We start from the raw sequence: 57671 nt of genomic DNA on the forward strand, positions 1-57671 counted from the left end.
GGATATCTAGCTCCTGACTGTAGCTATCTCCAGGACAATCGGTTTCCTCGAAAGGCTCCTTGTCATTAGAGAGCCAAAAAGTCGTTGACATCCCAATCTTAGAGGCCTTGAACCGACACTCATAGTATCCAAAATGGGCTTCAGACGACTTGGACACAACCGCACCCCCGTACATGCTGTAATCTCTCACGGGCTTTTTGAACGCACCGTTTTGGATCAGAAGATAGCCATCCGAAACACTCAGCGCGCGTGGTTCGAAGCGTGCTGGGGGCCTTCCTTGCCAGCCAGGGTAGTAGTCGTACCATTTGTCACTGTCCAACTTATCTCCATCAAATTCATCCGAAAACTCTGGCTGCAACACCCACCTGTAGCCCAATGGAGGCAAAGGAGGCAGTGCTTGACTTATTTCTACAATTGCCATCAGGCAACACCATACAATTAATTTCTTCATAATGTATATCTATTTCACTTTAAAGAGTAGTATCTGATCTATCGGGTGGTATTGAGACCTGCCGCACACTTCAATCGTGTAAATCCCTGCTTCCTCAAACTCAGCATATAGCTGCATACCGTTCACACCGTGATGCTCACCATAGCAGTCCCAAGACCAAGACTGAAGATCCTGAACCCACATCTTGGCAAAATCTCCAGTAAGGTCTGTTTGCAAACCCCTTTGAGTACCCAAGAAAGCATCGGCATTCACTCGCAACCAGCTGTCATTCCTTTCGTCGAAGCGCTCAGCTTCCTTGCCATTTCTGGATTTCCATTTGACTTGGTACAAACCAGGGTTGGTCACCTGAACGGTATATCGCAGGGTATTTTGGTTGGCAGCAATACCATAGCTGTTGTCTCCTACAAACTCCAAATGCCCCTCACCAGCAGCCTGCTCATCAAATGACTGAACGACCCTCCAATCTCCTCGCAGTTCGGTCTCTTCGGCCTCTATCAACAGTACCCCTCCCCGCTCTACGAACAACTTTGGCTCTTGATCAGATAGACTTAGGTTAAGCTTCAACCATCTGGCACGACTCCACTCCTTGCCATCCGCAGAATGGGTCACTCCCCTGACGGAAATCTCATCCCCCTTTTCCAACTTCAGGGATTTTAAAATAGCATTGTATGAATCACCTACTTCCCAAGACTTTTTGTTGAGCGGTAGTCGAATCTCACCACCTATTGCTTGACCATTGACAAAAAGAAAAAAACTGCTACTTCCGTCATTTTCTCCTACACCGTGGAAAACAATGTCATAGTAGCCATCCACACCATCAAACACATGGGTGGCTGTGGCACTGACTGATGTACTATTTTTTTCATCTGGACGGATAGCCAGTAAACCCTGACCTGTGTATTGATCCACGTAAAAACCCTCGCTTTGAAAATCCACCGACTGCCATACAATTGGATTCACACTCTGAGCAAAGCTCACAGGAAAATTCAAAAACAATGCAAAGCAAGCAGCCAATATCCTGATTATTTTAATGTTCATTGGAATCAATAAGTCTTTCAGTACTTGTCAAAACTAGAAGGATATAACGGTACCCTCGGGGGGCATTTGGATAGGGAATAAAGGGGGAAACAAATGAAGTACGGAAATCACAAAACACCCCTGTTTTCTCATCCCTACTCTCCCCTGCTCACTGACTGGAGTAATACCTACAAAAGGGGTATTCACTCACTAAATTGGATGGTAGAAACAGAATTGTGAAGGATGCTGCTTACAGTCATTGGCGTTTGTATGTATCATTGCCATAGCAACCCATGACGTGATGAAAAAGGAGGTGATCATGGAATCTCCCCTCGCGTCATCTCTCATTTTGTGTCCATATAAAATTAAGACTTGGTTTTCACAATGAAACAGGTAAGTATCGAGATCAAAGACAAAACAGAACAGGGACAAATCTTGAAAATCGCCCCCTTTCGGAAACACATCCGGAAAACCGAAGCACATAAGCACAAAAATTATTTTGAGATCATTTATCTCTCCAAAGGATCTGGTAGCCACAGCATAGACCATCATAGCTATCCTATCTTAGGCCCTACTTTGTTTTTCATGCGCAGGGATCAAATCCACCACTGGAACATCCAATCAGAGCCAGAGGGCTATGTGATCATTATCAAAAATGATTTTGTAGAAGCATCTGAAGACCTGGAGCTACGCCAACAACTGCTTGCCTTATCCAAAACCAGTTACCTGCCTGTAGAAGACGAATCCATCGAGCTACATTTTCGATTGCTGCATCTGGAGTTTGAAAAAGCTGGAGAATCCCAAAAGACGATATTCATCCATCTACTCAAAGCCCTTCTAGAAAAAGCCATAGAACTGACAGACAAGCACTTTCCCTATACAGAGAAAAAGTCTGACCTTTTCCAATACTTTATCAACCTGTTAGAAACGGAGCGACCACTCACCAACCAAGTTGCTCACTATGCAACTTTGCTCCATACCAGCCCCCAAAACCTGAACCAAGTCTGTAGAAAGGCAGCAGAGCAATCGACCTCAGCACTCATATCCGAATATATCATCGGTGAAGCCAAACGGTTGCTAGACTATACCTCTATGTCGGTGGCACAGGTAGCGTATGAGCTGGATTTCAAAGACCCATCCCATTTTTCTAAATATTTTAAACGCCAGTGTCTAATCACACCTCAAGAGTATCGAAAGAGAAAAAGGTATGGTACCAGAGTATTTTCAAATAGACCATAACTCTTGTCATACGACCTTCTACTTTTGAAACACAATTATTAATCGACAACACAAAATTACACACGAATGAAAAAACTCATTTTTCTGGCATTGCAATTGGCTATGATTCAAACCTCTATCGCTCAATCTATCCTAAATGGTAAACTGGTAGATAGCAGTGAAAAATCGCCAATCGAATTTGCCAGTGTGGCACTCTACAGCCAAGCGGACAGCAGTCTGGTCACAGGTGTGGTGTCTGCTGCGGACGGAACTTTTACGCTTTCCAAGATCAAAACGGGACAATACTATCTCAACATCCAGTTCATGGGATTTCAAGGCAAATACCTTTCCGACATAGCAGTTGACAAAAAAGAAAACATACACCTCGGTACCATCGAGCTCATCCCCAACGATAAAATGCTGCAAGAACTTGTCGTATCTGGCCAAAAGGTAACCACCATGCACAAGGTCGATCGGCAGGTCTATGAAGCGGATCAATTCAAAAATAGCCAAGGAGGTACCGCCACCGACGTATTGCGCAACATGCCCTCTGTCAGTCTTAATGCCGAAGGAGACATCTCAGTGCGTGGCAGCACAGGCTTTGTCGTCCTACTCAACGGACAACCCATCCAGTCCGATCCCAAAATGCTACTGAGCCAACTCCCTGCCAATGCCATACAAAACGTGGAAGTAATCACAGCCCCCTCTGCCAAGTACGACTCAGAAGGCAAAGCCGGAATTATCAACATCGTGACGACCCAAAATGCCACCGATGGTCTATTTGCTCAAGTTAACGCCAAAGCAGGCCTGCCCAGCATAGAACCCTACGACAACAAAGAAGCCACCCAGCGATATGGTGCAGACTTCACCCTCAACTACCGAAAAGACAAATGGGATTTAGCTGTAGGAGGAAGCTACCTCAGAAATGACATGTCTGGCCGAAGAGAAGGAGATGTCTGGACTGAGATTGGTGACAAAAGAACGGAATTCCCTTCTGATGGAGAAAGAAGCTTCGACGAAACCAACTACTCAGGACGTGTAGCATTAGGATTTCATCCCAACGAAAGAAATGATTTTAACCTTAGCTTTTACGGAGGGAAAAGATCAAACGACCGCAGAGCCGACATCTACTACGACAACAAGACCTACCGCTTGTCCGACGGTACACAAACAGGTGCCTTCGACTACTACAACGAAAACCTGAGAATCCGAACAGGTGACTTTGCACTCGGAAGTTTTGATTATAACCACAGTTTCGCCAATTCGTCGAAAATCAGTGTATCCGCCCTATATGAGTACACGCTACTGGGCGGCCCTACCACCAACCGTAATCTCGACACCCACTGGCCTGAAAACCAGACCATCTACAATGATGAATACAATACCAATGACAACCCGCTCTATGGCACCAGATTTAACCTCGATTACACTTTGGCTCCTTCGCTTTTAGGACAGTGGACATTAGGTTATCAATTCAGATACCTGGATCATCAAGGGGACTTTTTGTACGAAGCATATGATTTTGATTCGAACACTTGGAATATCGTACCCGAATACTCAAGTAACCTCAACTTAAAAAGGAACATACACACTGCCTACGTTGATCTGGATGGTGAACGCGATCAATGGAGCTATGGAATAGGTTTAAGAACAGAATTGATGAACAGGGAACTAGACTATGTAGGTCGAGGTATTGGCGACCAAAGGCAGGTTTTAGATTATGACTACTTCCGCTTGTTTCCATCTGCTAACCTACAGTATGCTCTAAGTGAAGATTTTAAAATCAAAGCTGCATACAGCAAAAGAGTAGAACGAACTACTACTTTCAAAATGAACCCTTTTAAGGAAAAGGAGCATTCTGAAACACTGGAACAGGGAGATGCCAACCTATTGCCTGAATTCATCGATTTAGTCGAATTGGGGGCGATCAAAGATTTTGATGATCATTCATTTTATGCTACTGCTTACTTTCGCAATACTGAAAACGTAATCAACAGGGTGAACACGGTGGATAGCGATACGGTTCTCAATCGTATCTACACCAATGTGGGTAGCGGAAAGGCATTGGGACTGGAAATTGGGACTGATCTAAACCTGACTCAATGGTGGAAACTTTACGCGGGAGCCAACGTGTACCACTATCAAATCGACGGAACATTTAATAACACGAAAATCAACCCTAAAGCCTGGCAATATTCAGCCAACATCAATACCACATTCGCGCTATCGCCTACTATGGACCTACAATGGTCACTTAACTACCTGTCCGAACGAATCACAGCCCAAGGCAAAGACTCTCGATACTACTCGCCTAATTTGACGCTAAGCAAAAGATTTCTTGAGGATAGACTAACCACCACCCTACAATGGCTGAATATGGATATGGGTCTATTGGAGACTAATGAACAACGAATAACCACTACTGGTGATTACATAGACCCAACGGATGGAGTAAGAAAGGCCTTTTACACGACTACTAATTACGTCTATGAAGTAGACATGATTATGGTCAATGTGAGCTACAAATTCAACAAGCTAAAAAATAAAGCCAAGTTTGCAGAGAGTGAGTTTGGCAACAAAGAGTTCTGATTGCAGAGAGAAGATAGTCAGGTCAGGTTCTCAAAAACCTGACCTGACTAATACACTTTTAAGATTCTGTTCCCCACTTCAATTTGCTGAAGCGATAGGTTACTGTGAGATAGTATCGTACGGAGTTTCGCTCGTAGGTATTAGCGGACTCAAAAGTATCCGATTGATCTACCACACTGTTTCGTTCCCAGCTATGAAGTAAATCGGCGAACTTAACGCTCACACTTAGTTTGTCATCCCACAGCTTTTGCCTCATCACGAGATCAGCAAAGTAGTAGGGTTCATTGTATCCCTGAGCAGTCAACTGCTGAGAAAAGTAGTTCATGGTCAACTGAGTAGAAAAGCCCATGGCCAACTGGTATTCCAAACTGGATTTGGTCGAAAAGTTTGTCCCTCTCCTCCTCAACTGCTCCTGCGCACTGGTATAAGTCGTGTAGGCAGCATTAGACAAGTTCATGCTGGTATTGATGCGAAGCTTCTCGATAGGCTTGAAATTAGCAATCAATTCCCATCCTAAAGAAGCGGCTGCATCTACGTTGGTATAAGTAAAATTGACTATCTCATTTTCGTCCTCAAAGCGGTAATGAATATCTGCATCTTTGACTCTTTTGTAATAGATACTGTTACTCAAGTAAACCTGATCACCATTCCAAGTCTTGTCGTGACTCAGTTCTAATGCATTGATCGATTCTGGTTTCAGGTATGGGTTACCATAGCTGATGGCTGTAGGACTATAGTAAGTCACAAATGGATTGAGTCTGTACTGGCTCGGTGCTTTGTTTCGGGTCGAGTAGTTAAAAGACAGACTCTGGCTTTCGTCCATCTGGTAGGCCAGCTGCACACTGGGCATAATGCGCCAATATTGGTTCAGGTAGTTTTCTTCGATTCCTACTGCATGAGGGTCCAAGGAGGTATGTTCTGCACGCAACCCTAGGCTATAACTCAGAGATTCAAATCCCTCCATTTTACCATTGAACTGGCTATATGCAGTGGATACCCTCTCCGAATAGATGTACTGATTAGACCTACCCGTATCTTGCTCCCACTCAGCATTTTCATCATAGGAATAATAATCATAAATACGCTCTGAATTTCTCAGCCACAGTGCTGCGCCTACTTCTATCCGATAATTCTCTCCGAGACCATGCTCATAGTCAAGAGAATAACGCTGGCTAATATCTCCTGTCATCTGATCACTGACCCGATCCAGACGGCTTACTTCCCTAAAACTCCCATCAGCATTATAGGTACTGTCAAGAAAAACAAATTCTTCGTCTTTGTCGCTGTAGCCATACTTTACTCGTGCTCTCAGCTCACTTTTCCCTTCTCTAAAAGATTGTTTGAACAAGAAATTGCCCCAAAACCAATGACGCTGATCTTCATCTACCCTTGATCGATCCAAAGTCATGTCGACCACTTCATCATCTGAGTAAATCACGTCAAAGTTCTTTTCTCTATCAAAATTATTGATTCCAGTAGAAGCACTAAGCTGAATTAAATTATCCTCATTCATTCGGTATTGCGTCTTGAAATGGTAGTATTGATCATACTTATCATTGCTACCACGGTAGAGCTGATCTTGCTGTGTAGTATCTCCCTGGTAGCTGGTTCTATAACTGTCTCCGTTATCAAGACTGGTATCCCATTTTTGATTGGTACCTCCCCCTATTTCAAACTGATTCATCCTCCACTTGGCGTTAGCATTAGCACGCTTGAAGTTGTCATTGCCTACTCCCAAAGTTGCATCGGCAAAAGTCCCTTGTCGCTTCCCCTTTTTGAGTACCACATTGATGATACTCTCTCCACTTTTTACATCATACTTGGCAGAAGGAGTGCTAATCACTTCAATGGACTCAATTTCACTGGCAGGTATCTGTTCCAAAATATTGGCTACATCCGATTCCACACCATCTATGAAAATGGCTACTTTTCTTCCTCTGAATGATACTTCATCGTCTAAGCCCACCGAAGTAGAAGGAATGTTCTGGAGCATATCCAGGGCATTGCTTGACTCAGAGGCTGGTGATGCACCTACATTAAACGCCTTCACTCCTGGTCTGACTTCTACATCGTATTTTCTAGACTCAATCACTACCTCTTCCATGCGTTTCACATCAGATTGCAGTGTGATCTTTCCCAGATCCAAATTGGCACTGAGATTCTGATGATCGAGAAGCAAGGTCTTGTATCCAATGTACGAGAGGCGAATATGGTACTCCCCTACAGGTACGTTCATCTTGAAATTACCATCAAAGTCTGACACACCCCCATTGACGATAGAAGAATCCACAACTGACAGCACCGCTATATTAGAAAAAGGCACCCCAAAGCCTTGTTCGTCGATGGTTTGGCCAGATAATTGAACTTGGGCGTAGGAAAAAGAAAAACAACTGATAAGGAGAGAAGAAAAAAATAGAATAAATCTGAGAGTCTTAAAGTGTTTCATAGAATCATAATTAATGTCAAACTTGCATCCGCAAATTCCATACCTAGAGTCTAAATCTGAACATTTGGACAACCATTCAAGCAATAGGTTCAATTGTGACCAGACAACCCCTCAAAAATGTCAGTCCTGTCAGTATTTACGAGCGAAAAAACCTGACTCAAACAGCCCCCTTCTGAACCATCATACTGATCTACAACTGAGTTTCAAAACCTCCAAAAAAGCACAATTAATAGGTACTTAAAAACCAAATAAGAACATCTTGAAACAAACATTCCCTGTCACGCAGGAGGTCGCGGGTTCGAGTCCCGTCCGCTCCGTAAAAGCTTCTTTGTTTACACTAGCAAGCTTTTTTATTTTAAGAACACAAAATTATTGAGTGATTCATAAAAAGTTACTCTAGATTTCTCTCCTTTACGTAAGTTAATCTCATGAGTCACATCACATAAACTTAATTTTGATCAAAAAAACATTCCTTCCTTGTCTGCTATCTCTGATAGTGATTGTCAGCATTTGCACAGATGCAGAGGCTGCTATCGTATCGGGAAAAATCTCCAACGAAGAGGGTGAACCTCTGCCCTACGCTACACTCTACATAGAAGGAAGCACTCTAGGGACTACCACCAATATAGAAGGAAAGTATGCAATCAATATCGAGCCTGGTGATTATTACATGGTATTTCAATATGTAGGATACCACAAAGAGCGAATCAAAATATCCATAAAAAACACCAACCTAAAACTAGATGTAGTCCTAAAGGCAGAAGCACTAACGCTCCGTGAAGTAGTCGTCAATGCTACAGATGAAGACCCTGCTTACGACATCATACGTGAGACCATCAAGAGAAAGAAACGATTTTCGGAGGAAATCAATGCCTATCAGTGTCAAGTGTACATGAAGGGTCTTCAACGTCTCGATGAGCGACCCGCTCAGATTCTTGGTGTACAAATCCCAATTGATACTGGAATTGTGTACTTGTCAGAATCTGTGTCTGAACTGACTTTTCAACGTCCTGACAAGGTTTCTGAACGAATGATTTCCTCCAAAGTCAGTGGTAGCCAATCGTCATTTAGTTTTAATCAAGCATCTCAAACTTTGTTTTCAGTTTATGACAATATCCTCACAGTAGATGGACTCACAGAACGTGGTTTTGTGTCCCCTCTCGCCAAAAACGCCTTCTTTTTCTATGATTACAAATTGGAAGGCGTCATCTCAGAAGGAGATCATCTCATCAACAAAATCAGGGTGTACCCCAAAAGAAAAGCAGACCCTACATTTGAAGGATACTTGTACATCATCGAAGATCTATGGAGGGTGTCTAGCTTGGAACTCACCCTAACCAAAGAACATCAAATGGAATTTTTGGATGTGTTGACTGTCAAGCAAGTACATGCACCTGTGGCAGATAGTACTTGGGTGATGTTTTCGCAAAACTTTGAGTTCTATCTCAACACCTTTGGGTTCAAGGGATCTGGCTACTTTTCTGCCATCTATTCAGACTACCGTGTGGAATTAAATCCCACCTACTACCAAAAAAGAGAAAATCCTAGTATCCAAATCGACAGCACCGCACGACCCAAAAAGCTGAAATCTTTTAACAAAAATGATGTCAAAAACGAAATCCTCAAGATAGAAAAAGGATCCAACGAGCGAAATGATGAGTACTGGGACAAAGTCCGACCCATCCCACTTACAGCCATCGAAAAAAAAGACTATCAGATCAAAGGTCAATTTGAACAGTTTAAAAAAACCAGCGTCTACAAAGATTCAACAGATAAAATTCACAACAGAATCACGTTAGGAAAACTAGCCTATAGTGGCTATCGCTACCACAACAGTGTCAAACAGTATAGTCTGAGTACTCCCGCATTGTATCAATTCATACAATACAATACTGTCGAGGGAATATTATTCAATCTCAGGGTAAAATACAGCCAACAAAACAATGGAAATACAATAAGAGATATAACTCCTGAATTGCGCTATGGATTGGCTAGCGATCATTTGTACGGTCAATTAAAATACAAACAATATCTCAATCGGTCAAAATTCGAAGAATTAAGCATCCATGGTGGTCATTTCGTGAGGCAGTTCAATGGTGACAATCCCATCACTCCGTTGATCAATTCAATTTCAACGATGGTATTTCGCAACAATTATATCAAGTTGTATGAAAGCACATTTATGGATTTGGGCTACCAACAGGAACTACTCAATGGTTTTTTTATCAAACCCCGTTTGCTCTATGCGCAGAGAAATGAACTCACAAACAACACCGACTATTCATGGTTTTTTAGAGAGAAAAAAGATTTTACTCCTAATACTCCAGAAAAATATCTCGGGACAGGATTACCAATTTGACGAGCATGAAGCCCTTATTTTTGATCTGGATGTCTCGATCAGATTTGCTCAGAAATTCATTACTCTCCCTGACAAAAAAATAATTGTAAGCAACAAATACCCTAAACTTAACATCCATTATTCTAAAGGAATTGCTGCAATTGGTGCACCGATCAATTATGACCTTTTGGAAATCAAGGTAGAAAATGATTTGAAATTAGGACTCTGGGGTACGAGCGTATGGAACATCGAGACTGGACTGTTTCTCAATACCCATCACATGGAATTCATAGACTATAAGCACTTCAACACAAACGCCTCCGTATTCACTGGATTTCAGGATGACTATTTTGAACTGCTAGACTATTATTATTACAGTACCAACGGGCATTGGATAGAGGGGCACTTCACCCATCACTTCAATGGATTCTTGTTCAACAAGCTTCCATTGTTGCGAAAAAGCAAAGTCCAAGCCATTGCCTCCTTGCACTACCTTCATACCGACTCTATCAACAATTATCTGGAATTAGGAGTAGGTATAGAACATATATTCAAACTATTCAGAGTCGATTATTTCAACTCTATCATGGAAGGAAAACACCAGTCTCAAGGTATTCGGCTTGGGCTTGGGTTTTGATGACCCAAGCCCAAAAGTCTAGTTGGCTAAACCTTAGACTTTAGACAAAAGCATCATCATCCTATTTCCTTGCCATCTTCTAAATGCTCAAACCAGATACACCAAAGGACATCGTTTCTGCTCCAGCTGTGCCTTATGAATTACTCTTGGCTTCTCTCTTTGATTTTATTCAAAAAATGGTCTTGAAACATCCAAGTAAAGTCTGGTGAGATATCAAGTTCCTCTCCTATAAAATTGGCTTTGAAGCATACCACATTGTTGAACTGCTCAGCCTCATGACCCAAGTATTCCTCCAATTCGCTAGGAGGCATGATATGGAGACTCGGCACATGACCAAACAGATCTACATCCAGATAGTTGGAAAACTGGGTAATCACTGATGCCGCGACGATGTTGTCCAATTCGGTCAAAAAACCCTCACTCAACTGTGCTGCCTCCACGGAAGAGCTCTGTTGAAAAGCTGCTGGTAGGCAGGTCTCATTGATTTTGGCGATCTCCTCTGCAGTAAAAATCAAATGGCACACCCCCTTGAGTTCACCAATCAGACCTGTACGTAGTAAATAATAGTTGTCAGACGCATTGGCACGAGTTTTACTCATCACTGCCTGAAACGAATCATACCCGTAATCGATCTTCTTGATGGCAATCGGTGTTTTCAAAATACTTGATAATGTAAGGGAAGCGCAATCCAGCCCTTCTTTGATCAAATTGGTAGCAATCTGATGTTCCTTACCTTGTAGTTGCTCTATCATCATGTTGTTGGTTGATGGTTTATATTTTTCATTTTATTCAATAGACTAATCATTGCTTGCGGGATATCATCTAAGGAGCATACTTGGTCAACAGCTCCGAGTTTGATCGCCTCCATCGGCATCCCAAACACGACACAGCTGCTTTCATCCTGTGCGATGGTATAGCTGTTGGCACCTTTCATTTCCAGCAACCCTGCCGCACCATCCTTGCCCATACCAGTGAGGATGACACCAATGGCTCTGCTTTTGATCACATTCGCAGCAGACCTAAACAAGACATCCACAGAGGGTTTGTGTCCTGACACTTTCTCACCTCCCAACAGCTTGACCCGATAGCCCGCCCCATGCTTTTCAGCGGTCAGATGCTGATCACCTGGTGCTACATAAGCATGACCTGACTGTAGCTTTTCACCATCTATGGCCTCTGTGACAGTCATTGAGCAAACATCATTGAGATACCTAGCATACTGTCCCGTAAACTCCACAGGCATGTGCTGTACAATCAAAATCGGAGGTAAATTATCCGGTAACCGAGCCAACAAATGCTTGACTGCCTGAGTCCCCCCAGCAGATGCTCCGATACATATGACCACATCCGTACTGGAAGTGGCTACCGAAGAGATCGCCATACGAGACACAGCATTTCTCTCAAAACTCGTGTTCTTGGTGGAGAGCTTTGAGCGACCTACTGTACGAATCACCTTGAGCAACCTTGCCTCCTGCATCAAAGTAGTCGTCATGTTCTTATAATCAATGATGGGTTTATCAATGACATCCACAGCACCATATTCCAATGCCTTGACACCTATCTCTGGATTTTTAGTGATCAGGGATGAAAATACAATCACAGGGATCGGATGTTGACTCATAAGTTTTTTCAGGAAAGTCAATCCATCCATGCGAGGCATTCTCACATCCAATATGATCACATTGGGTTTCACCTCTCTCATGATCTCTACTGCCTCGTAAGCATCCGATGCGGCCCCAATCACTTCCAAGTCTTCGCTCTGGGCAATGATAAACTCCAACATCCGCTGCACAGCACGAGAGTCGTCGATGATCAATATTTTTATCTTTTCCTTATTCACCCCCTGTCTGTTTAGCCTTCCCCACAAACTTCATTCTCACTACACCAGACACTGTGTCAAAGATGATTTTGCGTCCTCTCTGACCACCGGTATTATGTGCTACGAGTCTGATACCGTATTCTTTGAGCATATCTCGGGCGACCTCAGCGTTTCTATCTCCTATTCTCGCCGTAAAATCCACCTGATTGGCTCCTCCAAAAATCTTGGCGATCATATTTTCAGGTTTGCAATTCTTCCTGTACATTTCCTTGATCAAGCGCTCTATGGCAATGTTGCCAAATTTGACAGAGGCTAAACCTTGTCCATTCCAAAAAGGAAGCATATAATGATTGATCCCTCCAATTTTTTTGACTTGATCATAGAGACACACTGAGATGCATGACCCCAATACGGTGGTCACTTCAGTATGAGTAGTCCCTACGAAAAGGTTGGAAGGATACAGAAAGTGGGTCGCTATGGTCTCGACCTTACTCAAAATATTTCTTCGTTGGTATCAGAAAACAATTCGAAATCTTCCTCGAAAAGTGGCGATACATCTGAGGCATTTTCTATAGGCAGGATCACCGACACTACAGTTCCTTTCCCTATCTGAGACTCGATCTTCATCGTCCCATCCAGCAGATCGACCAGCGAATGTACAATGGACAGTCCCAAGCCATGACCTCCATAATTTTTGGTCGTCCCTGCGTCTAGCTGATTGAATCGATCATAAATATTGGCTCTGTCCTCGTCTGAGATACCTACTCCATTGTCACTCACTAAGAAAAGTAGATGATCCTCCATTTTGTTTAGTGCGACAGTCACTCTACCAGATGATGCATCGCAAAACTTATGGGCATTGGAAATCAAATTGGACAAAATAACAAGCAACTTATTTCGATCTGAAAGTATCGTTTGGTTCACATCTGCATCCATGACACAGTCAATTTGGTGGTCACCCATTTGACTCTGTACATGAGATATTGCCTCTGCCACTACCTCCGCACATCTGAATTTCTTGAGATCAATGTATGCCACTCCAGCCTCCAACTCTGCAGCCATAAACAAGTTTTGCATCTGAAAATTGAGTACAGATGCCTCTCTATAGATCAAGCGTGTATTCTTTTGAGCTGATTCTGTAGTCACACTGTCAGACAAATTCATGCGCAACAGTCCCATGATAGAAGTCATCGGATTGTTGATTTCATTTTTGATATTGGACAGAAAATGTGACTTCAATTTTTCGGATTGAAGCAACTTTTCGTTGACAGTTTTTAGATCCGCCATAAACTGCTTTTGCTCATCTAGGAGTCTGTTCTTCTCTTCAAACCGGAGGTTCAATTCATCGAGTAGTTGTTGATCAGATAGATTACTCATAGCGATTTTTGGTAAATTGTGGGTTTTATTAGTTTCAAGCTGGGTTCACTCTTGAACAGTGACTCTGAGTGGCCGAGGAAAAGATAGCCACCTGGTCTCAATCTTCTGACCAGACGTGAGATGACCTTGTCTTGGTTGGGGCGATCAAAATAGATCAGGACATTTCTACAAAAAATAATGTCATACATATCATCCAATAAGTACTCCTCATCCATCAGGTTGAGGCGACCAAAGCTGGTTTTGGCTCTCAACTCAGGTTTGACTCGCACAATTGGCTTGTTGGGGTCTTTACTCTTGAGAAAATAAGTTTGCTTCAAATAATGAGACAAATTGGCAATCCTGCTCATATTGTACACACCATTGACAGCTGTATGCAGGGCATCCACTGATATATCAGTCCCCATCACAGAATAAGAGCGGTGAGTAAGACTGTGTCTTTTCATATACTCCTCCATCACGATGGCTATGGTATAAATCTCCTCGCCCGTAGAGGCTGCCGAACTCCATATTTTGAGTTCACTGGCGCGTTTTTCTTCAAACAATCGTGGCAAAACCACTTCGTTCATAAAATCAAAATGAGCTGACTCTCTAAAAAAATCGGTTTTATTGGTCGACACGGCGTTGATCATGTGCACAACCTCCACTGTTTCTTCATTGCCCAATACCATGTCGATGTACTCAGCAAAACTGTTCAGGTTGAGTTCTTTGAGCCTTTTTTGAAGCCTCCCTTCTACCATCACTTTTTTGTGATCGGGAAGTTTGATTCCGTAATTGGCCGTGATGAATTCACTCAACTTCAAAAATTCACTTTGACTCAGTGTCTTTCGTGACAGCGGATTGGTAATGGTCTCTTTTAGGCTAGGTTTTTCCATTTTCATTCAATCAAAAGCTTTCGAATTCAGAATCTGAAACATCTGATGGTTTTCCCAAATCCAGATTGATTCCAGAGATGATTTTTTTGCTGGTATTTACGGTTGTTGTTGGCCTCCTAGCAGATACTTTTGGTGCCGCCACTACTGCTTTTCGTTCAGTTTTCACTGGTGTCACTGTTTTAGTCTTGAGTGGTGTAGATGCAGGAGTTGACACTTGTGGTTTTGCGCCTGCATTGGTGACTGATTTCAACTGTTGAATCGACTGACTATCCGTATTGCGTTCCTCTGTTTTGAAGTAGGAAAGCACTTGTGCCATCTGATCTGACAATTTGATCAGTCCTTCGGCATTGTTGGCCAATTCACTGAGATTAGAAGCATTGTTTTGTGCCACATCGTTCAATTTATGTACGGCACTGCTGATTTGCTCTGCACCGTTGTTTTGCTCGATGGTACTATTGGCGATTTCTCTGACCAATTTGGCGGTATTTTCGATCTCAGGTACGACGGTCTCTAGCATATCTGCTGATTCTGTTGCAGTAGCAACGCTGGACACTGATACCTGATCTATCTCATTGGCTGCTAACTGACTGCGTTCTGCCAAGCGACGTATCTCAGCTGCCACCACGGCGAATCCCTTGCCATGTTCTCCTGCTCTTGCTGCTTCTACGGCTGCATTCAAGGCCAAGAGGTTGGTTTGACGAGAGATCTCTCCGATAATCGATATTTTGTCAGTGATGATTTTCATAGACACCACCGTTTTCTTGACAGCATCATTGCTGTCTTTGATGCGCTGTGCACCTCTATTGGCGATCATTTCTGTTTCACGAGCGTTTCTGGTACTCTGCTCTAGGTTGGCTGCTATTTCTTCAATTGACGCGGATATTTCCTCCGCAGAACTCGCCTGTTCTGATCCTCCATCTGCAATGCTATGCGTGGTCTTGTTCATCTCATGACATGCTACGACCATAGATTTGCCGACTCCTTTGAGGGTTCCGATCAGGTTTCTAAAGTTGGTCGTCATCGTACTAAATCGATCAATCAAATCTCCCAATTCGTCATTGCTCACCTTGGTCACTTTGGCTTCCAAATCACCGTTCGCAAAGGTTTTGATGGTATTGAAGGCATGCTTTACAGATTTGGTCACTACTGACACTGTCCACAGAGAGATCAAAAAAGTAAAGATCAACGCTGCGACAATTGTATAAATAATCGTATAACGCATCCCCATTTTGTCTGTCAAAGAATATGCTGCCCAGTCCGTATTCAGTTGATCAACACTGGCGTCAATTTGTGCTGCAGAAGCCAGTAGCTTTTTCCTCAATCCTGAATTGTTGTCAAAACCAATGGCCTTTTCTACTTCATTGATCTCTACGACCAATCCTTTGATTTCATCCCATTCAGTGGTCAAATCTTCTTTGCCATTTGAAGCCACCTCGTCCATCAGCTGTAAAACACGGTTGACATCTCCTATGCTGACAGACTCTGTTTGTCTCTCAAAATAGGTCAATAGACTTGCTATTTCACTCTGCTTATAGTACGCACTGATAGCTGTTAATTTTTGATTCAAAGCACCAACCAAACCATTGTCAGCCGTACTCTTCTTCATGGAGGTCACTGACAACTGTGTCAAATCACTGTCGTACTGCTGTAGTTGCGATTCCATTTGGATCATATCATCGTCCAATCCATATTTCGATATCATTGGATTATTTTTCAACCATTCTACAGCATTGATGATCATTTGATGGTCGCTTTCCAATTGATTCAAAGAAGTGCTACTGCCCGTTTCATAAAATTTTGCAGTATTGATTTCGTGATAAATAAACTCATTTTGCGCACCGATCATTTTCACAGTATTGATAGATATGCCGTGCATCTCTACATCTACCTGATTGAGGCGATCCAGTTTGCCTATCACAGCAAAAAACACCCAAGCTATGATCAATAGCACCGCCAACATCGAAGCAGCGTAGACGATTAATTTGTTTTTGATGGTAAATCTCATATCTGTTAGTTTTTGTTGGTCGACTTCTTTTGGCCTTTGGCAACAGTGTTTTTACCTCCGCTGGCTTGCTCCTTCTCGTTTTCTATCTGTGTCTGAGTGATCGACTCCAATGCAATCACCTCGTTGACAGAGAATATTTGATCCAAATCCAGAATCATGGCATAATTGGCCTCTATAGAAAACATCCCGACTATGAATCGCTCGTATTCGTTGGTTTCAAACTTGGGTGCAGGGCGTACTTCATCCTTGACCAGGTCTATGACTTCCAATACTTCGTCTACCAAAATCCCGACAGCCAGCCTTTGTGCATTGGCGTTGATCTCTACGATGATCACACAAGTATCTATGGTAAATTCTGTAGGTTTCATCCCCAATTTCACTCTGGTATCTACGAGTGGCACCATATGGTTTCGTACATTGATTACACCACTCATGTATTCAGGCGCTTTGGGTATTTTTGAGATTTTGGGTACCTCGATGATTTCTATCACCTTGGTCACATTGACTGCAAAAAACTCCTTGTCCAGTCCAAAACTCAGCACATGCTGCGGTACCTGTGTATCGATTGCTACTGCTCCCATGACTATGCTTGTTTTGATTTTTTAGATTCCATTTCGTTGCTTGTCCCAAAATCATAATCCTCCAGAGAAAATACTTTGTCCAAATTGAGAAGCATGATGAATTTTTTATCCTTTTTGAACATCCCAGAGACATACTCTAGGTCAAACTTGGCATCTATACTGCGTGAACTTTGGATGCTATCCGCTGGTACAGACACTACCTCTTGTACCGCATCCACCAGCGTCCCCACCAGGGTCTTCTCTCCCTCCACCATCATCTCTATCACGATGATACAAGTATCGACCGTAGGCACTATGGGTGACAGCCCAAATTTGACCTTGGTATCAATGAGCGGCAGTATCTTGCCTCTGAGATTTTGTACGCCTGCCATGTGTTTGGGGGCGTTGGGTATCTTGGTGATGTTGGTCATTTCTTGGATCTCGACCACTTTTTTGACTTCTACGCCGAAGGTCTCCCCTTCTAGATCAAAGGTCAAAAAAGTCTTGAGATCGACCATTTCCTTTACTTCATTGTCTAACAGGCTACTCATGATGCTGCTAATTTTAGGTTAGAGTGTTTTTTTGAGATCAAATTGTTGGTATCCAATACGAGCGCGATTTTGCCATCTCCCAATATGGTGGCTCCTGACACGAATTCTTGATTTCTATAATATTTGCCGACGGGCTTTAGCACCGCTTGATACTCTCCCACGATTTCGTCTACACAAAATCCAACCTCACGGTCATGGTCTTTGACCAAAATGATGCTGTTGAGCAGTGGTGCGCTCTCTTCGGGGAGCTGAAATTCTCCTCGCAAGTCTATGTATGGAAACTGCTCATCATCCAATGTCACCACTTGGTTGAAATCATTGACAAATGATGCCCTTTTCAATTCATAACATTTCTCAACACTGGACAGAGGTATGATGTAATCTGTATCATGTACCTTGACCTGTAATCCATCGATCACAGACAATGTCAATGGCAACCCAATGGTAATCGTCGTACCCTCTCCTAGTGAGCTCTCTACTGAAATGTCCCCTCTCAGATCCAGCACGTTCTTTTTGACCACATCCATTCCGACACCTCTGCCAGAGATATCTGTCACATTCTTGGCCATCGAAAACCCAGGGACGAAGATCAAATTGAGCGCTTCTTTGTCAGATAGCACGTCTGTCTTTTTGATCAATCCATTGCTGATCGCCTTTTGCTTGATTTTTTCGATATCGATCCCTTTGCCATCATCTTTGATCTGTACATATACTTTCGCACCAGAATAATATGATTTGAGTAGGATGGTTCCCTTCTCAGGTTTACCTCGCTGTGCACGAATCTCTTGGGTCTCGATACCATGATCTAGGCTGTTGCGGATCAAATGCATCAATGGATCGGCTAGGTTGTCGATGATGGTCTTGTCCAACTCAGTGTCTCCCCCCTCTGTGATGAAATTGACGGCTTTGCCGAGTGTAGCAGAAATATCACGCACCGAACGATGAAATCTCGCAAAGAGGTTTTCGATCTCCAGCAAAGTCATGTCAAACGCCGTGTCTCTCAACTGTCTCGCGATCTTCTCCATGTTGTCGGAGATCGCTTCCAATGTTGGGTCAAAGTTGTTTTTAGCATAAAGAGACAAGGCCGCCTGAGAAGTAATGAGCTCAGATACCTGATTCATCAACTCATCCAGTTTGGTAGCAGCAACCCTGATACTGGATATAGACTCGACTTTGCTGGATTTCACTTCGGGAGTGCTGTCCTCCACTTTTATATTTTCAATTTCCTTGATGATGGATTGTACACGCTCATAGCTGACATCCTCCGAACTGTACATAGCAGGCATGTGCTCAATAAAATTCTGATTTGCCAACAGATTGCCTGCTGCCAGATGTTTTACTTCTTTGATATCCGACTCTTGTGTAAAGATGAAAGTCTCGTTGATATTGGACATAGGCTCGTCAGTCGCCAAAATCACCTGCCAAGAAGTGTAGCATTTGGTCGGATCATATTCACTACTGACATCCAAATCTACTCTGGCATACACCATGGTCTCCCCTATCTCTGTCAACTCCTCGACTAGCAAGAGGGGATTCGAACCATCCTTGAAGAAATTTTCGTTGGGTTTGAAATAAACGTAGTAGGTATGTAGTGCTGACTGGACTTTGCTTTGAGCTGGCTGCTGATCTTGTGTCCATTTGGCAGAATCAATGAGAATTTCATTGATTCGTTGGGTAAGTTCTTGATCATTTTTGAGATCCTTGGCATCCTTGAGTTCTGGAGTCAATATCAATACCTTGACATGATCCATGCACTGCAAGGTGCAATCAATAATCTCCTTGGTCAATGGGATCATGCCCGACCGTACCTTGTCATAGATGCTCTCTAGGTTGTGAATAAAATCCGTCACCTTCTTGGATCCGATCATACCACTACTCCCTTTGAGGGTATGAATAGAACGAAAGAGCGCGGCTATTAGCGACGGGTCTTCGGGAGATTTCTCAGCAGCCAGCAGGCTTTTTTCGATTTTCTCAAAAAGCTCACCAGCTTCTTCCATGAAGATATTTCTTAGTTGAATTAGGTCGTTTGCGTTCATTATTTCCTGATGACTTTTTGTACGATTTTGATTAACCTGTCTTGATCAAAGGGCTTTTCGATCCAGCCAGTCACGCCTTCCTTTTTGGCGACCAACTTCTTCTCCATTTGAGATTCGGTGGTCAGCATGATGATGGGTACATACTTGTATTTTTCATCCTTACGGACTTCTTTGATCAAGCCCAACCCATCCATCTCTGGCATAAATAGGTCTGTGATAATCAGAGAAACACGCTCCTCAATCAAACCGAGCTGTTTGAGTCCATCCAGACCATTGACTCCTTTGTACACGGTGTAGCCCTCGCTACTGAGCGTGACAGATACCAGCTCTCTGATACTTTCTGAGTCGTCTACTATGAGAATACTTCTGTTCATGGTGTTTGGGTTGTAAAGTCTAATCCAGATTTGTCTATCAAATCAGTCAATCCTTGTGGTAGATGATGTTGAATATTCAAATGATTGCCCGCTTCATCTGCCAAAATTTGAAGGTAAAAGAAGAGTTGGATCACGGATAGGTCAATTTCTTCTACGGCAGAGAGTTGAATATTGACACGCGCAAACTGTGTCATGGCCATTTCTGTCTTTTGATATATCTCTGTCACATGCTCTATGGTGAGCATACCTTCGAGTGATATGGTGACCCCATCACCTTCGTTACCAAACGGCTCCAAGAGTATCTTGAGTCCCGCAGATTGCTCTGTGATCATGTCCATATCAGTAGTGGGTGTAGAATTCATAACATAAGTTAGATTGAGAGATGAGCGTATCGCTCATCAATGAGCTGGAAGACATACCCTGAGTCTGGCGGATAGATAGCTTGCACATGTTAGTTTGGTTTTGGTTTCAATTCTGACATAATTTAGAAGTAAAACAAGAGGGAGTCAATCACCCAAATCCGTCAATTTTTTCTAAGTGTTTATGCCTAGATTCTTTTGCAACTAGCTGGAATTAAAAGATCTATGGTATTTATTCAAAAAAATGGCAATTATCTACTTGCTGTTAGGCACTCAATGCAGGCATCTGACTTACCTCGCGTACCACACTGAGCAACAGCTCTGGTTCGAATGGTTTGACGATGTATCCTCCTGCACCCATCTTCTTGACTTTTTCGATGATACGATCTTGACCAACAGCACTGATCATGATGACACGAGCAGAGTTCTTTTCTGTAACCAGTTGTTGTAAAATTTCGATCCCAAACATGTCAGGAAGGATATTGTCGAGGGTAATCAAATCTGGCTTCAATGATCTAGCGAGTTCTAGTGCTTTGGCACCTTCTTCTGCTTCTCCTATTACATCATAACCCGCATCGGTCAGGGCTATTTTGATCAGGGCTCTCATATAAGCAGAGTCATCGACGATTAGAACAGTTTTCATAGGCTTTTGATTGAGTTAAACTTGAGATCAAAGTTAGGTTCAGGCCCTTCTTTCCACAATCCTACATTCTCGCCATTTATTTCTAAGCAAAAAGACCTAGATGCATTCAGGATTGACATTATCTTGCTGCTTTACTCATACTGGATTATCTTTAGCGACCAGCCAGTTTGAAACTCAACAATTCCTATTTAATCACTCACAAACATGACAAGCGTAATACTCGCAGATGATCATAGTGTGGTCCGAAAAGGCCTCAAATTATTGCTCGAAGAATGTGGCACCATCATAGTCGTCGCAGAAGCTAGCTCTGGAGAGCAGGCCCTAGAGTTGGTCAAAGAACACAAGCCAGATGTGTTGGTCACTGACATCTCTATGCCTGGCATGTCGGGGCTGGATCTGATCCCGCTGGTCAAAAAAGCTGCTCCCAAAACACAAATACTGGTACTGTCCACGCACAATGACGAAGAGTACATCCTCGTGTCCTTCGAAGCAGGTGCCTTGGGCTACCTACCCAAAAACACCAAAGCAGAACAACTCATCGCTGCGGTAGAAAAAATAGCAGAGGGCGAACTCTACTACACGCCAGAGGTGGTCGATATACTAGGTGCCTCCCTGATCAAGCGCAGGAGTCCCGGCAAAAGCCTCAAATCCATGCTCACCAAAAGAGAGAAAGAAATACTCAAAGAACTGGTCAACGGCGCGACCAACAAAGAAATCGCTGATCACCTATTCCTCAGCACCAGAACGGTCGATTCTCACCGCCGCAACATCATGAAAAAACTCAACGTCACCAACAGTGCGCAGCTCGTCAAAATGGCAATAGAAAAAAATCTGATTTGAGGGGTGGGGTTTTGCTTCTTTGTTCTTTCATTCAGTTAAATGACCGCCTATATTCCAATGGCGAAAAGCTTGTTTTTGTTTTGAATAACTTACTGAACGACTGTGAGTGTTCAAAGCCTAATGTGTAAGCAATTTCACTCACTGACAAGTTGGTAGTTGACAATTTCTCTTTTGCTTTCTCAATCAATTTTTCGTGGATATGTTGTTGTGTGCTTTGGCCCGTCAAGGTTTTCAACAAACCACTTAAATAGTTGGGCGATACATTTAGTTCTTTAGCAATATTTTGAACAGTAGGTAATCCACTTTCTATCAAACTATCCTGATTGAAATAATCTTTCAGTATTTCTTCCAGACGATTTAATATTTTATGGTTGAATATTTTTCTGGTTATGAATTGACGATGATAAAATCTGTCTGAATAATTGAGTAACACTTCTAGTTGGGCAATGATCAGGGGTTGACTAAACTTGTCAATATTAGAAAGATACTCCTGCCTAATACTTTGAAAAATATTGATAATTGTAGTCTCTTCTTTATCTGAAAGGTGTAAGGCTTCATTGGCCGAGTAACTAAAAAAGTCGTACTGTTTTATGGATTTTGCCAATGGGTTTTGCCATAAAAAATCGGGATGAATGAGCAGCATCCATCCCGAAAGCTTATAATCCCCTTCTGTTTCGACTGAAAAAACCTGTTTGGGAGCGATGAAAAACATGACGCCTTCATCAAAATCGTAGGTTTGCTGACCATATTTGTACTTTACCGTAGAATCAATATTTCTTTTTAACGCAATAGAGTAAAAATCAAATATCCAACTGGTTTGCTCATCAGTTGAAAGATTCCTTACTTCATCCAAATTTATAACACTCATCAATGGGTGTTCTGGTTTAGGTAAGCCTCGGAATCGATGGTATTCGCTAATTGTTTTGATATGATGAGGCGCTATGTTTTTCATAATCTATGGCTATAGTTGATTGTACGCTTCTGCAAAGTCTTGAGCAAAATCTTTCATTTTGACCTTGCCCATCTTCTTGGGTTTATGTTCGTTGTAATGTTCGTACAATAAACCACTGTTTATAGCGGCATACATTTCCATCATACCCTCCGCAATGGCTGGTTGCATGCCCGCAGCTGCCAGACCTTCTCTCATCTGTTCATCCGTTATGGTTACCCATTTCAAATCTGGGTTTCCTATCGCTTCACCTAAAATAGCTGCCAATTCATTGTAAGTAAGTTCATCACTTGTCACATACCGTACTGTTTGGCCAGCAAGTGGTGAGGTAATCTCCTCGGCAATGACGCTAGCAATATCCATGGGTGATACCCACGCATTTACAACCTCATCTCCGATATTAGATGCTATAAAACCATGAGCCTTTGCCGAATGAACCTGCGGCAGCAAATTGTAGTAAAATTCGGTAGGACGAACGTGAGTCATAGCAACATCCGAAGGTAATGCATTGAGTATGCTTTCAACATAAAAAGTGCCCTGAAGTATGCCGTTACCTTCTTTCATATGAGCTCCGATGCTACTTAAGTTAACGACTTTTTTCACTCCACTTTGCGTTATGGCTTGTGCGTAGTTATTCCCCAGGTCTTTATAATAGGCAAGTAAATCAAGATCATGGTCAAAATAGTTTGCCGGTGGCACCATACAAAATACAGCATCCGCACCTGTAAATGCTGAAGTAATAAAATCAACATCTTTTATAGAGCCAATGGCTGCTGTCGCTCCCATAGCTTCAATGTCGTTTTGCCGTTCGGCGTTACTGCTTATCACTGTTACCGAATGTCCTTTTTGTACCAACTCCTGCGTTAGCGGTCTACCTATATGGCCTAATGAACCTGCAAGTGTAATTTTCATCTTTTCTGTTTTTATGTGCTTTGCAAAATTGCTTAACAAAATTCCGCAGAAACAGAAGGACGTTTGTAGTCAAATATATGATTGTTGTAGGCTAATGTAAGGTCTGTTCTTTTTCTTTCATTTAAGAACTAAAACCGCTGTTTTTAAATCTGTTGCAAGCAGTAGATTTTTTTTCAATTAAATGATGCTCTGAATTGCAATGGTGATTGTTGTGTGTTTTTTTTAAACATAGTACTGAATGATTGAGGGTATTCAAACCCTAAATCATAAGCGATTTCCTTTATGCTAAGATTAGTTGTGGAAAGTAGTTCTTTCGCTCTTTCAACTATGGATTCTTGAATATGGGTTTGCGCATTTCTGCCGGTAGTATTTTTTAATAAATCACTCAAATAATTAGGAGAGATATTGAGCTTTTCTGCAAAATAGTTGACTGTGGGAACACCCGACAGTGTAGCATTACTTTTTAAGTACACATCCATTAATTCTTCCATTTTTATGACAATATCATTATTCACAGAACTTCGTGTCAAAAACTGCCTATTATGAAAACGCTTTGCGTAATTCAGAAGCAAGTCAATATGCGACACTATTACATCTTGACTATAATGGTCAATGTTGTTTTTTAGTTCATCTTGCATTTGATGCATTAGGGACATAATGATATGGTCTTCTTTTTCAGAAAGGTGAAGCGCTTCTGCGGTTGAATAGGAGAAAAATCCATAATTATCAATATGCTTTCCTAATTCATAATGTCGTATTAAGTCAGGTTTAAAAACCATCATATATCCTGACACAGGGTCATCTGCAGGATTTGCGACAGAAAAGATTTGACCTGGTTTGGTAAAACTCATTACGCCTTCATCAAAATCATAATGACCTTGTCCGTACCGAAATTTGCCTGAAGCCCCTTTTTTAATCGCTACGCAATAGAAATCATAATAAAAGCTGCTCCATATCTCATTAGAATCGAATTTCAAATGCTCAAAATCAATCACGCTTATTAAAGGATGAATTGGTTTTGGCAAATTGAATAATCTATGAAGTTCAGATATTGATTCAATTTTATATGGAGCAGCTTTTTTCACACTATTCTTTTTCAAAATCAGTAGATAAAGATAAAGCTTTCCATTGTTCCATTTCTTCTTTTTCGTTTTTGCGAACTTGCAAAATGGCATTGTAACTATCAGAACCTAAAGGAAGATGCAAGGGAGGATTTAGCATTTCTGCAAGTTTAAGCACTAGGGCTGCTAATTTTTTAGGATTTCCTAATTGCTTACCATCAAACCCTGTAAACTGTGCTACCTGTTTATCTAAATTATAGGCATCAATTTTATGTTGCGCCACATTGAGTGTGTCCTCATTCATAAAATTTGTACGAAATGTTCCCGGAGCAAGGATAGTTACTTTTACGCCAAAAGGTGCAACTTCTTGAGCCAGCGCTTCTGATAGACCTATAACCGCATATTTTGAAGCGCTATAGCTTCCGTTAGCAGGATAACTCATATAGCCCATCATAGATGCGATATTAATAATGTGCCCCGATTTTTGATTGCGTAGGTGTGGCAGTACATTTCTGATGATATGGGTCATTGCAAAAACATTAACATCCATTGTTTTTCTAAACTCGGCATCACTTATTTCTTCGATATTACCCAATAGGTTATACCCTGCATTATTGACCACAACATCTATTTGTCCAAATTCATCTATGCCTTTTGAAATAGCATTTTTAACCTCTTTTTCATTGGTGATGTCCAATTTAATGGGGAGTAAATTACCCTCGTGATCTTCAATTTTTTCTAAAAGCGTGTCCGTATTTCGAGAAGTTGCAATTACCTTATCTCCATTATCTAAAGCTGCTTTTGTGATTTCAAGTCCCATCCCTTTAGAGGCCCCTGTAATAAACCAAATTTTCTGTGTACTCATATTTTTTTGTTTTATACAAAACTATCGGACACTTAGATGAATAAAGTTTTCAAATCAAGGCTAAACGTATTCAAATTCAATATTATGATTGAGTTTTTGTCTTATTACCGCTAAAGGTCTTGTGTATGAGCAGTAGCGGATTTTGTGCAACTGCTTTTCAAATAACAATATACTTTTACTTAATGGAAAAGCGGTTCAGGTTAACACCCAAACCGCTATTGCTTGTACTCAACGTCACCAACAGTGCTCAGCTCGTCAAAATGGCAATAGAAAAAAATCTGATTTGAGCGGTGGGGTGAGGAATCAATCTTGGACTGGATTCTAGACCAACCATGTGAGAGACACTACTGATCATTGGGAAGCTTTCCGAGCACTCGGACTACAAGTCCTACGATAAGGGTTCGACTTTACAAAAGTCGAACAGCGGGTAGAAAGGTTCATTTTGTTGCCAACGGTTTGTGTATGGTGCGTATCCCGCAGGGTATGCACTATACACCTTGTTAGGCAACGTTTTTTCTTTTTAGTTTAATATCTCCTGTTGTTTCTCGGTCAGTCCAATATTGACCTTCCATTTCATTGACTTTATAGCCTTCAAAAATTAGAAGGGTAGAGCCATAATGAATTTCACTTCTTTCTCTAACACTTGATTTTGGAGTGTTGATATAAGAGTAAATGAGTTGTTCTAATCCACGGTCTTTGTCAATATCAAAAGAAGCTCCAATGCTGTGGCTTCTACTTTCGTTCGTTTTAATTTTCACTTGAACATTAAAAAAGGTCTGGTTGATTTTTATTTCAGTCAGAATTGGGTCAAGTGACTTTTCATTCCAATTTGACTTCAACTCTCCTGTCCATTCACCTGACAGATTTGGAAATGGTACAAGCCAAGGATAAAACATCTTCCATTTCCAAGCCCATTTAATAAACACAGTCCATAGAATCACATTTATTGATATTGTGGTAGATATATGGCTAACCGCTTTATTTAAGTCTATGCTATCCAAATTCTGAGTTGATATGAAAATGATACCATAGGTAAGGAAGACTAGTCCTAAAATTGTAAAAGCAAATACTCGAATGTTATAAGTAACCATAGCCTAATATTCTAAGTGATTCCATAATAATACCATGTAGGAGTTAACATCCTGATAAGTCCATTTTCTCCCAACAAACAAATAGAGTAATTCAGAAACTTCACCCCATTCTTTGCAAGTTTCTTCGTCCTTGGTTTGTTCATATATATAGACTATTGACTCTTTTAATCTTTCTGTCCAAGAATCATTGTCATTCATTATGCGATTTGGAACATTCCAAACAAGACACTCTAAAAGAAAAGAGGTGATATTGTCGCTTACGTTCTCACCATCATCAATCATTTTATAACGGAGCTTTCGGTGCAGTCTGGTAAGTCGTTTAAATCTGCGGTAGGTATTCGAATTTTTGTTTACTCCATTTTCTATATGCTGCTTCGGGTAGTTTACCGTAGCTTTTCCTTTATCTGACCAAAATTTAGCACCTAACACATAACTACCATTTTTTGAATACCTTCTAAAATTCCAAGTAGGTACTACATCTGTTTCGATTCTATTTGTGTTTGCTTTTACGGTTATACATTTATCATTTCTAACTACTTCACTTCTGCCGAATTTATTTACTAATGCTGTTTCTACATCATCTTTAAACTCTGAATAAGAATAGCCGCTTGACTCTATATGAGCAATATTTACATCTTCTTCGGTTACATCAGGGGGTAAGTTGAAATAATAGCCACCTGTGTATCTTACATTTATATCAATATCGCTATTCAATCTAACATTTGTGTTATTCGCATACGAACCTTGACCAAAAGTTTCTGTTGATTTCTTTTTTAGTTTTTCGTCAGAGTTTATGGCGTCTCGAACCATTCGTTCAGAATTTTCAAGTTTTGTCTGTTCTGAATCACTTGGTGGTTTTGTCCAACTTACTAATTGGTCTTCAGTGTACTTTGCCATATTATTAGACTATTATTTCTGTACAATTCTTATTCGGTTTCTTTTTAGCACTTTGCAGTGCTTGATTTACTCTCTCGAGTACTTCCGATTTTAATTCGCCTTGATTATACTCTGTTACTCCGCAACTAACAGTAAAGTTGAAGTTCTTCCCATCAATATTAAATGTTGAATCTGCAATCAGCTTTCGCTTCCTTTCAGCAGCAATTTGAGCGTTGGAAATAGATGTCTTTTTAGCAATTATAAGAAACTCATCACCACGCATGAAATACCTGTAGGTTTCATCAGTTATTCTACTGTCTTTGGTTAAAAGGTTGCCTAATTTTGTAAGAATTTTGTCCGCTACTTCATAGCTATTATCTTCATTGAATTTCTTAAAATCATCTATATCTAATAAAATAAAAGATATTGGTTCGTCATTTGAGTTCCAATTGCTTATTAAGTTGTCTATATCTAACTCCAATGCTTTATAATTTTTTAGCCCTGTTAATTCATCTATTTGACTATCAGCTTGTATCTTTTTAAATCTTTTATTGAATAATAAATATGATGTGGTAAGGCTTATACCAATTAAAACCAAGGAATAAATTAAGATAACCCATAAAGTAATTGATAATTCTAGTTCGAGTTTTTCCTTCGCAATTGGCACGTACTTAAGGACAAGTACTAAAATGAAGGTAATAAACAAATATTTCAGCAAATCATAGAAGACCTTAGAAAGTACATCCTTTTTAAATTTTGAAAATGAATCTTTTAAATATCTCATTGGTTCATTCTAATGTTGCCTAACATTTGAGCATGCGGACAAAAGTTCCGCATACTTGCCTTATATCTTTTTTACAGTGCACTATATTTTTCTACGTAGTGCAATACTCAAAACACTCCGTCCATCTAAATCAGAAGTACCGAATGCCTTGACTTGATCAGCATAGCAAAATACACCCTCTCCCATCATAGCGACAAACTTTTCCCTCTCTAATACCACAAACCACCCAAAAAATACCCAAATATAGGGATGGCGGCAAAGCTGAGGATTGAATAACTTGACCTATATGAAACCAACCAGTTATATACTTCATAGCTATCCCATTGGCTATGTCGCTCCCAGCTACGGGAGCAGATTGTACCTCCTCGCAAAGCCGCTACAAGTCGCAGGAACAGATCGTACCCATACTACAGGCTGCCACAATCTGCAGGAGCAAATCGTACGAGTACGACGGGTCGCTGCAAGCTGCAAGAACACATCGTACCAGTACAAAACGTCGCTACAAGCTGCGACCACAGACCGTAGCAGTACGCAGGGTTGCTGCAAGCTGCAAGGGCAGATCGTAGCATTACCCAAACCTGCTGCTACCATGGCTAGAAAATGAACATACTATTTTTAAATAAATTAATCACATAAACTAACTAAACTATGATCAATGGAATCGCAATCACTAGGTTACGCAACAGCGAGTTTTCCCAACTGAACAGCGACGTATTGGCACTGATCCAGCGCAACGACCCTGCTGCCCTGAAGGTAGAAGAGGCTTACAACCTGCTGAAAACCGAAAATGATGAACTCACCGTCCTACTCAACCCAGACAAAGGCAGCGCCCTAACCGCGCTACTGGAAGCTGCCGATGACCGTCGTGACCATGCCGTCACTGGCATCAATCTGGTGGTGTCGGGTTATATCAACCATTTTGACCAGGCTATCCGTGGGCATGCACTCGCTCTACAGCGCAATCTGGGGCAATATGGCAGTGGGAACCTCGCCAGAGCAAACTACCAGAGTGAGACGGCTGGCATCAGCAGCATGCTAACCGACTGGACTACCAAGCCCGAACTGGCGGCTGCCATCACGGCACTGCACCTAGACGACTGGAAAGAGGAACTGACCCTGGCCAACAAGGAGTTCAACGATCTCTATCTGTCCCGCACCGAGGAGGCCAGCAGCGTGAGTCCTGTCAAGGTACGTGACCTCAGACTGAGTATGGGCGAGCATTACTATGAGTTGCGCGACCTGATCGTCAGCTACCACACCATCCACAAGGGCGCAGCACCCTATGGAGCCACCGTGAGTCAGCTCAATGTCTTGATCGAAAAGTACAACACCCTACTGGCTAGTCGCAAAGGCAAAGCCAGTACTGATCCAGAGACGCCCGTAGCAGCCTAAAGTATCTGAAATATACGGCGAATGACTACCCAGACTGTGGGGTTATTCGCTGTATCGACTTTATTGGACTAATCTCCATTGACTTGCAATGAGCCAATCCCAACTCTCAGGTAAAAGCTCAGTGCTGGTGATAATAAATCACCAAGAATCAAAAAAGAGTTGTAATGGGTGAGATCAAGTAGCTTTATACTACGGCAGCTTTGAAGATCAACCATGCATCAATATCTTGATATAGATACCCTCATCTAAGATAGGACTCATCAGACATCCAGGCGATTGGCTACTTTGACCCACCTGCTGTTGGCAGTCTTGAGGACAATCTTTGCGATAACCTCATCTGCTTCTTGCACGGATACTTTGAGCAAGTCCAATAGGTTGAGAATTTCATCAATATTGATTCCTTCCTCTCGGAGATTTAAATCAATAAGATCAAAGATGGCCAGCATATTGGCCAGAGGTCGGCGAAACTCATGTGCTTGGATAAAAGCAATTTCTTCGAGTTCGCTTTGCTGTTGAATGAAACATCTTTCGTAATGATCCTTTTCATCCTCATCATAGCATTCTCTGCCTTGGGGCGTCAGCACTGTATGCATGATAATGAAATATGATTCCTCGCCGAGGCTCATCCGTGACAACTCCCAATCCGAACCTACCATGGTACAACTGTCTCCTGTTTTGAACCACGCGTGAATTTTGGACATGGGCAAATCCGAAAGAGACAAAAGCTTCAAATCGATTGCCTGTTGGTCTCCAGCAAGGAGCCTCACCGATGAGGCTACTTGTCCCTCAGTGGTAGGCAAAACCTTGGAGCAGGATCGATTGAATTGCATGACACGACAGTTCTCATCCAACGCTATGGCCATGACATGAGTGGAGTGTTCTATCCATTCTGGCCAATATTTGTCGTGATCGGAGTGTTTTCGCCTCATGGCATGGTTGAGTTTTCTGGTTTGGGTCGCTATGTGAAGCTCATCCTGCTGGGTATCAGCACAAGTCGCAACTTTGCTTGTGCAAGTTTAGGACAGTTATCAGTGAGCAACAATAGGCTAGAATACTGAATTTTATTTGCGTACATTCTAGCAGCAACCCAAAAGAATCAATCACTCAACCATTCTGGTGATCTTCAAACCATTGTACTATCGCTGGCATGTTTCTCTCAAATCCCCCAGGAATATAGAAGTTCAACAAGCCCATTTTATGATCTGTACGATTCTCAAAATCATGCAGCATACCAGCAGGGATTCTGACAAAAGCGCCTTTGCCAGCACTGATCCACTCCTCACCAACCAATATCGATGCAGTACCCTCCAATACATAAAAAACTTCATCATTTTCGTCATGCAGATGCGCTCCTGGCCCCTGAGCGTGAGGATCCATCCACCATTCTGATATACTGTATTGAGCGTGCGTTTCAGCTTCATCAGCTTTGAATACCGCCTGCATGCTTCCCATTTGGTATTTTCTACCTTCGTTGGCCTGCAATATGAGGGCCTGTTTGTTTGCTTGATCCATGAGGTGTTGATTGATAATAGGTGACAAGATAAATGGGAATAGCAACTTTTGCACATTGCCAGCTTCGAGTTTTGATCAAATCACCAAGTGACTTCAAATACTTGCTATTCCTATCTATAAGGGTGATGTCTATCGCGCTGTTATTTCACCTTTTCTCCGCAATTGAACATCCATTGCACACCAAACTGATCCGTGCAACTGCCATAGTAATCCCCCCAAAACATATCCTGCAGCTCCATGGTCACTTGACCACCTTTGGCCAGTGCATCAAAAAGTCTCTTGGTTTCAGATCGGGTATCTGGTTGCAGATTGATGTATGAATTGTTGCCAAAATTGACTTGAAATCCCATAGATTCTGGTGCGTCGGTTCCCATCAAATTATGGACCCCTAGTATTTTGAGCTCAATGTGCATGATGAGATTTTTATCTTCTTCGGCCAAGGGTGGCATCCCTTCTTGAGCTGGAACATCTCCAAAACGCATCGGTCCCTCTCCAAAGAATTCTCCTCCAAAAACTGATTTGTAAAAATTGAATGCTTCCTCCGTATTGCGAGGAAAATTGAGATAAGTACTTACACTTGCCATTACTGTTTCGTTTAAAGTTTGATTTATTCTAAATATGATGTCATCTATCATTCATGTATCTCTTATCATCACCTTTCAAAGCAATGACAAAAGATTTCCTCTCCTAAGAGGATACATCAAAAGTAAAATTTAGCATGGAGTAAATCACGCTATTAAAGCGTCATTATACAGGGTCAATTGCGACAAATCCCAACCTATTCTATTACTTCCAACTCGATATGAATGCTACAACCTCCCTCTCCTGATATATATATCTCAGCTCCTATACTGATGGCCCTACTCTCTATACTCCCCAGCCCTAAACCATCTTTTGACTTGGCAATGTTGGGATCTAAACCTACCCCATTGTCACTGATTTTTAGTGTTAAGAGCTGATCCACCAAGCTGATTTCAAGTTTGGCTTGAGTAGCCTGTGAGTGTTTCAATATGTTCTTGACAGCCTCACGTGTGATGTTGTACAAGTTCACCTCGATCTCCTGATCAAAACGTCTGTTGCTCGCCTCGTCAAACTCAAAATCAAACTGGATTTGACCTGATCTATTGAGTTTGGTGATATCAGAACGAATAGATTTGACCAATCCAAAATCCATCAAAATAGAAGGCATCAGATTGTGCGAAATCGTCCTGGACTCTTCGATGGCCTCATTGAGCAGTTTGTATGCATCATGATACAACTCCTGCCTATCGACATGGAGCTTTTTCACATCGTCCGAAATAGCATCTAGACTCATACAAGCGATAGTCAGGGTCTGTCCGAGACTATCGTGAATCGAGCGGGCGATTCTGATTCTTTCGTTGTCTCTGACTGCCATTTGTGCCTTGACCTGATTCATTTCCTGCTGTTTCTTCTCATCGGTATTGATGAGTATCCCTACGATCCTGACCAAGGCATTTTCTTCCCAGTACACCTTCCCGATCGAATTGATCCATACGGTACGATTGTCATGACGCTTGATCCTAAAGTCCACATCAAAATTACCTCCTGACATGATGGTAGAATCCAACTGACTCATCATCATGGCCAAGTCATTGGGGTGCACATATTTTCGAAAGTCCTTGAGCATCTCTTCCAATTCAATCGAATCATATCCAACTAGATTCTGTGTGTTTCCAAATATAGAAGCCTTCTTGTTGAGCAAATCATAGCTGATAGACACCACATCAAGCGAGTCTAGCAGCAGCTTGTTGTATTCATTGAGCTCATCTCTGTTTTTCTTGAGATGAATAGCGTACAGACTTTTCGCATAATCATCTGCCAGATTGAATAAAAATTCTTCTAGAGAATCTGTGAAATCAAGTTTGGTCAGACTGTACAAATTGATGCCCCCCTTCAATTGATCACCTTGAAAATAAGGAATAGAAATGTAGGACTGAAAGCCATGAACTGAAATTGCCTTCTTCCATTTAGGAAACTGATCACAGTGACTTATCTCTGAAATCGCTATCATTTTCTTCCCTTTGATTACATTCAAAGCAGGCTCTGCGATTTCGGATTGAACTACAGTATTGATATCTAAGGTTTTATAAGCCAATTCACTGAAATGATAGCTCTCTGGTCTAAAACCAGTACTTGTAAGACTCTCCACATCTGCGATCCACACCCAGTCAAACCCAACTTGTTCGACCAAAGCTTTGCAATACTCCTTAGTCAGATAACAGTCATTTTGCACATTGGACGCGATGGCATTCAGTCCCAAGACGACATTGGAGTAAAGGGCTCGCTGCTGACGGTCAATTTCTACTTGTTTGCGATCCGTGATGTCTTGCACCGTACCAAATACTCTCACGACTTTTCCCTTTTCATTTCGTGCATTGATCGCTCTGACAGAAATGTATTTGAGCAGTCCTGTGTTGGGTTGCATCAGCTGTAGTTCCACCTGTGCAGCAACCTCATCAACAAGTGATCGCTGCAGCATTGCTGCAAACTCCAATTTGGAACCTGGGAGCAAAGTACTTTCTAGCAACTCTAAGGTGGGTTTTTGAGAAGCCTTCACTCCCAAGATACGATAGAGCTCCTCTGACCAATAATAGGTATTGCTGTCCAAATACCACTCCCAATTACCCAATTGTGCCAAATGATTGGCGTTGACTAACTTCCTCTCTTTCTCTCTGATCCCTTCGATCTGATGAATGTAATGTGTCAAATCTCTTTGTGCACCTACTATTTTTACGATTTCACCCTCTTCATACACAGGGATCCCCGAAAAATCAACCCACAATTCCTTCCCTGTAGCTGAAGTGAAGCGAAAAGTAAACTCAAAGGGCTCTCCTGCAAAACAGGCATCTATCGCTTTCTTGATTTTGTCGCTGTCTTGGTCATTGTAAAAACTCAACGCTACGTCGAGAGAAATATCTTGTCGAGGATCAAGACCATAAATCAAAAAGGTCTGATCTGTCCATTTGAGTATTCGATTTTGCTTATCAATTTGCCATCCACCTACTTTGGCAACCATTCCTGTGGTATTGAGCAAACGCTCTCTGTCACGCACTTGGTTTTCCGCTACTTTGCGTTGGTGGATATCAACCAAAATCCCCACTCTTCTGATTGTATTCCCTTGTTCATCCTTCTGCCCCTGACCACTGGCCTGAAACCATCTGTATTCACCATTTTTCAACCTGAGGCGGTACTCGATCGAGTACTTAGTTTCATTCTTAGCGATCTCGGACCGCAGCATTATCAAGTCATCTGGATGTAGCAGTGCTCTGAAGTTTTCAATACTGGCCTCTATTTCTCCTTCTTCGTACCCCATCAATTCGTACATCCTAGATGACCACCACATCTTATTGGCAATCAAATCATGATCAGAAATACCAGCGTTTGCTCCCTGTGCTGCCAAGCGAAATTTTTCACGACTTTCCTTCAGATCCATTTCGATTTTTTTTCTGTCCGAAATGTCGTAAAACACAAACTGGAGAGATTCTCTGCCCATATAGCTTACCACTGTCCCTTGGAGCATAATCGTAAATGTGTCACCTCCAGCATCAATCAACGTGAGTTCTGTGATGGGGATTTGTCCTTGCTCCCTGATTTGATCCACCAGTTTCAATATTTCAGGCATTTGATCAGGAGGGACTAAGGCGATCAGGTCCTGAGCACCAATCTTCTTATTGAAGTCTAACTTTAGAATATTATAAAATTCCTGATTGGCAAACTCTATTTTTCCCTCGACATAGACACCAATCGCCATGGGAGAATTGTCCACCAATTCCCGGTACCGATTCTCGCTGTTCAACAACAGTTTTTCCTGCTCTATTTTTTGATATACGTTTCCGATGATTTGGATGAGTTGACCTATGCTTTCCAGTTCTTCAGAGTGCATGTCATTTTCTGACTGATTAAATACCACCATAGACCCTACTAGCTGTACTCCCTTGTAAATAGAAAAACAAGACCAGCTCATGTATTTAACAGAATGTCCCTCATCTTCATTGAGGTGATGGATATAGGTTTCAAAATTTTCATTGAAACATTGCCTTCTCAAAAAATTAAACTTCTCCTTGTCTTTGACCATCAACTGAATCAGCCAATGTTGAAAGCTTACTGGAATACTTGTTTGCTTTCCAAAAATCCATGGGTCACAATCAGGTTCAAATGCAATTACACCAAAACTCCTTCTGAGATAGACTTGATCCAGCTCCGTGCATAACCTCACCAAAATATCCGTCATGGTTCTACCAAACTCCTTCATCGCCAAGACCTCTCCTTTGAATTTATTGATCTTGTACAATCGCTTTTTGAGTGTGATATCACGGATATTGCACTGAAACAAATTGCCTTCACCTATCTGCATCATTCTTGCTGATAGTTCCACGTCCATCAGATCACCATTCTTGTGCATGATTTTCCTTTCGATCCTGATCTCACCTTTTTTCAATAGGTATTCAAAAAACTCTATCATCTCGGTTTCTGAACCCAGTGCTGCTTGATGAATTGGGATGGATTTGATTTCCTGCAAGGTATAGCCAAAGATCTCCAAGGCTTTGTCATTGGCATCCAACACACGTCTGGTTGGGATGTCAATGATCATCATTCCGTCCAAACTAGAGTTGATCACATCCACAAAACTCAAGAGACTATCTTGCTGCTCGCGATAAATCGCCACATGATCTGTGATATTGCGCATACTGCCCAGTATCTCGTGTTTTCCATCCTTGGATTCTACTATGGAGGTGGAGATAGAAACAATGAAATGTTTGCCTTGTTGGTTTTTGATGTCCAGTATTTGAGCTACGACCTGTCCTTTGTCTAGTGTCCTCTGGTGCAAATCATCGAACCCCGTACAATTGAATATAGCTGCCAGATTCTGACCGATAACTTCAGTCAATTGACATCCAAATTCACTCATCAGCTTTTGACTAGCATCTATGAGTTCGCCTGAGGTAGTCACCAGATACCAAACATCAGGTAGCAGGTTGAATACACTATCATGAATTGAAGGCCGATCTTTCATAAACTAAGAATTGGAAAATCCTAATGTAAATAGATCAAGGCAAGAAATGAAATCTATACCGATCTATGCCTAAATATCCGGTGTAATTGTTTGGTAACAAAAGGCGAAATAGGCAGAAAAACCTAGTCAAAATCGGGTAAATCGTCTGATTGCAACCGCTGTACGATATTTTTTGTAAACAGCAAAAATTAGTTGTACTAAAGTATTCCCCAAAGTCAGATTCCAATCTGAAATAAACAACCTTTAGATAATGAGAAATAGACATGCTTTTCGTAGGTTATTTGTCTCATTTCAAGAAACAAGGTATGATTATATCTATGTCAAGGTAGAAAATGAAGAAATAAGTGGCATCACTTACTTCTATCTCTTCACAACCAAATGAGCATTTTTAAGCATGGGTTTACATTCATACTCAAGCCATATTTGAATCAGATTCCATGGAATCATGATTGAATCTTTGGCACTTAATTTTGACCCTTCCATGTGAACCCAGGTTTTGAGTGGCTTTTCTAGGAATATACCTAAGAAAGAATCTTTGCCCATTTTCTTTTTAACTCTTAGTAGAATCTCCACATCAAACAACCATCTAGAAAAGAAAGATTGATCATATATCATTGGAATTAACTCTCTGTGGAAGACCTTCGCTCCACACTGCGTGTCTGCGATTCTCAAACGAGTGATCATAAAGATGAGAACCCTAATCATATCGCTGACAAGCTTTCTGATTGGATTTCGTTCGATCTCATTGACTCCATCGTTGATATTCCTAGAGCCAAAAACAATCTTTAGATTGCCTTTTGAACTTTCGATTTCTGTGAGTAGGTCTCCATAATCCTGAAAGGAAGTAGATAGATCTGCATCTAGAAAGCCAATGGTATCTACATCTGTTTCACGATGCAAAAACAAAGCTCCTTGTCTTACAGCGTTGGCTTTTCCAGCATTTTTTTCTACATTAAAGACAAATACATTTTCGTGAACCAAGTTTTTGATTCCGGCCAAGGTTGATCTCGTAGGATCACTGCTCCCGTCGTTGACGAAGCAAAGCGTGATATCGTGATGATTCTTGGCAAATTCAATGAATGTGTTCAGTTCTAATCTGGATGATTCATTATAGCAGGGTATTACGATTCCGTGTTTCATAGTATCTTTTATTTATCAAATGATTACATCGCAAATATTGTAGTGAATCAGTTTACATCTTCTCAATAAAAGTTGAGCCTACAATATCTAGTGATGAGCAGCGGATTTTGATAGTTGAGTAGCACATTGTAAGAGAAAAACAATTAGTAGTTGATTTTGCTCGTTTCGACGAACAAAATCTTGAGGGACTTACTATGGTTACAATTTTTGTATTATGACTAACAACAAAGTACAGACGTACAATGTATTGGCTCTAGCAGTAGCTATAGGGTTGCTTTTTCATGGAGCTTCCTTTTTTAGCACACTGGAAAACACCTATGATATATTCGTACATATCTTTTTTGCGGATCATTATAGAGATTCCTGGTTTGACCCATGGGAGCCTAGTTGGTACACTGGGTTTAGTTTGATCAGTTATCCTCCATTGACACATCAGCTCTTTGCGCTTTTGTCATTTATAGGAGGGTTAAAATTCGGGGCGTTTTTATTAGCCTTTGCCATAGTGGTATTATATGTCACAGGATCTTACCGTTTTGCGAAACTCATCACTGCCAACGACGAAGCAGCAGCATATGCAGCATTGATCGCTGTATTCCTTCCCAGTGTGGTGGAAGCCTTTCACGTATTCGGGCAGATCCCGATGATGATGGGAATCAGTTGGCTTTTGCACGCCCTGCCTGAAATATATCTTTTCGTTCGCTATGGCAAATTCCGCTACTTTTTCAATGGCATGAGCCTAATAGCTGTAGCAGTCTGCTCACACCACGTAACTCCCATTTTTGGAATGGTGTTTTTTGTTGTTCCTCTGATGGGGACTGCTGTCATGGATGGTGCTAGACACGAAGCTGGTAGTTATGAAAAAGTGGGCATAGCACTATTTATCAAGTATGTAAAAAAATATTTGCCACGCATTATTTTCTTTGGTTTCATGACGATCATAGTGGCCATGGTGGTCATACTACCATATTGGATATGGTCCAAAAGTGACCCTATTACACAGGTACCCATACCCCACGGATCACGAGACAACTTCATAGAAGTTTTTAGTTCGGGACTAGTTTTTTTCATCATCCCTTGGGGTTTTTTATTACTGATTTGGCCCTACTGTTTTTATAGGTATTTTTCTAAACGAAACATCTTTTTGGGACTGTCATTCGCCATGCTTACACTCTTAGGAACGGGAGGTACTACGCCCATTCCAAAAATGCTATTGGGAGAAAATGCCTTCAATATATTGACGCTTGAGCGCTTTACTTTTTGGGCGACCATTTATGCCATGCCGTTAGGTGGGGAGTTTTTATGGCGCTTCACCAAGGGTGATCTGTACCAGCGAATCATGGCTCGTAGATCTAAGGCGGTTTACTCATTCTATCTCAGTATTATGGTGATCTGCATTTTCTTTAGCGCAGGATTCACGATGAATCTGAGCTTCTTCCGTCCATTACAACCTGAATCCATCAACCTAAAGCCCATCCAGAATTTCCTTCAAAGCGATAAACATTACAAATGGCGCTACCTGACACTCGGTTTTGGAGATCAAATGGCTTGGCTCTCGGCCAATACAGATGCCATGACGATTGATGGGAATTATCACTCGGCTCGCCGTGTACCAGAACTGACCACACGAGCGATCGAAAGACTAGAAAACTCTAAGTATAGAGGTGTAGAAGGAATCGCAACATTGCAGCAGTTTCTCAGTTCACCCGAAACCTTCCATCTCAAATACATCTTCTCCAATGACAAATTCTATGATCCTCTACTCTATTTTTCGGGTTGGCTCAGGGTAAAATCTCTTAGCAATGGGATCACAGTATGGGAAAGATCAGACGTATCTGCCTTACCATCTGTTTTACCCAAGAAGGATATACCCCGCTTCCAAAAAATCATGTGGGGAATAGTACCGATCTGTACACTGCTCATAGCATTTTTCTTCAACGTCCAGTTGCATTGGATTCATCACGTATCAGGGTCTAATAAATTAATCGACGACTATCGCAATCAGGAGACTTTGGATAAGAAAATTAGTCCCCTTTTCTATTTCGTGATCAAGTATTGGATTCTCTTGATTCTGTTACTAGCTCTAGGTTTGATTGCAAAAATCTACCTGATGAACGCAAAACAATTGGGTCCAGAACGAGTTGTTCAATCCTACTATGATGCGCTGGATTTCAAGAGATTCGAAGAGGCTCATTCTTTCATAGATCCTGCAGATAGCTTGACTCTTGATCGCTTCTTGTTGGAAACATCAGTGACAGATGGAATAGTAGACTCCTACGGCAAAATCAATACGATCGAAACGGAAATCTTAACGTCGACAGCTGATTACGCCAAAATAGAAACACAGCTAGAATGGATAACTCCGCTGGAGAGTTATCACAAAACACAATTGCATGAAGTCATCAAAAAAGGAGGGAAATGGTATATCAAAGCCAATGAATTCAATAACTATATACCAGCCAATCAATTCTCAGACATTCCAGAAGTCAACTTTCTCAACCAAGGACGACGCAAAATCACCACCAAAGAAACCTTCCATGAAGATGTATTAGACAGACCTGTACTAAGGATTCTCCAAGCCAATTTGGTGAAGAAAGGTAGTAGCTATCATGTAGTGGGTATGATTCAAAATGTAGACAGTTACCCTGCGGATCTCACTGTAAAAGCCGCCTTGATAGATGAAAATCAGATTGTACTGACGAGTTACTACGACAAATATCACCTCACACACAAACTGCTCCCAAAAGAAATAACATCCTTCAGAATCGACTTTGAAGCAGTCGCTTGGAACCAGTTAAAACTAGACTCACTTGCTACTCTACCGACTCCTGAGACTTTTAAGCTTGAAGTCTTGGCAACTGTCATGACGCAAGATTTGTACAAAAGCATCAGTATTCAAGATCTGAAGATCGAGCAAGATCAAATCTCAGGAAGACTCTATAACCATGGGCATCTCACCTCGACCATCACTGAGTTGGTATACGCCTTCTTTGATCAGCACCAACAGATCCAATGGGTCACTACATCATTGGCAGAAAAGAGTGTATTCCCAATGAAATATGCAGATTTTCAAAGTCAAACCATGAATCTAGACAGTCTTCAATTGATCTCACCGAAGTCCCTACCCATTCTACAGGTAAATGGATTAGAAAACGAAAATATTATCAACAAGTATGCCTCTCAGCATCCCGCACCGCTGTTGCATTTGACTCCTTACCCAGGATATGACAGCAAGTTTCTTATGATCAACCTCAACAATTTTGTTGGTAGCCCTGGACCGTTTTGATATGCAAAAGTATCTAGTCATCATATCGCTTTTACTATCAGCTACAGTACATGCACAATCAGATCTAGTAGTAGACCTACAACCAAACTATACGGCAGGTGACCCAATCACCTTGGTCTGTCGTGGCAGCACTGCATTACCAGACAGGATGATAGCGATCTACGCCTATGGTGTTGAGTCCATCCATGGTCAGCTTGAAGCTAGTCAGGTCTCTTTCCAATTGCCTTCACAGATTAGTCAAGTGGCTGGAAGAATCAAAATAAAATTACTTAACAAACAGGAAATTGTATGGCAGGGAGAAACAAGTGTCTTAGTAGATCAATCGTCCGAATCTAGTATAGAAGCCTACTGTGGACCTAAACATCTCATCGTAGACAAGATGGACTTTGCCATGATTACTGCCTCCCTACTAGACAAATATGACAACCCATATCCCGACAGTACAGCATTGAATGTCCAATACATGCAAGGAGAGCATGTCACGACATTCGTGACACAAATGCAAGACCTAGTGGCATTCCAAAGAGTGTACGCCCCTCAAAAAACTGGTATAGGGTCTGTCTCTATCATGAATGGCCAAATAGGTTCCAAAGAATTTCGATTAAGTTACTATGCTAATGATCCAATCAATTATAGCTTACTTATCGAACGCGAGCACAGATATGCAGATGGCAACCAGCTAGTACATCTCAAAACCACTCCAATACAAGACAGTACGAAAAATACGGTTGAGAATGGTACTGCTGTCTATTTCTACATCAATGATCCCAACGGCAACCTCAATGCACAACTTATTGGTCAAACCATATCAGGTGTTGCTCAGGTCAATCTTCCAGCTCCACTCGAAGCTACCACGTGGACGATCCACTCCAGCATTCCAGGATATGCTACAAGTCAAAATACTCAGCTTCACTTTGAACAAGCGATCAAAACCTTGCCCGTAACACATAATGAAAGGGGGATCATTGTAGGCCCTGTACTCAGCTATATGGGGCAACAAGTAAAAGATGGAATAGTCATCAAATTGATAATCAAAGGAGAAAAATACTACTATGCAAGCTCCAATCCTATCAAGTCAGGTTACGCGGAATTCGGATGGCCTCTGGATATGAAGACAGGAAAATACAGCATAGAAGTTAGTCTAAACAAGACTCGAAATATAATAGAGATAACAAGATGAACAACAGCCAAAAACTTTCGATTCTATATGTCACTGTCAGTTTTATGGTGATTCTCTTGCTATTGTTTTATGGCACTTCGCAGTTCATCACATTCTTCAAAACAGGAGCCGAACGTCGTGACATGTTGCTACTGGACTCCTATCATATCAACGATTTTTACCAACCTCAAATCAACTGGATTAACCTTGGTCAAAACGAAGGAAGGGTGTTTGAACCTGCTGTTCAAATCAAAATGGGCAAAGACTATATCGCTTCCTATTTCTATCAATTTCAAGCTTTCGAAAAAGGTGAAGTTCAGGGGCTTCATGATTACTTCACTGAGCAGTTTAGAGCCAAATTCCTTCCGCTAATCCATCAATTCAGAGAGGATAAAAAGACTCTTCTTGCTACGACAATCACCCATGAGGTAGATCTCAAGTTTTACTCAGAGGATGGTACCATTGCTACTTTAGAAGATCGGGTAGTAAGTTTTCATAAAATCAAAGAATTGGATCTGCCAGAAGTATCCTTTTATGACACCTCTCAGTACGAAGTGATGTTACTGCTAGAAGACAACCACTGGAGGATACGACACAAGGTTAGCCGTCCCTTACTGGCTCAAAACTCAAAAGATCCAAAACACATTCCTCGTACTAGCGTGAGTGGTCAGCAGCTCTGGGTAGATGATAGCATCTTTCATATCCGAGGTCTCAATTATTATCCACAGCAATATCCTTGGCAGGAAATGTGGCTAAATTATGATTCAATAGATTTCGATTCAGATTTCGCATTGATCAAAGACCTAGGATTCAATACACTGAGGATATTCATCCCTTTTGGAGAATTCAATGACCCATCCGCTCACCAATTGCATATGGATCACCTCCAAAATCTCATGGACAAGATTCATGATCATGAACTCAAAGCCATTGTGACGCTTTTCGATTTCTTTCTAGGCTATGATGTAGTAGACTGGACGCTCTCGGATCGTCATGCAGAACAAATCGTCACGCTACTCAAAGATCATCCTGCCCTACTCGCTTGGGATCTAAAAAATGAACCTGATTTGGATTTTGATTCCAAAGAAGAGCAAGTCGTATTGGACTGGCTATTTTTCATCAACAGAAGAATCAAAAGCTATGACCCACATGCGCTGACTACCATCGGATGGAGCCAGCCGGAACACGCCAGTCATTTGGCCAATGAATTGGATTTTATTTCATTCCATTATTATCGTGACCCGACTTCATTCGCTGGTGAAGTAGAGGCGCTACAGCAACATCTGGATGTTAAAAAACCTCTGTTCCTTGGTGAAACAGGTATGCACAGCTTTTCTGCATTTTGGTACCCTTGGAGCAACAGTCAAGAAGATCAAGCGACCTACTACGCTGACATACTTTTAGCCACTGAAAAACTTGATCTGCACTGGGCTATGTGGACGATGTACGATTTTGTCTCCGTACCAGCCAACGTAGCAGGTAGATGGCCTTGGCAAAAATCTCCTCAAAAAGCTTATGGATTCATTGACACTGATGGAAACAATAAGAAAATATACAACTTAATTCAAAATCATCTAAACAAAACGAAATGATCAATCAACTAAAAATCGGGATGGTCACAGCATATCCCCCAAGCAAAACCACGCTTAATGAATATGGGTTTCATTTGACTCGACATTTTCAGGACAAAGGAGAAGTGGAAGAACTTCAACTCTATGTCGAACATCTCCCCGACAATCAGAAGTATGAAAGTGATAGTGATAAACTGAAGTTCATTCCATGCTGGAGTTTCAATGCCATGGGAAATGCCTTTTCAATCCTGAAACAAATCCGAAAACACAAACCTGATGTAGTCATCATCAATCTACAATTCCTATTGTTTGGAGACAAGAAAGTAGCTGCTGCGTTGGGGTTGATGCTTCCTGGATTATTACGATTGTTTGAATACAAGAATATTGTATTGCTACACAACATCATGGAAGAGGTCGATCTCACCAAAGCAGGATTAACCTCCAATCCCGTACTGAAATGGGCATATGGTATAATTGGTAATATACTTACCAGATTTATCCTAACAGCCAATCTGGTAGGTGTGACTATTGAGAAATATGTCGATGTGTTAAAAGCCAAGTACAAAAAGAAGAACATTGTATTGCTTCCACACGGATCGTTCGAAGTTCCCCCTACTCCAGATTACAGCATTCCAGAAGGTCCTCGCCAAGTCATGACCTTTGGTAAATTTGGCACTTACAAAAAAGTCGAGGTACTCATAGAAGCGATCATTGAAGTAAGAAAGAGAGTGTCCTTTCCAATAGAACTAGTAGTCGCAGGTACGGACAATCCCAATGTTGCTGGATACTTAGATGGTGTACAAGAGAAGTATAAAGCGGTACCTGATATGGTTTTCACAGGCTATGTAGAGGAAGAAGATGTTCCTAGAATATTCAAACCCTCCACTGCAGTGGTATTCCCATACACTTCTACGACAGGTAGCTCTGGTGTCTTGCATCAAGCGGGTAGTTATGGCAAAGCCGCTATTTTACCAAACTTGGGAGACTTGGCCCTTTTGGTGGAAGAAGAAGGCTATAGAGGAGAATTCTTTGAGCCAGAAAATGTAGAAAGTTTGGCCAAGGCGATTGAATTATTGCTAACTGATGACGCTTATAGAAATCAGCTGGAAAGAGCAAATTTCCGCGCTGCTGCTTCATTGAGTATGGCAGATATTGCTGATTGGTATTTGATCCATATCGACAAGCTGTTAGATAAGCACTAGTCCAGCGACTAGGCTTTTCTAACAAAGAACAATACTTGTACTACCAATAAAATATTTAGGTTGAAGATTTGAACATAAATAACCTGAACCAGACTTTCATGAAAGAAGTAGATCAAAACAACTTGCATGAGTCCCATAAATATGGCGATGTACACAGGCAAATATTGATCGATCGATAAAAAGTAATAAACAAAAACATTGGACAGAGCAAAGAGCATCGTGGCGAAAGCATATAGCCACAAGTAAGGAGCAATTGCCATGTATGCTTCACCAAATAGTGTCAATACAATCAGATTAGGAAAGAAAAATGCGAAAGATGCAATCCCAATAGAGAAGACAGATATCACCAAGATATACTGCAATAGTTGTGTCTTAAATGCCTTACCTTCTTTGCGAAGCTTGACAATACGAGGGATCAAGATCATGACAACCATCCAAGTGACGAAATAAATCATGCGACCAATCAATGCCATAGATGTATATAAACCAGCCTGATGACTATCGAAGTAGTGCTTGACCATGATAATATCACTGTAGTTGATAATAATCTGTGCGCACTCATAAGCTGCTGTCAATAGAAAAAATCTCCAGACAAGTTGAGACTGTTCGAATCGAGCAGAGCTCATCGATACTTTTGAGGTCTTACCCGTCATCTGATACCCTACCAATACAGAGGCTACTATTGCCAACGAAACCCAAGTCGTGGCTTCTCCATCAAGTAAAAAGATCAGTGCAAAAGTCATCAGCAACCTTACCCACATTTCGGTTTGATAAGATGTCGATAGCTCTACGAATTTTTCAGTACCCTGCAAAAAGCCTCTTTTAACACTCATCAGGAAATACAAAGGCAAAGCCAAAGAAAAAGTGGGTAGTGCCCAAGTATTGTCTATATGAAAGAACTCCGAAATAGAACCACTAGCCAACATAACAAGCAATGACAAGATCCCTCCTGCCCAAAGACTAATCTTAGTAATCCATTGTCTGAAAGCAACCTTGTCTATTCCCTCCAGCTCTATGCTATACTTAGCAGAGACTATCTGAAAGGTCATGGCTAAGAATGAAAATGCCAAAAGTAAAGTAACCAATATCCCTGCCTCTGCAAACTGTGAAGGTGTCAATACCCTTCCTAGCACCAAGTTATATGCATAATTGCCTCCGTTGACCAGCATGGTGCTAATCAAGAAAATCCTAACCGGCGTGAAATAGGCTCTGAGCTGTACCGGTTTTGCGAGTTCATTAGTTACTGAATACATGATCAAATTGAGTTTTGTTGATGAATTTTTGTATAGAAGGGTGTGAGCAGTTCACGTAGCTCAATTGCTTGCGCTGTCTTCTTAGTTTGACATAAAGCATAACAAGTGCATTGAACTGCGCCAAGTCTATCTCTTGACATTTTTCCATATCTATCCTGAAATCTTGTGCCTCCATGGCTCTGCTGCTGACGATAGAGACCAAGTCGTTCCAATCTGATGGCTGCATGATGTCTCCTGCTGTGATGTGTATTTTCATTGTCTTAAATGTTTAAAGTTTATTGTCCTCGTTCTGAAAACTTGAGTCAAAAGTATGGACTCATTTTCTAGTCCAAGATCACGAAACGTTGGCTGGTGTTATTCGCATAGTCAACGACCATATCTCTCGATAAATAGATGCATTTCAAGTATTTACCATTCGACCCCCAATACTTGCGCTTCGTCGTTTGTCATCCACTTCATCCTATTTAGGGGGCTACTTTTGGATCACCAATTAAATAACAACACACGATGAAAATCAGGAACACATACACACTAAAAGTAACACTGCTTATTATTTTATGTTCGCACATCTTAAGCAGCTATGGCCAGGACATGAAGGCAGGATTTGCCATGCTTGAATCAGGACAATTTCAATCGGCAGAAAAATTCTTCGGCAAGACGCTGACCGACTACCCTGATAATAAGACTGCCAAACTTTGTTTTGGTCGTGCTACTGGACTATCAGGTAACACCGATGCTGCAATTCAAATCTTCGAGGAGCTATTGCAGGAATACCCAGGTGACATGGAAGTGAGACTAAACCTGGCTGAGGCCTACCTCTGGAAAAAAGATGGCAAATCTGCAGTTGTGGATTACTTATCCATCATCAAACAAGATTCCACCTTGTTTGCTGCTCAATTGGGATTGGCCAACAGCTATTCCATGACACAAAATTATGGATCAGCTTATGCCACAATTCAAACAGCAATCGATCTCGATCCAAACAATCAACAAGCTGCACTCTCTAGAAAATATATCACGCTTGGACTAGCCAATGAACTAGCGTCTAGAAAGCATCTATATGACAGTGCCTTGACTTTGGTTGACAAAAACCTGAAGTATAATCCAAAGGATCAGGAATCATTGCAACTCAAAGCAACGATTTACCTCATCGCTGGTGAATTTGAATCTTCTGACGATATCTACCTTCAACTTTCAGATACTTTGGCATCTATCAAAGGACAATCTCTTACGGCTCACCTATTGGAAGACAATGAGCTTGCATTAAATCTTGCAGACTCCTTGGTGAGTATGGCGAGTATTCAAAAAGATACTTCCAAAATCATGGATGCTCACTTACACTATGTGACCGCTCTACTTTGGAATGAGAAAATCTCAATAGCAGGTAGCTATTTAGATTCATTGTCTAACCTATTTCCTTTTAGCCCTGAGATGATCGCTACTCAGGCGCAAATCGCCATGTACGGAGCGGACTTCAAAAAGGGCTCTAAAAAATATGACGACTACTTGGCCCTCATGCCTAAATCCTTTGGTGGCAATTTGGGTAAAGCTGATGCCATGCATGCGCTAGGCTTGGACAATATAGCTTACCAATATGCATTTCGTACCTTGACCTACTATCCTGGTCAAAAGGATGCTGCCAACTTCATAGAAAGACTCAATGCACAACATAGCCCACAAGCATATGCCGGATATGTATATACCTACTCTAGCGATGGAAGTGTGTCTACTGGCTATCAACTAGAAGGAAAAATCAGTCTCTCTCCAAGGTGGTCAACTGCCATCAACTATCAACAAAAACATTATGGTTCGAAGATCGCCGAATCAGGAGAATCATATATCGAAAGTACTGGTCTATCATTGACGCACCAATTGAATGCGACCATCAAATTGCAGGCAGCGTACGGTGTATCCAAACTGCAACTGAGCGATACGATGCGTGCTGACTACCGTAGCAGGTTAAATCTTTCAGCACAGCTATTGATTTCCAAGTCACAATCTATGACGATTGGGTATTTCAGTGAAATACAAGATTTTAATCAGGCATTGATTCAGCAAAAACTGAAGGTGTCCAACTTTGTGATCAAGAATTCATTCTTCTGGAAAGAAAGCAACCTAGGTTGGTACTCTGAGCTCTATAGAAGTTACTTTTCTGATGGAAATACCAAGAACCTTTTGTTCACTTCTCTCTACAAAAACCTCACAAAAAAACCAGCCATCAAAGCTGGTATCAACTATACTATCATGAATTTTAGTGAGAACAAGCCAGAGCAATACTATTCCCCTAAGTTGTATAATCAAATGGAACTATTTACAGGACTCATGTACAACAAGCTTCCTGTAGATCTGAGTTGGGACTTGGCTGGTGGTTTTCAAATGGTAGATGGAATGACACAACCAACTTGGCGTACCAAACTTGCGCTATCTAAGAAAATAGGCCGATTGAATACCGAGGTAAGTGGCGCATACAGTTCCATCTCTAGTTCACAATACAATGGGTTTTCACACCTCGAATTGAGAGGTCAACTCACTTACAGATTATCTGACAAGCCTATTTTCTTCAAGAGAATCGCCTCTTCTACTATATCGGATTAAGTTTGCTGAGGAGATGTCCTCTTTGTCCCCTGGATATTGGAATAACCTGCTCATTGATCAACAAGTTGTTTTCCTCGATATCCACGACCTTATTGACATTGACGATATACGACCTATGTACTTTGACAAACTGATCTGGGTCTAAGCTATTCTCTACATTTTTGAAAGTTGTATGCACGATATAACCCTTCTCTAGGGTTTTGAATATGGCATAGTCACCTTTTGCTTCTATGTACAATATATCATCGATATTGATACGTACGATGCGTGAATTGGCCTTGACGAAAAGACTCTCTCTGTTGAATACTCCTTCATCGCTAGATTTAGCACTTTTAAAGTTCTTGTGGTTTTCGATAGCGATTTCTATCCCGGCATTGATGTCTTTGATTCCATATGGCTTGACAATGTAACCATAAGGACTATGGGTGGAAGCCTTCTTGATGGTTTCCTTGTCGGCAAAAGCAGTCGTAAAGATGAAAGGAACCTTAAAATCTGCCCTGATCCGTTCAGCTACATCTATCCCACTTTTGGTTCCCTTAATCTGTATATCCAGCAAGACCAGTTCAATGTCATCTTTCTCCAAAAAACTAACAGCTTGATCATAGGATTCTGCGATACCTACGACTTTGTGGTTCAGTATTTCAAGGATCTCTGATAGTGATTCAGCGATTTGACTGTCGTCCTCGACAATCAGTATATTGTATGCGTCCATATTTAGGTGATTTTAGGAATTAAGATAGTAAATATTGTGCCTGTATTTAATTTGCTAGTCACATTTATTGTGCCCTCGTGTAGTTTAATAAACTCATTAACAATAGATAAGCCCAAACCTGTACCCTGAATGTTACCCACATTGGAGGCTCTAAAGAATGAATCAAACAGTTGGCCTATATCCTCTTCTGGGATCCCCATACCGTAATCCTTGATATTAATCTTGATCACATGTGCTGCTTCAAAATCTACTGACAACTCAGGACTTTTGGCTTCTGGGCTATATTTGAGCGCATTCTCCAGGAGGTTACTCATGATATGCCAGAATAGATTTTTATCCAATAACGCAGGTGTTTCATGGCCTTTGACGGTAAATTGAATCGGTTCTCTGTCATGTACTAAGTTAGGAAGTACTCTTTCCTTAATGTAAGTTGAGAGAACCACTTTTTCAGGGTTGAACGGAACTTTATTCGAATCTACCTGACCTATGATCAGTATGTTATTGATCAAAGTATTGAGGCGCTCAACATTGTCATTGATTCGGGTGATATTTTTTTGTAATCTCTCTCGGTTGAGATCTTCACTATTGACCAACTGAAAGGAAGCCAACTCTGTATTGGAACGAATGGTAGTCAACGGTGTCCGCAACTCATGTGAGGTCATGGAGATGAATTGGGACTTCATATTGTTGAGTTCCTTTTGCCTACTGATAGTCCTTTCTAAATTGGCCTGACCTTTTTTGACCTCTGTAATATCTCGTATGAATGCACTGATAAAATGGGTGTCTTTAAATGGAATAGGAAACACTGTCAATTCTATTGGAAACTCATGTCCCTTCTTGTGCAGTGCTGAGATCTCAATCCGCTTGTTCAATACAGGGCCTTCACCTGTTCGATGAAAATGCTCCATACCCTTCTTATGTGCTTCTCGGTGTTGTTTTGGTATAATGGTCTCAGTCAACATCTTTCCTTTGATTTCATCAAAAGAGTAGCCAAAAATCACTTCGGCCTGAGGATTCCATTCTATGATCTTGCCTTGGTCATCTGTGGTAATCAATGCATCCAAGGACATTTGAAACAGCCTTTCTAATCTATAGTCCTTAAATTGATTGTCCTCTTCAAGTCTTTTCTGGTCAGTAATATCCAGATGAATCCCAATAGACCCTACCAATTCATTGTTCTCGTCATAATTGGGAGAGCCACTAATGATCATCCATTTCTTATTGCCATCCTTGTCACGAAGCATTACTTCATATGAGCTAGAATCTCCTCGCTCACGGAGTAGGTTTTGTTCTGCAATTTTATCGATTGATTCAGTTTCTTCGCTTCCTACAAATATTTCTGACGCCCTTTTTCCATCTATTTCCTGCCACTTGTATCCAAAATGCTCTAGAAAAGACTTGTTTGCATGCTGGATTACATCATGATTATCCACTTCCAAAAGTCCCAAATCGATACTATCGATGATTCTGCGAAATTTATCTTCGCTAGCGATCACCCTAGCTTCAGCCAAATGTCGTTGTTCTATTTCCTCTTGTAAGTTTTGATGAGCATAGCCACTTTCCAGACTGATTGCAAACTGTTTGATCACATCTGCAAAGGGATAAAAGGCAACAGGATTGAACTCCTCATCAGATATGCTCTCACAGAATAGCTCCAGCAAACCGAATTCACCCAACTTGAAATAGCCATACTTGCCCTTCAATGTTACGTCTTCAAATATCGATTGATCGCAGAAGCAGGACTCTTGATTAATGAAGGCTTCATGAAATCTAGCTGCAGCAATCTCATGGACATCCTCCGTTTTAGGCATGGAATAGATCCTTCTAAAAGTAATCTTACTGCTATCTCCTTTTTGGATGCGCCATACTGCACCATACTGCAGTGACTTTCTAGACAAAAATTTTCGTATGAATTTACGAGCGGTATCTTCAGGATCTCGATAATTGAGGTTGGTGAGACTCAGCTCATACAACAAAGACAGTAAGTCCAAGCTTAAATTCATACAGTTGGTTAATACATGGCAGCTACAACTATGGTTTTGTTATACAAATCCAAAAAACCTCCTTTAGATGTTGAGACTTCTCCCAGAGAGAGTACTCCCTCCACATTTAACGTGTCATTTCTTTCTTTCACAACATTCTTGATTGCTTGAAGCTCATCATTGAATTCAGTTTCTAAATACAAAACCCTCGTAATACAATCTACTAAGAAAATATCAATTGGTGAAATATCTTGGATAGCCTTTTCTGCTGCCTTGCCTGCACTCTTGATCAAATCAGCTCTAGATCCTGACAAAATATTGAGACTAGCGTTTTTTGGAATATCACCAAGACAAAGCAAAGCACCTTGTTCATCCACTATAATGGGATCTCTCACCATGTCTTCTTTCCCTTCTCTTTTGATTCCAAAAGGATAGCCTTGCGAAATTTCGACGAACTCTTTCTGCGCAAATTGGTCCTGAGAGTTGAGTTCCACTACCTCCTTATATATATCGTATGCTGGTCTCCAATTTAATTCTAGGATTTTGTTCCCTTCGGTTTTGTTGGCCACAAAGGGACCTTCGACCTCTGTCCATCCATGATTTACACCCAAGTTTATCTCCCTTTTGACAATGAGGAGTAGCGCTGCATTGTCAAAGAAGCCATCATTGCAAATGATGCATGGTGACTGTTCTAGACTAGCAGAGCCACAGCCTGCTCCTACAAAATTCATTTGATTCCAATATTCCTCGTACAAACTGTCCAACAAGGATGACACATGATTCATCAATCCATCAAACAACACAATACATGAATTCATGTCTGGGCTGCTTGTTGGGAGCTGATTATGGACTGGTATAGTATCAAAATCTTTGATCAATACCGGTTCCATAACACAGGACTCAATGTGCTTGAGAATCACGCCACTGTCCAGGTGCTCATTCTCAAATATGATCATTGGGAATATCCCTCCTGCAAGTTTTAAATCTCTCGCATTGGCTTCATCTATCAATTGAGATATATCTATAGGTGTTTTTTCTCCGACTAAAATAAGATTCACTGCTGTGGTACTGAAGTGATCGAGAATTTCTGAACAATTGGTTGTAGTAAGTAACATGGCGTACAGTTTAATTTTTGAAATCAAGTGAAATTAATCCAATCTCCTATTTATCTAGATGCAGGATACGACGAATGGTAGATTTAAAGGGTTGAGTTGTCAATATCATCGTCGAACTGTCTGACGGATGTTTTTAGGTACAAAATGCACGTCAGCCTTTCATTTCTTCCATTCAACGAAACTCAGTCTAATAGAAATCATCGCTGATTTATCCTTGTATCATCAATCAGGGAATGGAAATACAACCTCCCTATAAACTATACTAAAATGAAAAAGTTAATCTATACAACTCTACTCACCATCCTGTATATTCCTCTAATGGCACAATATCAATTCTTAGGAGGGTTCAATGAACTCGGAGTGCCTGACTATTTAGATGAAAGAGACGTAGTTTCCAAGCAACTACTCGACGACATTGATGCCTCCCTCCCAGAGAGCAAGCCGGTACCTTTGTTCAATCCACACCTGATCTCCTCAGGATATGACAATGACATCCAACTATTGGATAGTGCTGATGTATGGGTGACATTCGTCAAAGAAGGTGCTGGATATAGAAATGTATTGGGATTCTATAGCTATGATCTCAGTGCTCCCTACTTGTCCACTCCATCCAAAGAAGATATTACGATTATTTTCCCTAATGTGTCTGGAGAAGGTTCTGGTGGCGGATTGGTAGCGGGTGATAAAGTAAAAATTGGAACCTTTTCTGCTAATACCGGCATAGGTTGGGTACTCATCGCTAATGGATACCTTGACAATCAAGTAACTGATGGCTCTTGGGTACTATATTCCAACCCCAACTTTAATCCAGAAAGCAAAAAGTCAGATCGCTACCATAATGTCTTACTCAATGATCCAGAAGAAGATTTGATCATTCTTGGTTTTGAGGATATACGCAGAGATTACGCTAGCTGCGATCAGGATTTCAATGACGCCATATTCTATGTGACTGCCAACCCTATCGAAGCGATTGCGAGAAACAATATAGCAGAAATCGTGGATAGCAAAAGTGTCAGCTCGGGCAATGATGGTGGACTAGAAAGCAATGGTGACTTGGCCTCTGCCATCGCCCAACGCCAACTCAACCGTGTCAAAAACAATAACAGAAACAATGTCAGAACCAGACAAATGACCATGTCTGCTCATATGCGCAGTGCACGAACCAATGGATCACATGTCTACCTGCCTACCACAGGATTTACAGGACAAGAAGAAGTGAGGGTCTCAAGTCCAGAAGATCTAATAGGCTTGACCAATGCAGAAGAAGTCTTTGCTACAGACTATTATTTGACAGAGCAAAGAGTAGCTGCCGCACTACTTACTAAAACCAGTTCTTCGGTATACAACCATTCCAAAAACGTCTGTGACAGGCTCAATGGAGGCAGCATCGAAGATTTGCGTTCGGTAGAAGTCAAAGGACATCAAGTGATCTTTGCCAAGATCAACACTGACAGTACTACTTCCGAATATGCTTCTTGGTTCTCTGTTCAAAACAATGGTGAATCGTACAAACTATATAGCCTATGGAATATCGATAACTACCCAGAAGGTGATTACCTCAATTTTCAAGTATGGGGTGCTAGTCCTGCACAGGTTTTTCATACGCTCAACTATATTTTGAATCAGCTGGAGTCAGAAAAGACCGTTCAGTCAAACGAGCAAGGAACACAAATCCCGAAAGTATTGGTCAAAAGAGGCAATTACAGCCAAGGAAGACTTACGCTGGAAATCACAAACCCTCAGCAAGTAAAGCAAATAGAAGTAACTGGAAATATCCGATCAACAGAGAATAGCAGCTATACTGTCTACAAAGAAAGCATTGCCTTGAGTGGGAACTATACCGAAAGCATCAGCATAGACATGGGAGGCCTCTTCGATGCAGGTATCTCTGTTCAGGTACCCAACGAGACTGCATTTGATGCACTGTATCTTGCAGATGGAGCATGGGGCACGGACTACAACCCTCTCTACTCTAGCATCGATGAGTTCTCCGTCGCAACCACCGAAAACCCCACATGGGACAGCAGTCAGTACATACTCGAACGAAACATTCAAGTAAGTGGTAGAAGCTCAGATGTGGTCAACATTTTTAGAAATACTATGGCAGGTCATGGCTCTCTAGAGATATCTCAATTTAGTTCCTTGTCCTTTGACATAGACAGCAACACACCCCTAGAGGTGGTATTGATTGAAAATAATCTCTCAGATTGGTCACAGCGCCTGAGAACCACAGTTGCCAGTACTGATGGAATCGACCAAGTAGTCTTGCCATTGGATGAATTTACCAGAGGAGAAGCAACCAACACTATGTCAATCGGCACCATTCAGTCCGTTGTTTTCTCCTTCATCAACACGCGTGGCGAGGAACAAAGTTTCGAATTTGAGATCAGCAATCTTCGCTTTGGCAATGAGCAAGTAGTCATGTCCATCGGTACCGAAAGCCATTCGAAAGAATTCATGATGTACCCCAATCCGACAAATGGACAGGTCAACTTAGAGTTTTCGGAGCAAACCAGTGGGCAGGTGAGTGTCTTCGATATGAGTGGACGTTTGATGCAGCATCAGCACATGAGCCTTACGAGCAAAAGCAGTCTGGATTTGACCTTACAAACAGGTTTGTATTGGATAGTGGTAGATGGCTCGATGGGTCGACAGTCTCGCATGTTAAAAATATACTAGCAGTTGGTTAGTTAATTGGTGGATGGCCTCTCTGATTATATCAGAGAGGCCCTATTCATTATAGCCAACCATAATTAAGATCATAGCCCTAACAGGACTCGTCAAACCACAGGGTAAATGAGCAAATACTGAGCATTGAATGAAAATGTCCACCTACGTCCAAGATGAGTTCCTGCGCTAAAAGTACTCCATAGTCTGATTGTATTTTGTATACACCCTCCCCTATTAAGAAACCACATTCTTTGAATAGTATAAATAGAACTAAAGGAATCAGCAGGTATTTTTGAAGGTAAAAGCGCTGAATTAAGGTACTAAAGCAGATGAAACAAAGTAGATCAAATGATCATTCCTTTGAACACCTGTGTTTGACCGTCGGAACACAGGTGATTGAAGCTCCAAACACAGGTGATTGATCGAGCAAACACCTGTGTTTGATGAGGCCCTAAAAACACCCTCATACAGCTCAAAAACAGGATTTTCGTCAATAACCATCATTTACCTCGGTTACAAACCCAATGGTGATGTGAAAGGCTGAAAATTGTAAAACCCATTCATTCCCCACCTTGAATTAATACAATTTAGCTTGCAAAACAAACCCTAGATTCTCCTCTTGCTTCTACCCGCATTCCCTTGATAGAATGGAAATCGTAACGTGATCCTCAATTAGTTCCTTTAATCAATTCTTGTTAAGCTACTGCTGGATTTAATTCTTGGATTTCACCATTTTATTGAAAGACAATTATTAATCCTTGCCCGAATTTACAAATCCCTAATTGGAGAGCAAAAGAAGAGCCCATTGCGAATTCTTGCAATGGGCTCTTATAGCTTGCTCTAGATCTGTGAGGGATACCTCCCTTCATAAAAATAATCTTTTAGGACAATGTGTTTAATAATCAACTCTCAATTGAATTGAGATATCATGGGGCGCTGATTCGTTGCCCCCAAAGTAAGGATAGAGCATATAATAAACGCCCACATTACAGACACTGCCTCTATCTATGGACACAGATGGATATTGGTCCAATTTGAAGATGTACTGAGACTCGGTCACCTCAAGACTATAGTTGGAAGGTTCATTGAGGGCGACAGCCCCAATCAGCTGTGTGATTCTTGCTCCATCTACATAGCAGTAGGCGTGAACCTCCAACTGGTTATTGGTCCAGCACCACCCAAATCTGGCACTATTGTCATGATGCATGCTGTTGCAGTCTGAGAAACCAAAGAGCTTGTTGATGTCATATTGGTTTTCGGCTATTTCACATTGATATATCGCAGATTCGTCAAAGACGGCAGTGAAATCCAAATTGTCTGACTGTAGTGAAGATTGTCTATAGGTAGACCAATGCTCTCCTTTTTTGATGGTGTAAGTTTCGTATGGTTCAACCCACTCCTGCTCACAAGCGACACAAAAAAGCAGCAGTGTACATATCGATAGTAGTATAGATCGGTTCATAATTTTAAGGTTATAGGGTCCAAGAAAATTTAGTGTTGATGGCTGCTTCGGTGGCACGTATGCCCAAACCCAAAGCAAATGATAAGTGTTTTGAGACTTTGACTTCTGTCTCCACCGATGGCGTCACTATGACGAAGCGTCTGTTAATTACTCCAGCTCTAAGCACACCGCTCAACATGATTTTATTGCATTGGGTGATTGGAACAGATACTGCTATTCCAGTAAACTCATATTCAGAATTACTTGTCTCATTTAGGTTAGGTAGGTTTTTCTGATAAAAACCACCAATACCCATTTTATTTTTAAAACGATAACTTACTTCAGTACCTGTCTGTACTCCCATCACGGCTTTTTCGATCGTAGCACTTACCCTGAGTGATTGTGCTCTACTACATTGGGCTACCAGAATAAAGAGAATAATAGTGATGGCAAGTTTCAGTATCTGCTTCATGGCTTTTGTCTTTTTTAGTTAGATTTATAATCCAAAAGTTGACAAAAACAGACACTATTATAAGCCGTAAATGTTGTAATTTAGGTTTTAGGTGATTTCAGTAAGAAACGACTTTATGTGTAAAAACAGCTCTGTAGTCAATGTAGTAAGCCTTTATGACGTACAGGCCTTGATTACAACTCAGTAAAACCATTCTTAATAGCAAACTTGATTAACTCAACAGTATTTTTTAGTCCTAGTTTTTCCATGATATGGCTCTTGTGTGAATCTACTGTGCGCGGGCTAATAAACAGCTTCTCTGAAATTTCAATATTACCCATGCCCTGGCAAACTAATGTGAGTACTTCTTCCTCTCGCTTGCCCAATTTACCCGAACCAGCCACAACTGAGCTGTTATTGGTTTTCTTTTTGTAGTAATTCTTAAAGATTGCTTCTGATACTTTGGAGTCAAAATATTCTTCTCCCTC

48 protein-coding genes (2 of these 48 only partly in view) are annotated in these 57671 nt (G+C 41.3%); 13 read left to right on the top strand and 35 right to left on the bottom strand.

Going from position 1 to position 57671, the window contains the following annotated elements:
• A protein-coding gene (locus N6H18_RS17105; protein ID WP_262309500.1) for a family 16 glycosylhydrolase crosses the window boundary here: on the bottom strand, window positions 1-451 show its beginning. The gene continues 752 nt to the left of window position 1, outside the view; 451 of the gene's 1203 nt are visible here — the first part of the coding sequence; it begins with the start codon at window positions 449-451; its stop codon lies beyond the left edge, outside the window.
• A gap of 9 nt (window positions 452-460) precedes the next feature.
• Entirely contained in the window at window positions 461-1489 is a 1029-nt protein-coding gene (locus N6H18_RS17110; RefSeq protein ID WP_262309501.1) for a hypothetical protein, read from the bottom strand.
• 363 nt (window positions 1490-1852) lie between these two features.
• Here N6H18_RS17110 and N6H18_RS17115 point away from each other — a divergent pair, with 363 nt between their 5' ends.
• Window positions 1853-2707 (top strand): helix-turn-helix domain-containing protein, encoded by an 855-nt coding sequence (locus tag N6H18_RS17115; RefSeq protein WP_262309502.1) that lies wholly within the window; start codon window positions 1853-1855, stop codon window positions 2705-2707.
• Window positions 2708-2773: 66 nt separating this feature from the next.
• Window positions 2774-5275 carry a TonB-dependent receptor domain-containing protein gene (locus N6H18_RS17120; protein WP_262309503.1) on the top strand — a complete coding sequence of 834 codons (2502 nt, stop codon included), beginning with the start codon at window positions 2774-2776 and terminating at the stop codon, window positions 5273-5275.
• 58 nt (window positions 5276-5333) lie between these two features.
• On the opposite strand, the gene N6H18_RS17125 is transcribed toward N6H18_RS17120, so the two are convergent.
• Window positions 5334-7721: a TonB-dependent receptor domain-containing protein gene (locus N6H18_RS17125; protein ID WP_262309504.1), complete on the bottom strand. Its 2388-nt coding sequence runs from the start codon at window positions 7719-7721 to the stop codon at window positions 5334-5336.
• A 454-nt stretch (window positions 7722-8175) separates the two neighbouring features.
• Here N6H18_RS17125 and N6H18_RS17130 point away from each other — a divergent pair, with 454 nt between their 5' ends.
• The gene (locus N6H18_RS17130) at window positions 8176-10080 is read left to right on the top strand and encodes a DUF5686 and carboxypeptidase regulatory-like domain-containing protein (protein WP_262309505.1); all 1905 of its coding nucleotides are present in this window, start codon (window positions 8176-8178) and stop codon (window positions 10078-10080) included.
• Entirely contained in the window at window positions 9977-10696 is a 720-nt protein-coding gene (locus tag N6H18_RS17135) for a DUF5686 family protein (protein WP_262309506.1), read from the top strand. The genes N6H18_RS17130 and N6H18_RS17135 overlap by 104 nt, the downstream gene beginning before the upstream one ends.
• Before the next feature lie 140 nt (window positions 10697-10836).
• Here the strand turns inward: N6H18_RS17135 and N6H18_RS17140 are convergent, their stop codons facing one another.
• The 12 genes from N6H18_RS17140 to N6H18_RS17195 all read right to left on the bottom strand — a co-directional run bounded on the left by N6H18_RS17140 (window position 10837) and on the right by N6H18_RS17195 (window position 21292).
• A complete protein-coding gene (locus N6H18_RS17140) occupies window positions 10837-11451 on the bottom strand; it encodes a hypothetical protein (RefSeq protein WP_262309507.1) in 615 nt (204 codons plus the stop codon).
• Entirely contained in the window at window positions 11448-12536 is a 1089-nt protein-coding gene (locus N6H18_RS17145) for a protein-glutamate methylesterase/protein-glutamine glutaminase (protein WP_262309508.1), read from the bottom strand. The genes N6H18_RS17140 and N6H18_RS17145 overlap by 4 nt, the downstream gene beginning before the upstream one ends.
• On the bottom strand, window positions 12529-13011 hold the full coding sequence (locus N6H18_RS17150) for a chemotaxis protein CheD (RefSeq protein WP_262309509.1): 483 nt from the start codon (window positions 13009-13011) through the stop codon (window positions 12529-12531). The genes N6H18_RS17145 and N6H18_RS17150 overlap by 8 nt, the downstream gene beginning before the upstream one ends.
• Entirely contained in the window at window positions 13008-13892 is an 885-nt protein-coding gene (locus N6H18_RS17155; protein ID WP_262309510.1) for a sensor histidine kinase, read from the bottom strand. Before N6H18_RS17155 ends, N6H18_RS17150 begins: the two co-directional genes overlap by 4 nt.
• The gene (locus N6H18_RS17160) at window positions 13889-14764 is read right to left on the bottom strand and encodes a CheR family methyltransferase (RefSeq protein ID WP_262309511.1); all 876 of its coding nucleotides are present in this window, start codon (window positions 14762-14764) and stop codon (window positions 13889-13891) included. The genes N6H18_RS17155 and N6H18_RS17160 overlap by 4 nt, the downstream gene beginning before the upstream one ends.
• Before the next feature lie 10 nt (window positions 14765-14774).
• Window positions 14775-16769, bottom strand: coding sequence for a methyl-accepting chemotaxis protein (locus tag N6H18_RS17165; protein WP_262309512.1), 1995 nt, complete (start codon window positions 16767-16769; stop codon window positions 14775-14777).
• A gap of 5 nt (window positions 16770-16774) precedes the next feature.
• Window positions 16775-17350, bottom strand: a complete 576-nt coding sequence (locus tag N6H18_RS17170; RefSeq protein ID WP_262309513.1) for a chemotaxis protein CheW — start codon at window positions 17348-17350, stop codon at window positions 16775-16777.
• Between the two features lie 2 nt (window positions 17351-17352).
• A complete protein-coding gene (locus tag N6H18_RS17175; protein ID WP_262309514.1) occupies window positions 17353-17880 on the bottom strand; it encodes a chemotaxis protein CheW in 528 nt (175 codons plus the stop codon).
• Window positions 17877-19916 (bottom strand): chemotaxis protein CheA, encoded by a 2040-nt coding sequence (locus N6H18_RS17180; RefSeq protein WP_262309515.1) that lies wholly within the window; start codon window positions 19914-19916, stop codon window positions 17877-17879. The genes N6H18_RS17175 and N6H18_RS17180 overlap by 4 nt, the downstream gene beginning before the upstream one ends.
• Window positions 19916-20290: a response regulator gene (locus N6H18_RS17185; RefSeq protein ID WP_262309516.1), complete on the bottom strand. Its 375-nt coding sequence runs from the start codon at window positions 20288-20290 to the stop codon at window positions 19916-19918. The genes N6H18_RS17180 and N6H18_RS17185 overlap by 1 nt, the downstream gene beginning before the upstream one ends.
• On the bottom strand, window positions 20287-20652 hold the full coding sequence (locus N6H18_RS17190) for an STAS domain-containing protein (RefSeq protein ID WP_262309517.1): 366 nt from the start codon (window positions 20650-20652) through the stop codon (window positions 20287-20289). Before N6H18_RS17190 ends, N6H18_RS17185 begins: the two co-directional genes overlap by 4 nt.
• A gap of 262 nt (window positions 20653-20914) precedes the next feature.
• Window positions 20915-21292: a response regulator gene (locus N6H18_RS17195; protein WP_262309518.1), complete on the bottom strand. Its 378-nt coding sequence runs from the start codon at window positions 21290-21292 to the stop codon at window positions 20915-20917.
• 204 nt (window positions 21293-21496) lie between these two features.
• Here N6H18_RS17195 and N6H18_RS17200 point away from each other — a divergent pair, with 204 nt between their 5' ends.
• Window positions 21497-22132: a response regulator transcription factor gene (locus N6H18_RS17200; RefSeq protein ID WP_262309519.1), complete on the top strand. Its 636-nt coding sequence runs from the start codon at window positions 21497-21499 to the stop codon at window positions 22130-22132.
• A 31-nt stretch (window positions 22133-22163) separates the two neighbouring features.
• Here the strand turns inward: N6H18_RS17200 and N6H18_RS17205 are convergent, their stop codons facing one another.
• From N6H18_RS17205 to N6H18_RS17235, 7 genes are all read right to left on the bottom strand, one after another.
• Window positions 22164-23084 carry a helix-turn-helix domain-containing protein gene (locus N6H18_RS17205; protein ID WP_262309520.1) on the bottom strand — a complete coding sequence of 307 codons (921 nt, stop codon included), beginning with the start codon at window positions 23082-23084 and terminating at the stop codon, window positions 22164-22166.
• A gap of 9 nt (window positions 23085-23093) precedes the next feature.
• Complete coding sequence (locus tag N6H18_RS17210; protein WP_262309521.1) at window positions 23094-23993, bottom strand: NAD(P)H-binding protein; 900 nt, start codon at window positions 23991-23993, stop codon at window positions 23094-23096.
• 173 nt (window positions 23994-24166) lie between these two features.
• On the bottom strand, window positions 24167-25093 hold the full coding sequence (locus N6H18_RS17215) for a helix-turn-helix domain-containing protein (protein ID WP_262309522.1): 927 nt from the start codon (window positions 25091-25093) through the stop codon (window positions 24167-24169).
• Window positions 25080-25919, bottom strand: coding sequence for an SDR family NAD(P)-dependent oxidoreductase (locus tag N6H18_RS17220; protein WP_262309523.1), 840 nt, complete (start codon window positions 25917-25919; stop codon window positions 25080-25082). The genes N6H18_RS17215 and N6H18_RS17220 overlap by 14 nt, the downstream gene beginning before the upstream one ends.
• A 500-nt stretch (window positions 25920-26419) precedes the next feature.
• Window positions 26420-27010, bottom strand: coding sequence for a Cap15 family cyclic dinucleotide receptor domain-containing protein (locus N6H18_RS17225; RefSeq protein WP_262309524.1), 591 nt, complete (start codon window positions 27008-27010; stop codon window positions 26420-26422).
• A 3-nt stretch (window positions 27011-27013) separates the two neighbouring features.
• The gene (locus N6H18_RS17230; RefSeq protein WP_262309525.1) at window positions 27014-27907 is read right to left on the bottom strand and encodes a nucleotidyltransferase domain-containing protein; all 894 of its coding nucleotides are present in this window, start codon (window positions 27905-27907) and stop codon (window positions 27014-27016) included.
• 4 nt (window positions 27908-27911) lie between these two features.
• Window positions 27912-28670 carry a GGDEF domain-containing protein gene (locus tag N6H18_RS17235; protein ID WP_262309526.1) on the bottom strand — a complete coding sequence of 253 codons (759 nt, stop codon included), beginning with the start codon at window positions 28668-28670 and terminating at the stop codon, window positions 27912-27914.
• Window positions 28671-28956: 286 nt separating this feature from the next.
• Here N6H18_RS17235 and N6H18_RS17240 point away from each other — a divergent pair, with 286 nt between their 5' ends.
• Together N6H18_RS17240 and N6H18_RS17245 are read left to right on the top strand one after the other, a co-directional pair.
• Window positions 28957-29274 (top strand): hypothetical protein, encoded by a 318-nt coding sequence (locus N6H18_RS17240; RefSeq protein WP_262309527.1) that lies wholly within the window; start codon window positions 28957-28959, stop codon window positions 29272-29274.
• 44 nt (window positions 29275-29318) lie between these two features.
• Complete coding sequence (locus tag N6H18_RS17245) at window positions 29319-30062, top strand: DUF6261 family protein (protein WP_262309528.1); 744 nt, start codon at window positions 29319-29321, stop codon at window positions 30060-30062.
• Window positions 30063-30322: 260 nt separating this feature from the next.
• Here the strand turns inward: N6H18_RS17245 and N6H18_RS17250 are convergent, their stop codons facing one another.
• The 5 genes from N6H18_RS17250 to N6H18_RS17270 form a co-directional block, all read right to left on the bottom strand.
• A complete protein-coding gene (locus N6H18_RS17250; RefSeq protein ID WP_262309529.1) occupies window positions 30323-30991 on the bottom strand; it encodes a hypothetical protein in 669 nt (222 codons plus the stop codon).
• Window positions 30992-31166: 175 nt separating this feature from the next.
• Window positions 31167-31574, bottom strand: coding sequence for a cupin domain-containing protein (locus N6H18_RS17255; RefSeq protein WP_262309530.1), 408 nt, complete (start codon window positions 31572-31574; stop codon window positions 31167-31169).
• Between the two features lie 140 nt (window positions 31575-31714).
• Window positions 31715-32158: a VOC family protein gene (locus N6H18_RS17260; protein WP_262309531.1), complete on the bottom strand. Its 444-nt coding sequence runs from the start codon at window positions 32156-32158 to the stop codon at window positions 31715-31717.
• A gap of 194 nt (window positions 32159-32352) precedes the next feature.
• Window positions 32353-36609: a PAS domain-containing protein gene (locus N6H18_RS17265; RefSeq protein ID WP_262309532.1), complete on the bottom strand. Its 4257-nt coding sequence runs from the start codon at window positions 36607-36609 to the stop codon at window positions 32353-32355.
• 360 nt (window positions 36610-36969) lie between these two features.
• Window positions 36970-37749, bottom strand: a complete 780-nt coding sequence (locus N6H18_RS17270) for a glycosyltransferase (RefSeq protein ID WP_262309533.1) — start codon at window positions 37747-37749, stop codon at window positions 36970-36972.
• Between the two features lie 214 nt (window positions 37750-37963).
• Between N6H18_RS17270 and N6H18_RS17275 the strand changes: the two genes are divergently transcribed.
• From N6H18_RS17275 to N6H18_RS17290, 4 genes are read left to right on the top strand one after another with little or no spacing between them, the layout of a single operon-like run.
• Window positions 37964-41032, top strand: coding sequence for a hypothetical protein (locus N6H18_RS17275; RefSeq protein ID WP_262309534.1), 3069 nt, complete (start codon window positions 37964-37966; stop codon window positions 41030-41032).
• A 1-nt stretch (window position 41033) separates the two neighbouring features.
• Complete coding sequence (locus tag N6H18_RS17280; RefSeq protein ID WP_262309535.1) at window positions 41034-42212, top strand: hypothetical protein; 1179 nt, start codon at window positions 41034-41036, stop codon at window positions 42210-42212.
• A complete protein-coding gene (locus tag N6H18_RS17285) occupies window positions 42209-43783 on the top strand; it encodes a cellulase family glycosylhydrolase (protein WP_262309536.1) in 1575 nt (524 codons plus the stop codon). The genes N6H18_RS17280 and N6H18_RS17285 overlap by 4 nt, the downstream gene beginning before the upstream one ends.
• Complete coding sequence (locus N6H18_RS17290) at window positions 43780-44964, top strand: glycosyltransferase (RefSeq protein WP_262309537.1); 1185 nt, start codon at window positions 43780-43782, stop codon at window positions 44962-44964. The genes N6H18_RS17285 and N6H18_RS17290 overlap by 4 nt, the downstream gene beginning before the upstream one ends.
• A gap of 8 nt (window positions 44965-44972) precedes the next feature.
• On the opposite strand, the gene N6H18_RS17295 is transcribed toward N6H18_RS17290, so the two are convergent.
• Together N6H18_RS17295 and N6H18_RS17300 are read right to left on the bottom strand one after the other, a co-directional pair.
• Window positions 44973-46217 carry an oligosaccharide flippase family protein gene (locus N6H18_RS17295; RefSeq protein WP_262309538.1) on the bottom strand — a complete coding sequence of 415 codons (1245 nt, stop codon included), beginning with the start codon at window positions 46215-46217 and terminating at the stop codon, window positions 44973-44975.
• Window positions 46201-46473 (bottom strand): STAS domain-containing protein, encoded by a 273-nt coding sequence (locus N6H18_RS17300; RefSeq protein ID WP_262309539.1) that lies wholly within the window; start codon window positions 46471-46473, stop codon window positions 46201-46203. Before N6H18_RS17300 ends, N6H18_RS17295 begins: the two co-directional genes overlap by 17 nt.
• 251 nt (window positions 46474-46724) lie before the next feature.
• On the opposite strand from N6H18_RS17300, the gene N6H18_RS17305 reads away from it, so the two are divergent.
• Window positions 46725-48812, top strand: coding sequence for a tetratricopeptide repeat protein (locus N6H18_RS17305; RefSeq protein ID WP_262309540.1), 2088 nt, complete (start codon window positions 46725-46727; stop codon window positions 48810-48812).
• On the opposite strand, the gene N6H18_RS17310 is transcribed toward N6H18_RS17305, so the two are convergent.
• Genes N6H18_RS17310 through N6H18_RS17320 form a run of 3 tightly spaced genes read right to left on the bottom strand, consistent with a single transcriptional unit; the run spans window position 48799 to window position 52621 of the window.
• Window positions 48799-49524, bottom strand: coding sequence for a LytR/AlgR family response regulator transcription factor (locus tag N6H18_RS17310; RefSeq protein WP_262309541.1), 726 nt, complete (start codon window positions 49522-49524; stop codon window positions 48799-48801). The two genes, N6H18_RS17305 and N6H18_RS17310, sit on opposite strands and share 14 nt — an antisense overlap.
• Before the next feature lie 2 nt (window positions 49525-49526).
• Window positions 49527-51527, bottom strand: a complete 2001-nt coding sequence (locus N6H18_RS17315) for a sensor histidine kinase (RefSeq protein WP_262309542.1) — start codon at window positions 51525-51527, stop codon at window positions 49527-49529.
• Window positions 51528-51535: 8 nt separating this feature from the next.
• Window positions 51536-52621 carry an FIST signal transduction protein gene (locus tag N6H18_RS17320; RefSeq protein ID WP_262309543.1) on the bottom strand — a complete coding sequence of 362 codons (1086 nt, stop codon included), beginning with the start codon at window positions 52619-52621 and terminating at the stop codon, window positions 51536-51538.
• A gap of 267 nt (window positions 52622-52888) precedes the next feature.
• Here N6H18_RS17320 and N6H18_RS17325 point away from each other — a divergent pair, with 267 nt between their 5' ends.
• Entirely contained in the window at window positions 52889-55300 is a 2412-nt protein-coding gene (locus tag N6H18_RS17325) for a DUF4114 domain-containing protein (protein WP_262309544.1), read from the top strand.
• Window positions 55301-56186: 886 nt separating this feature from the next.
• Here N6H18_RS17325 and N6H18_RS17330 read toward each other — a convergent pair.
• From N6H18_RS17330 to N6H18_RS17340, 3 genes are all read right to left on the bottom strand, one after another.
• Window positions 56187-56753, bottom strand: a complete 567-nt coding sequence (locus N6H18_RS17330; RefSeq protein ID WP_262309545.1) for a hypothetical protein — start codon at window positions 56751-56753, stop codon at window positions 56187-56189.
• 10 nt (window positions 56754-56763) lie between these two features.
• A complete protein-coding gene (locus N6H18_RS17335) occupies window positions 56764-57204 on the bottom strand; it encodes a hypothetical protein (RefSeq protein WP_262309546.1) in 441 nt (146 codons plus the stop codon).
• A gap of 173 nt (window positions 57205-57377) precedes the next feature.
• On the bottom strand, window positions 57378-57671 hold the 3' portion of the coding sequence (locus tag N6H18_RS17340; RefSeq protein WP_262309547.1) for a response regulator transcription factor. 363 nt of this gene lie beyond the right edge of the window; 294 of the gene's 657 nt are visible here — the last part of the coding sequence; its start codon lies off the right edge, out of view; it ends in the stop codon at window positions 57378-57380.

The organism is Reichenbachiella agarivorans, from assembly GCF_025502585.1.
GTDB lineage: Bacteria > Bacteroidota > Bacteroidia > Cytophagales > Cyclobacteriaceae > Reichenbachiella > Reichenbachiella agarivorans.

Coding starts and splice junctions, on each gene's coding strand:
- N6H18_RS17110 (WP_262309501.1), bottom strand. CDS start 1,489: ATGAACATTAAAATAATCAGGATATTGGCTGCTTGCTTTGCATTGTTT.
- N6H18_RS17115 (WP_262309502.1), top strand. CDS start 1,853: ATGAAACAGGTAAGTATCGAGATCAAAGACAAAACAGAACAGGGACAA.
- N6H18_RS17120 (WP_262309503.1), top strand. CDS start 2,774: ATGAAAAAACTCATTTTTCTGGCATTGCAATTGGCTATGATTCAAACC.
- N6H18_RS17125 (WP_262309504.1), bottom strand. CDS start 7,721: ATGAAACACTTTAAGACTCTCAGATTTATTCTATTTTTTTCTTCTCTC.
- N6H18_RS17135 (WP_262309506.1), top strand. CDS start 9,977: ATGAACTCACAAACAACACCGACTATTCATGGTTTTTTAGAGAGAAAA.
- N6H18_RS17140 (WP_262309507.1), bottom strand. CDS start 11,451: ATGATGATAGAGCAACTACAAGGTAAGGAACATCAGATTGCTACCAAT.
- N6H18_RS17155 (WP_262309510.1), bottom strand. CDS start 13,892: ATGAGTAATCTATCTGATCAACAACTACTCGATGAATTGAACCTCCGG.
- N6H18_RS17160 (WP_262309511.1), bottom strand. CDS start 14,764: ATGGAAAAACCTAGCCTAAAAGAGACCATTACCAATCCGCTGTCACGA.
- N6H18_RS17165 (WP_262309512.1), bottom strand. CDS start 16,769: ATGAGATTTACCATCAAAAACAAATTAATCGTCTACGCTGCTTCGATG.
- N6H18_RS17170 (WP_262309513.1), bottom strand. CDS start 17,350: ATGGGAGCAGTAGCAATCGATACACAGGTACCGCAGCATGTGCTGAGT.
- N6H18_RS17175 (WP_262309514.1), bottom strand. CDS start 17,880: ATGAGTAGCCTGTTAGACAATGAAGTAAAGGAAATGGTCGATCTCAAG.
- N6H18_RS17180 (WP_262309515.1), bottom strand. CDS start 19,916: ATGAACGCAAACGACCTAATTCAACTAAGAAATATCTTCATGGAAGAA.
- N6H18_RS17185 (WP_262309516.1), bottom strand. CDS start 20,290: ATGAACAGAAGTATTCTCATAGTAGACGACTCAGAAAGTATCAGAGAG.
- N6H18_RS17190 (WP_262309517.1), bottom strand. CDS start 20,652: ATGAATTCTACACCCACTACTGATATGGACATGATCACAGAGCAATCT.
- N6H18_RS17195 (WP_262309518.1), bottom strand. CDS start 21,292: ATGAAAACTGTTCTAATCGTCGATGACTCTGCTTATATGAGAGCCCTG.
- N6H18_RS17200 (WP_262309519.1), top strand. CDS start 21,497: ATGACAAGCGTAATACTCGCAGATGATCATAGTGTGGTCCGAAAAGGC.
- N6H18_RS17205 (WP_262309520.1), bottom strand. CDS start 23,084: ATGAAAAACATAGCGCCTCATCATATCAAAACAATTAGCGAATACCAT.
- N6H18_RS17210 (WP_262309521.1), bottom strand. CDS start 23,993: ATGAAAATTACACTTGCAGGTTCATTAGGCCATATAGGTAGACCGCTA.
- N6H18_RS17220 (WP_262309523.1), bottom strand. CDS start 25,919: ATGAGTACACAGAAAATTTGGTTTATTACAGGGGCCTCTAAAGGGATG.
- N6H18_RS17225 (WP_262309524.1), bottom strand. CDS start 27,010: ATGGTTACTTATAACATTCGAGTATTTGCTTTTACAATTTTAGGACTA.
- N6H18_RS17230 (WP_262309525.1), bottom strand. CDS start 27,907: ATGGCAAAGTACACTGAAGACCAATTAGTAAGTTGGACAAAACCACCA.
- N6H18_RS17235 (WP_262309526.1), bottom strand. CDS start 28,670: ATGAGATATTTAAAAGATTCATTTTCAAAATTTAAAAAGGATGTACTT.
- N6H18_RS17240 (WP_262309527.1), top strand. CDS start 28,957: ATGAAACCAACCAGTTATATACTTCATAGCTATCCCATTGGCTATGTC.
- N6H18_RS17245 (WP_262309528.1), top strand. CDS start 29,319: ATGATCAATGGAATCGCAATCACTAGGTTACGCAACAGCGAGTTTTCC.
- N6H18_RS17250 (WP_262309529.1), bottom strand. CDS start 30,991: ATGAGGCGAAAACACTCCGATCACGACAAATATTGGCCAGAATGGATA.
- N6H18_RS17255 (WP_262309530.1), bottom strand. CDS start 31,574: ATGGATCAAGCAAACAAACAGGCCCTCATATTGCAGGCCAACGAAGGT.
- N6H18_RS17260 (WP_262309531.1), bottom strand. CDS start 32,158: ATGGCAAGTGTAAGTACTTATCTCAATTTTCCTCGCAATACGGAGGAA.
- N6H18_RS17265 (WP_262309532.1), bottom strand. CDS start 36,609: ATGAAAGATCGGCCTTCAATTCATGATAGTGTATTCAACCTGCTACCT.
- N6H18_RS17270 (WP_262309533.1), bottom strand. CDS start 37,749: ATGAAACACGGAATCGTAATACCCTGCTATAATGAATCATCCAGATTA.
- N6H18_RS17275 (WP_262309534.1), top strand. CDS start 37,964: ATGACTAACAACAAAGTACAGACGTACAATGTATTGGCTCTAGCAGTA.
- N6H18_RS17280 (WP_262309535.1), top strand. CDS start 41,034: ATGCAAAAGTATCTAGTCATCATATCGCTTTTACTATCAGCTACAGTA.
- N6H18_RS17285 (WP_262309536.1), top strand. CDS start 42,209: ATGAACAACAGCCAAAAACTTTCGATTCTATATGTCACTGTCAGTTTT.
- N6H18_RS17290 (WP_262309537.1), top strand. CDS start 43,780: ATGATCAATCAACTAAAAATCGGGATGGTCACAGCATATCCCCCAAGC.
- N6H18_RS17295 (WP_262309538.1), bottom strand. CDS start 46,217: ATGTATTCAGTAACTAATGAACTCGCAAAACCGGTACAGCTCAGAGCC.
- N6H18_RS17300 (WP_262309539.1), bottom strand. CDS start 46,473: ATGAAAATACACATCACAGCAGGAGACATCATGCAGCCATCAGATTGG.
- N6H18_RS17305 (WP_262309540.1), top strand. CDS start 46,725: ATGAAAATCAGGAACACATACACACTAAAAGTAACACTGCTTATTATT.
- N6H18_RS17310 (WP_262309541.1), bottom strand. CDS start 49,524: ATGGACGCATACAATATACTGATTGTCGAGGACGACAGTCAAATCGCT.
- N6H18_RS17315 (WP_262309542.1), bottom strand. CDS start 51,527: ATGAATTTAAGCTTGGACTTACTGTCTTTGTTGTATGAGCTGAGTCTC.
- N6H18_RS17320 (WP_262309543.1), bottom strand. CDS start 52,621: ATGTTACTTACTACAACCAATTGTTCAGAAATTCTCGATCACTTCAGT.
- N6H18_RS17325 (WP_262309544.1), top strand. CDS start 52,889: ATGAAAAAGTTAATCTATACAACTCTACTCACCATCCTGTATATTCCT.
- N6H18_RS17330 (WP_262309545.1), bottom strand. CDS start 56,753: ATGAACCGATCTATACTACTATCGATATGTACACTGCTGCTTTTTTGT.
- N6H18_RS17335 (WP_262309546.1), bottom strand. CDS start 57,204: ATGAAGCAGATACTGAAACTTGCCATCACTATTATTCTCTTTATTCTG.